Below are 57,671 nucleotides of genomic sequence, written 5' to 3'. Positions count from 1 at the left end.
CGTGCCTTCGGGAAACATGATGACCCACGCGCCTTCTTCCATCCGGTGTTTGCCTTGCCTCGTTACCGACACGAAAGCGTTCTTGCCTTCCTTGCGGTTGATATGAATCATCTTCAGCATGCCGAGCGCCCAGCCGAAGAACGGCACGTAAAGTAGTTCACGCTTGAAGACGTAGCACAGCGGCCGCGGCATCAGCGCGGGAAACGCAACGGTTTCCCACGCGGACTGATGTTTCGACAGCAGCACCGCCGGGCCGTCCGGCAGATTCTCGACCCCTTGCACCGAATGGCGGATGCCGCTCAAGCCGCGCAGCACCGCGAGCACCGTGCGGCACCAGCCGACCGCCATCCAGTAGCGCCGGTCGGCATGCATGAATGGAAACGCGAGAAAGCAGGCCGTCGCGTACGGCATCGTGAAGACGATGAAGAAGACGAACAGCAGCAGGGAGCGTAAAAAGCGCATCGGTCAATTCAATGAGTGTGGCTGATGCGCCGCGTGCGCATCATTCCTGTTCTTCGGCAAGGTAGTCCAGCGCGAACGCGCGGAGGTCGTCGTGGATGCGTGTGCCATCGGGCAGGCCGCCCGCGGCGAGGGTCTCACGCCCTTTGCCGGTCAGCACCAGATGCGGCGTAAAACCGAGTGCGGCGCCCGCTTGCAGATCGCGCAGCGAATCGCCGACTGCGGGCGTGCCCTTGGGATCGACGTCGTAGCGCTCAACGATCATCTTCAGCATGCCGGGTTTCGGTTTGCGGCATTCGCACTGGTCTTCGGCCGTATGCGGACAGAAGAAGACCGCGTCGATGCGCGCACCGACCGTCGCGGCCATCCGATGCATCTTTTCGTGCATCGCGTTGAGCACCGCCATGTCGAACAGGCCGCGCCCGATGCCCGACTGGTTGGTCGCGATCGCGACGCGGTAGCCGGCCTGGTTGAGTCTTGCAATCGCCTCGAGACTGCCGGGCAGTGCGACCCATTCGTCCGGCGACTTGATGAACGCTTCCGAATCGGCGTTGATCACGCCGTCCCGGTCCAGCACCACCAGTTTCTTTGCGCTAGCCATGGTGTGGGCGCTCAGGCGGCGAGCCGCGAAATGTCGGCGACGCAGTTCATCTGCTGATGCAGCGCGCCGAGCAGGGCCAGACGGTTCGCGCGCAGTGCAGGGTCTTCAGCGTTGACCATCACGTCGTTGAAGAACGCGTCGACCGGTTCGCGCAGCGCCGCGAGTGCCGATAGCGCGCCGGTGTACTGGCGCTGCGCGAGTTGCGACTGCACGCGTGGCGCAACCTGTTCGAGCTGCGCGTGCAGCGCCTTTTCCGCGCCTTCGACCAGCAGTGCCGCCTGCACGATCGCGTGGTCGCCATACGCCGTGACGCTTTCTGACTTCTTCAGGATGTTCGAAATCCGCTTGTTGGCTGCCGCCAGCGATGCCGCTTCAGCCAGCGCCGCGAATTCGCGCACCGCATCGAGGCGCGCGACGATGTCGTCAAGGCGCGTCGGGTTCAATGCGAGCACCGCGTCGACTTCGCCGGCGCCGTAGCCGCGCTCGCGCAGCAGGCCGCGCAGGCGATCCATAAAGAACTCGTAGAGCGCGGCCGTCGAATCGGCGACGTTCGGCAGCGCGGCGAACTGCTTGTACGCGGCGCGCAGCAATTCAACCAGATCAACCGGCAACTGCTTTTCGACCAGAATGCGCAGCACGCCAAGCGCGTGGCGACGCAGCGCGAACGGGTCTTTTTCGCCGGTAGGCTGAAGGCCGATGCCCCAGATGCCGACCAGCGTTTCGAGCTTGTCCGCGAGGGCCACCGTGGTGCCGGTCGCGGTCGCGGGTAGCGCGTCGCCGGAGAAGCGCGGCTGGTAGTGCTCCGAGCACGCGAGCGCGACTTCTTCGGGCTCGCCGTCGTGGCGCGCGTAGTACGTGCCCATCGTGCCCTGCAGCTCGGGGAACTCGCCGACCATATCGGTCAGCAGGTCGGCCTTCGCGAGGCGCGCAGCACGCCTCGCGAGCGCGACGTCGGCGCCCGTCAGCGCGGCGATCTCGCCCGCCAGCGCTTCGATGCGCTCGACACGCTGCAGCGCGCTGCCCAGCTTGTTGTGATAAACGACGTTCGCAAGCAGCGGCACGCGGTCCGCGAGCGGCTTCTTCTTGTCCTGTTCGAAGAAGAACTTCGCATCGGCGAGGCGCGGGCGCACGACGCGCTCGTTGCCTTCGATAATGTCGCCGGGCGTGTCGGTCGCGATGTTCGAGACGATCAGGAAGCGCGAGCGCAGCTTGCCGTGCGCGTCAGTCAGCGCGAAATACTTCTGGTTCGTCTGCATCGTGAGGATCAGGCATTCCTGCGGCACTTGCAGGAATTCGTCCTCGAAGCGGCACGCGTAGACGACCGGCCATTCGACCAGCGACGTCACTTCGTCGAGCAGTGCGTCGGGCATTACCACCGGGTCGCCGTTCGCCTGCGCGAGCAGCTGCGAGCGGATCACGTCCTTGCGCTCGGCGAAGTTCGCGATCACATGGCCTTTATCGCGCAGCGTTTCCGCATACGCATTCGCATGCTGGATCTGCACAAAGCCTTCGGACAGAAAACGATGACCGAGCGTCGTATCATCCGCGTCGATACCGAATGCGGTGACCGGCACGATCTGGTGATCGTGCAGCACCGTGAGCCGATGCACGGGGCGCACGAACTGCACGTTGGTGCCGTCGGGGCGCTGATAGGTCATCACCTTCGGAATCGGCAGTTTTGCCAGCGTTTCGTCGAGCGCGGCCTGCAGACCTTCGGCGAGCGTCGCGCCGGGCGCGGCATAGCGCAGGAAGAATGCTTCGGCTTTGCCGTCCGACGCGCGTTCGAGATCGCTCACCGGGAAGTCCGCGAAGCCGAGCGCGGCGAGCTTCTTCGCCAGCGGCGCGGTGGGCTGGCCGTTCGCATCGAGCGCGACCGACACGGGCAGCACTTTTTCGCGCACCTGTTTTTCCGGCGCGACCGTGCGTACGTGATTGACGGTCACCGCGAGGCGCCGCGGCGTCGCATGGCGTTCGAACGACAGCTCGCCTTCGATCAGATCGCGCGCCGCGAGGCGCTGCGCAATGCCTTCGGCGAACGCGTCGCCAAGACGTGCGAGCGCTTTCGGCGGGAGCTCTTCAGTGAGCAGTTCGACGAGCAGGGTGGCGTGATGGGCGTGCGTCATGTGTTCTTGTCTCGTCATTCTTTGTCGAAACTGCGCTCGATCTTCAGCGGCGGCGCCCACGCGGGCTTTGCGGCTTCCTGTTCGTCGGATTCGAGGCCGGGCACCGCGTGCACCGGATTGCCGAGCATCGGGAAACCGAGCTTCTCGCGCGAATCGTAGTAAGCCTGCGCGACGGCGCGCGACAGATTGCGGATGCGGCCGATATACGCCGCCCGCTCGGTGACCGAGATCGCACCGCGCGCATCGAGCAGGTTGAACGTATGCGCGGCCTTTAGCACCAGTTCATACGCGGGCAGCGGCACCTGTGCTTCCATCATCCGCTTCGCTTCGCTTTCGTAGCTATTGAAGAACGTGAACAGCAATTCGACGTTCGCGTGCTCGAAGTTATACGTCGACTGTTCGACTTCGTTCTGGTGATACACATCGCCATAGGTGAGGCGGCGCATTTCCGGACCATTCGGACCTTGTTCTTCCCACTCGGTCCAGATCAGGTCGTAGACGTTCTCGACCTTTTGCAGGTACATCGCAAGACGCTCGAGTCCGTAGGTGATTTCGCCGAGCACAGGTTTGCAGTCAAGGCCGCCGACCTGCTGGAAGTAGGTGAACTGCGTGACTTCCATGCCGTTTAGCCACACTTCCCAGCCCAGACCCCATGCGCCGAGCGTCGGATTTTCCCAGTCATCCTCGACGAAGCGCACGTCGTTCTGCTTCAGGTCGAAGCCGAGCGCTTCGAGCGAGCCGAGGTACAGGTCGAGGATGTCTTCGGGCGCCGGCTTCAGCACCACCTGGTACTGGTAGTAGTGCTGCAGGCGGTTCGGGTTCTCACCGTAGCGGCCGTCCTTCGGGCGGCGCGACGGCTGCACATAGGCCGCGCGCCACGGCTCGGGGCCGACTGCGCGAAGGAACGTATGGACGTGCGAGGTGCCCGCGCCGACTTCCATGTCGATCGGCTGGAGCAGCGCGCAACCCTGCTTGTCCCAGTAGGACTGCAGCGTCAGGATGATTTGCTGAAACGTGAGCATGAAGTGTCTTTCCGGGGGAAGTGCGGCGCGCGTGCGAATCGCCGCGGGACGACCGCGCTGCATCCGGCCGGCCCAGCGACGGGCCATCGCGCGGCCCGGTGCTAAAACCGTGAATTTTACCGGATTGCGGTTGCGTTGAGACTTTCCGCGGGCCTCACCGGCCCGCTGCGCGATTGGCGCTCGATTCGCGCTTCACTCGTGCTCAATGGGTTGGGTCGCGCGGAGCGTCGCGCGTTGCATCCGCTCCTGCTTGATTGCCGCGCCGGTCCGCGCGCGACGGACCGAAGGCAAAGCCGAACGCGAGCAGTAACAGCGACACCGCGAGCACCGTGTTATTGCCGCTCGTCACGTACGGCGTATTGCCGGACGTGCCCTGGATCGTCACGTCGAGCGAGCCTTCGGTGAACGGCGGCAGCCGCGCGATCACATTGCCGTGCGCGTCGATGGCGGCGGTTGTGCCGGTGTTGGTCGCGCGCAGCATCGGCCGACCCGTTTCGAGCGAACGCATCCGCGCGATCTGCAGATGCTGGTCGAGCGCAATCGTATTGCCGAACCACGCGAGGTTGGTCGAGTTGATCAGCACCCCGGCGGGTGTTGCGTTCTCGCGCACCGTGCGCGCGATTTCTTCGCCGAAGATATCTTCATAGCAGATATCGGCCGACACCGGCTGGTTATGCACCATAAATGGCTTTTGCACCGGCGCGCCGCGGGCGAAATCCCCAAGCGGAATATTCATCAGGTTGACGAACCAGCGAAAGCCCCACGGCACGAATTCGCCGAACGGCACGAGATGATGCTTGTCGTAACGGTATACGTCGTTCGTGTTCGGCGTGATGCCGAACAGGCTGTTCGTATAGTCGACGACCCGGCCTTCCGGCGTGATCTTGCCGCCGATCGCACCGAACAGGATCGACGTGCCGGTGGCATCGGCGAACTCGCGTATCGCGACCGCGAACGCGTTCGGCACGTCCTGCGCGAGCACCGGGATCGCGGTTTCGGGCGTGACGATCAGATCGGCGGGCTGCTCGGTAATCATCCGCTGATACTCATCGATCGCCGCGCTGACGCCCGCCTGTTCGAATTTCATTTCCTGCTTCACGTTGCCTTGCAGCAGCCGCACGTTGAGCGTCGCGTTGGCCGGCTGCGTCCACGACACGAGCGGCAGCAGCAGGCCGGCGGCGATCAGCGCCACGGCGATCGCCGCGGGTGCCACGATGCGTGCGGTACGCGAGTTGCCGATAGCGCGCGTGCCGCCCGGTGCGCTCGCGGCCGTCGCGCGGCCGTTGCCGAACGCGCGCAGCAACGCCTGTGCGATCAGCGCGGCCGTCAACGCGAGCACCCAGCCGACACCGTACACACCCGCGAGCGGCGCAAAGCCGGCAAACGGTCCGTCCACTTGCGCATAACCGCTCGAGAGCCACGGAAAGCCGGTGAACACCGTGCCGCGCAGCCATTCGCCGAGCGCCCATGCGCTCGCGAACGCGAAGGCGCCGTGCCAGGTGGGCGAGAACGGTGTGTCGTCGGCTTTGCCGTTGCGCGCATGCCCCGCGCAGAACGACCACACGCCCGCCGCAAAGGCCGGATAGAGCGCGAGATACATCGAGAACAGCACGAGCGCCGCGCCCGCCAGCGGCGCCGCCATGCCACCGAAGTCGTGCATGCTCACATACAGCCACCAGACGCCCGTGACGAAATTGCCGAAGCCGAATGTGAAACCGGTTAGCGCGGCGCTCTTCCAGCCGGTCGAGCGCGTGAGCCACGCATAGAAAAACACGAAGATCGCGAGTCCGAGCCAGCCGCCATGCGGCGTCGGCGCAAACGACAGTGTATTGACGGCGCCCGCGGCGAGCGCCGCGAGGTAGTGCCAGCGCGGTAGCGTGCGGCCGCCCGCTGCAGCTTCGTCGGGCGTCACGCCGCGGCGCAGACGGGAAGGAATCGGGTCGGCCATTGTTACGTTCGTTCCGTTCTTTACATTCGGCAGTGGTTGAGTTGCGTGCGCGATAGCGTAGGGTTGCGTTCGAGAGGCGCAGCGAAACAGGACAATCAGGTCTGCACGTGCTGCGCATCGCGTTCGCGCTGGCCCGCGAGCGGGTCCTTGCGCACGAGCAGCATGTGAATCTGCCGCGCGTCGGCGCGCAGCACTTCGAAAATCAGGTCACCGAGGCGCACTTTTTCGCCACGATGCGGCACACGGCCGAAGTGATGCGTGACGAGGCCGCCGATCGTATCGACTTCCTCGTCGGAGAAATGCGTGTCGAATTCTTCGTTGAACTGCTCGATTTCAGTGAGCGCGCGCACGCGATAACGCCCGTCCGGCGACGCGATGATATTGCCGCTTTCCTCGTCGAAGTCGTATTCGTCCTCGATGTCGCCGACGATCTGTTCGAGCACGTCTTCGATCGTGATCAACCCCGCGACGCCGCCGTATTCGTCGACGACGATCGCAATGTGATTGCGGTTCACACGAAAGTCATGCAGCAGCACGTTCAGGCGTTTCGACTCCGGAATGAACACGGCGGGCCGCAGCATGCCGCGCACGTCGAATTCTTCTTCCGCGTAGTAGCGCAGCAGGTCTTTCGCGAGCAGCACGCCGATTACGTTGTCGCGGTTGCCTTCGTAGACCGGATAGCGCGAGTGCGCCTTTTCGAGCATGAACGGGATGAAATCGGCGGGCGCGTCGGCGATATTGATCGCGTCCATCTGTGCGCGGGGCACCATGATGTCGCGCGCGCTGAGCTCGGACACCTGGAACACGCCTTCGATCATCGACAGCGAATCGGCGTCGATCAGGTTGCGCTCGTGCGCGTCCTGCAGGATTTCGAGGAGTTCGCCGCGGGAGTCGGGCTCGGGCGAGATGAAGTCGGTCAGTCGCTCGAGCAGCGAGCGCTTTTCGGTGGGTTTGTCGCTGGTGGATCGTCGACTGGGATACGTGTCGTTCATGGTGATGCGCCCGGTTGGGCCCGGCGCGCTGTTGCAGAGTGTTAAGGATACACCACACGCATGGCAGGTCTGTGTCCCGCCCCGTCTGGACGCGCGGTGGCCGGCTTCGGGCTGGTGCACGGGCGTTCGCAGTTGCCTGCGGTCGCCCACCGACGGCCAGGCCGGCGGCCGGACGGTGAGCGCGTCGCACTGCAGGCCACGTTTTTATCGTAACGGATAAATTCGCCGCCTGAGGGCGAGAAACGGCGCAGAAGCGGTGACAGAAGCGGTGACAGAAGCGGGGGCGGAAACGGGGGGCAGAGCGTGAAGAAATTTAATGTGAGGCCATAGCGCGTGGAACGCGTCGGCTGTCAGGCGTCACCGGCCGGTACCCGTTTTCCGCGCGGGTACGATGGGTTCGCCCGCTTTGCCGCGCGCGTCGCTCCGGCCTGCGCCTTGCTGCGCTTGCCGCTTGCAGCGCGCCAGCAGCGCTTCGAGCGCGCGGTCGGGCATGCCGCTGTTGCGCAGTGCCTCGACGGTGCGGCTCACATAGTCGAGGGTGGTGCCGTACCGGCCGCACGCGCAGTCGAACACGGCGCTCACCACGTCGTCGGATAGCTTGCCGGTGTAGCTCGGCACGTCGCGGCGCATCACGAATGCAAGCGCATCGACGCGCCGGCCGTCGGCGAGCACGCACGGCAACCAGGCCGGCCGGTACGAGCCCATCGCCATTTCACGGTGCCAGAGCGCCTCGAGGTGTGGTTGCGCGCCTTCTGCCGCGAGGCGAAAGGCGATGCCGCTGCACGAGCCACCGCGGTCGAGCGCAAGCACGAGGCCCGGCTGCTCAGGCGTGCCGCGGTTGACGCGCGACCACAGGTAAAGCCCGCGGTGATAGCCGTGCACGCGCGAGCGAACCGCTTCGGCGGTCGGCAGACCCGGATTCCAGATCAGCGAGCCATAGCCGAACAGCCACAGATCGCTCGCGTGATCCCAGCGGCTGAGCGTGTCATTCATCGATGCGCGCAGTTCATCATCCGACAGCAGCCGCGACTCGCCGAGCGCCGGCGGATAGTCGGGGCAGTCAGGCTTGCCGGGCGGCGCGGAGTCGGGATGACGGGCAGTCACGGTATGTTCCGGATAGGCGGCGCGCTGGGGACGCGATCAGCGGTGGCTCGCTGCGGGTGAATTCACGAGTCGTATCGAAGGCGATGGCGGCGCTATCCGTTTTGCCGGTAAGGGTCCGGAAAGCCGAGGCCGGCCAGCACCTCTGTTTCGATGGCTTCCATTTCCTGCGCATCCGCGTCGTTCTCGTGATCGTAGCCCTGCGCATGCAGGGTACCGTGAACCAGCAGGTGCGCATAGTGCGCCGCGAGCGGCTTGTGCTGTTCGGCCGCTTCCTTTTCGACGACGGGGCAGCACAGGATCAGGTCGCCGCTGACCGGATCGTCTTCCGATTCGGCATACGCGAAGGTCAGCACGTTGGTCGCGTAGTCCTTGCCGCGATACGTGCGGTTCAGCGTGCGGCCTTCGTCCGCGTCGACAAAACGCACGGTCAGTTCGGCGTCGGCAAACAGCGCCGCCCTGATCCAGCTTGCGACGCTCGCGCGCGGCAGCAGCGCCTTGTGCTCGGGCCACGCCTTCGCGGCCGGGAATTGCAGGCTCAACGAAAGTTTTGGCGCGCGGTTCATTCGGGCGAGCGGCGCGCGGCGGCGGCGGCTTGCGCCGCGCTGTCCTCTTTTTGTGCATGCGCATCGTACGCTTCGACGATTCGCGCAACCAGCGGATGCCGCACGACATCCGCGCTCGTGAAGCGTGTGAGCGCAATCCCGCGCACGTCGGACAGCACCTGCTGCGCTTCGATCAGTCCGCTTTTCTGGCCGCGCGGCAAGTCGATCTGCGTCGTATCGCCGGTCACGACAGCCTTCGAGCCGAAGCCGATTCGCGTGAGGAACATCTTCATCTGCTCGGGTGTCGTGTTCTGCGCTTCGTCGAGGATGATGAACGCATGGTTCAGCGTGCGGCCGCGCATATACGCGAGCGGTGCGATTTCGATCATCTGGCGTTCGAACATCTTCGCGGTCTTGTCGAAGCCGAGCAGGTCGTACAGCGCATCGTAAAGCGGCCGCAGGTACGGGTCGACCTTCTGCGCGAGGTCGCCCGGCAGGAAGCCGAGCCGCTCGCCGGCTTCGACCGCGGGCCGCGTCAGCACGATGCGCTTGACCTGGTCGCGCTCGAGCGAATCGACCGCGCACGCAACCGCGAGATAGGTCTTGCCGGTGCCGGCAGGCCCGACGCCTAAGGTCACGTCGTGCGAGATGATCTGCTTCAGGTACTCGCGCTGCGCGGGCGTGCGGCCGCGCAGGTCGGCGCGGCGCGTATAGAGCTTCGGACCGTACTCTTCGATGTCCTCGACGCCCTCATGCGCCGGTTCGTCGAACGGATGGTCCGGATCGCCGCGAAAGCGCGGGTCCAGTTCGTCGTCGCCGTTCGGGCGGATCTGATGGATGGGATGGCGCGATTCGACGAGCGCAAGCTGGATATCGTCGACTGACAGCGGGTCGCGCGCACTGTTGTAGAAGTTTTCGAGCGCGTTCAGCGCGACTTTCGCGCCGCGCCCACGGATGCTGATGCGGTGGCCGCGGCGTTGCAGCGTGACATCGAGCGCCTGTTCGATCTGCCGCAGATTTTCGTCGAGCGGGCCGCAGAGGTTGGCGAGCCGCGCGTTGTCATCGCGCGGTGCAGTGAATTCCAATTGTTGCTGAGTGGTCTTCAAGGCGATGGTTCGATCCTGTCGATGCGCGACGTGCCTTCCGTGTGCCGTCGCTCAGTGAGTGGTCTCGGGTGAGTCCTCGTGCGCGAGCACGAGTTCGCCGCGCAACGAATGTGGGTACGCGCGGACGATTTTCACGTCGATCATCTGGCCGATCAGCCGCGCATGCGATTCGAGCGGCGCCGGGAAGTTCACGACGCGGTTGTTCGCGGTGCGGCCCGCAAGCTCGGTCGTCGGGTCTTTACGGGCCGGCCTTTCGACCAGAATGCGCTCGACATGGCCGACCATCGCGTCGCTGATGCGCGCCACGTTCGCTTCAATGGTTGCCTGCAAATGTTGCAGCCGTTGCAGTTTCACTTCACGCGGCGTGTCGTCGTGCAGATTCGCGGCGGGCGTGCCGGGACGCGGGCTGTAGATGAACGAGAAGCTGGTGTCATAGCTCATCTCGTGCACGAGCGCCATTGTTCTGGCGAAATCGTCCTCGGTCTCGCCCGGGAAACCGACGATGATGTCGGTCGACAGCGACAGGTCCGGACGGACCGCGCGCAGCCGGCGAATCACGGACTTGTACTCGAGCACCGTGTAGCCGCGTTTCATCGCCATCAGAATGCGATCGGAGCCGTGCTGCACCGGCAGATGCAAGTGGCTGACGAGCTTGGGCACCTTCGCATAGGTATCGATCAGCCGCTGCGTGAATTCCTTCGGATGCGAAGTGGTGTAGCGGATGCGCTCGATGCCGGGGATGTCGGCGACGTATTCGATCAGCGTCGCGAAGTCCGCGATGTCGGCCGGGCCGACTGTCAGCGGAGCGCCGAATTTTCCACGATAGGCGTTCACGTTCTGGCCGAGCAGCGTCACTTCGCGCACGCCCTGGTCGGCAAGGCCGGCGATTTCGGTCAGCACGTCATCGAGCGGCCGCGACACTTCTTCGCCGCGCGTGTATGGCACGACACAGTAGCTGCAGTACTTGCTGCAGCCTTCCATGATCGACACGAACGCACTCGGGCCGTCGACGCGCGCCGGCGGCAGATGGTCGAACTTCTCGATCTCGGGGAACGAGATATCGACTTGCGGACGGCCGCTCGCGCGGCGCGCGTCGATCATCTGCGGCAGGCGATGCAGCGTCTGCGGCCCGAACACCAGATCGACATACGGCGCGCGCGCGACGATCGACGCGCCTTCCTGGCTCGCGACGCAGCCGCCGACGCCGATCAGCAGATTCGGGTTCGCTTCCTTCAGTTCGCGCACGCGGCCAAGGTCGGAGAACACCTTTTCCTGCGCCTTTTCGCGGACCGAGCAGGTATTGAACAGAATGACGTCCGCGTCTTCCGGGGAGTCGGTCTTCACGAGGCCTTCAGCAGCGCCGAGTACGTCGACCATCTTGTCGGAGTCGTACTCGTTCATCTGGCAGCCGAAGGTCTTTACATAAACTTTCTTGGTCATCTAGGGTTCGCCGTTCGCAGTGGTTGACCTGGGGGCGTCATTCAGTTCGATGTGGGGCGCAAACATCAGGCGCGGCCAAATTCGGCCAGACCCGGCGGCCAAACCCGGCCAAACGCATGCGGCCGCGCACAGGCGGCCATTCGGATACGCATTCGGGTGCGGATAGGGGCGTGTTTCCAGTGTAGTCCGATATTATAGCCTTTCACCGCGCGCCTTTTCTGGCGTTGCTGACAGTGGTGCGGCGTCCGGGTATCCACAACGGGCTTCGAGTTCCGCCAGCGTGCGCGCAAATCGCTCCGCGAGAAAATCGAGCAGTACGCGCACCCGCGGCGCCATGAACCGGTTGCGGTGGTAGAGCGCATGCAGCGGCGCGTCCGGGTAGCGCCAGCCGGGCAGCAGCACCCGCAGGCCGTCCGAGCGCAGATCCGCTTCGACGTCCCACAACGATTTCACCACGATCCCGTAGCCGCGCAGCGCCCATTCGCGGGCTACCGCGCCATCATTGGTCTCGCGTGCGGTATCGAGCGGCACCGTGTATAGCTCGACCTCATTGCCGCGCGTGAAGCGCCATTCAGTGACCGCACCCGACGCGGTCGAAAGCACGATGCAGTGAAAGCGCGCGAGGTCGCGCGGATGCTCGGGCAGGCCGTGCCGTTCGAGGTATTCGGGCGACGCGCAGACCACACGCGGATTCGGCGCGAGCGGCCGGGCGACCAGTGAACTGTCGGGCGGCACGCCGAAGCGGACGGCCAGGTCGATGTCTTCCTGCACGAGGTTCGACAACGCGTCGGACAGCGTCAGGCCGAATGTCACGTCCGGATACAGCGCATTGAATTCGTCGAGCCAGTGCATCAGCAGGTTGCGGCCGAAATCCGACGTCGCCGAAATACGTACCTTGCCGCGCACCATGTTCTGGCCCGCTTGCAGCGCGGTTTGCGCGTCATCGAGCGCGCTTAACGCCTGACGGCTGCCTTGCAGGAACACGCGGCCTTCGTCGGTGAGCCGCAACTGGCGCGTGGTGCGCTCGAACAGACGCGCTTTCAGGCCACTTTCGAGCTTCGCGAGACGCGCGCTGGCGGCGGCGGGCGTCAGGCCCAGCTTGCGTCCTGCCGCAGACAGACTGCCGAGTTGCGCAGCCTCGACGAATAGCCGGATATCACCAAGGTTGTCCATCGTCTTCAAAAAATATTTGACAATCTTTCAAATGCTACGGCAATTCTCAAAAGTCTGCGGTCCGGTGAGAATGCGCGCATGGGTAAAAACCCGGAGGGTCAGCGATGCATCTCGATCATGCAACGATCGTTACGCCGGACGTCGACGCGGCGCGCCGCTTTTTCGTCGACATCGTCGGCCTGACCGACGGCAGGCGTCCGCCGTTTCGCGTCGGCGGCGCGTGGCTGTATGCGGCCGGGCGGCCGGTGATCCATCTGGTCGACGCAACCTTGCCACGCGCTGTGGCAAGTGACGCAGCGCCCAGCGGCGCGGCGCCGCGCATCGACCATATTGCGTTTCGGATCGACCGCGCCGATGCATGGCATGCGTTGATCGCGCGCATCGAGGCCGCGGGGGTCGGCTATCAACGCGCCGATGTGCCGCTGACCCGCGAAGTTCAACTGTTCGTCGCGCTTGCGCCGGGCGTTGTCATTGAATTCGTCACGGCCGCAGAGCACACGTCTTCGTGACGCGTCACGTGGTTCAGCCTGGATCAAATACTGGAGCAATCTGACATGCCTATTCCGCTGTTGGCGCTGGCGATCAGCGCGTTCGCGATCGGCACGACCGAGTTCGTCATCATGGGACTGTTGCCCGACGTGGCAAACAACCTTGCAGTGTCATTGCCGTCCGCCGGTTTGCTGGTAAGCGGCTATGCGCTCGGCGTCGCGGTCGGCGCGCCGCTGCTCGCGGTCGTCACCAGCCGCATGCCGCGCAAATTCGCGCTGCAACTGCTGATGGGCGTGTTCATTGTCGGCAACGTGCTGTGCGCGGTCGCGCCCAGCTACGGCTTGCTGATGGTGGCGCGCGTCGTCACATCGTTCGCGCACGGGTCGTTCTTCGGCATCGGTGCGGTGGTGGCCGCGTCGCTGGTGCCACAGGAAAAGCGGGCTAGTGCGATTGCGCTGATGTTCACCGGCCTCACGCTTGCCAACGTGCTCGGCGTGCCGTTTGGTACGTTTATCGGCCAGCAGTTTGGCTGGCGGGTCGCGTTCTGGATTGTCAGTGGTCTCGGCGTGCTGTCGCTGGCGGGCGTGACCGCGCTGGTGCCGAATCGTCACGATACAGGGCCAGTGGGTCTCGGCCATGAAGTACGTGTGCTGAAGGAGCCGCAAGTCTGGCTCGCGCTTGCGATGACAGTGCTCGGCTTCGGCGGCGTGTTCGTCGTGTTCACCTATATCGCGCCCATCCTGGAACAGGTGAGCGGCTTCACGCCGCGCGGCGTGACGCTGATGCTCGTGCTGTTCGGCGTCGGCCTGACGGTCGGCAACACGATTGGCGGCAAGCTCGCGGACCGCTCGCTGATGCCGTCGCTGATGGGCATTCTCGCGGCGCTGGCGATTGTGATGGCGGTGTTTGCGCATACGAGCCACACGCAGATCGTGGCGGCGGTGACCGTGTTCATATGGGGCATCGCGGCATTTGCGACGGTGCCGCCGCTGCAGATGCGCGTGGTCGAAAAGGCAGCGGCTGCGCCGAATCTGGCGTCGACGCTGAACATTGGCGCGTTCAATGTCGGCAACGCGGCCGGCGCGTGGCTCGGCGGACTCACGATCGGCCACGGATATGGGCTCGACACGTTGCCGTGGGTGGCGGCCGCGGTGGCGGTGGCGGCACTGATGCTGACGTGGATTGCCGCGCGCATCGATGCGCCCGCAACGATCGTGCCGCGGCGGGTGAAGGCGGGCTGACGGTGATGCGGTGGGTAATGAGCAGATACCAGGCGCGGCCGCAATCGTGATATCGGTGTGACGATATCTTGGTTGGGCGGCCTGTCCGCCGATGCTAGGCTTGCCTCCAGTCAGGCTTGCGCCGTGTTGTGCCGTTTCGGCAGCGGCGCGCACGGAGGCACATCATGCAGTCCCCGCTCGCGCTGGTGCGCGATCCCGTCATCGACGGCGCCGATGTCGATGCGCACGCCGCCACCGAAACTGTCGATGCGCTTGAGCAACTGGTCGGCGTGAATCTCGCGCGGCTGCGCGCTGAGCGGCAGTTGTCGCTCGACGCGCTGTCGCGGTTGTCGGGCGTGTCGCGCGCGATGCTCGCGCAGATCGAATCGGCACGCAGCGTGCCGTCGATCAAGGTGCTGTGCAAGATCGCGGCCGCACTGAAGGTATCGGTGTCGGCGTTCTTGCGGCGCTACGCGGTGCATGGTTTCGAGCATTTACCGGCGGAGCGCGCGGCGCGCTTGCTGACGTCGAATGGTCGGTTTGCGACGCGCGCGCTGTACCCCGACGCGGAACCGGCGGCCGCTGAGTTTCACGAGCTGCGCATCGCACCGCTTCATACCGAGCCGGGTACGCGTCGTTTGCCGGGCACCACGGCGAACCTCGTCGTCAGCGAAGGGACGCTCGAAATCAGCGTGCATGGGCGGCGTCAACTGCTCGCGACCGGCGATGCGATCGTGTTCGACGCCGATCAGCCCCATACGCTGCGCAACCCCGGCGATACGGAGGCGCGTGCGTTTCGCGTGATCGTGAATCCTGAGACGCCGCCGCGCTGGGAACCGGCTGTCACGGCGGCGTCCGCCGCGGCTCAGTTGTCCACGCCGTTGTCCACGCAGTTGAGTGCTCAGCCGGATGCCCAGTTGGCGGATTAGGCCGTTAAGCGAAATATCGATGGTTGTTGTATGCTTTGCGCGCCGGAAATATCGTTCCGGCAATCAGTACGTCTTCAGGGCGGGGTGAAATTCCCCACCGGCGGTATGCGGCGGCATCGCGCGATCGAGCGCGCGCCAGCCTGCGAGCCCGCGAGCGCTCGCGCAGGTGCGTTCGACTATCGGTCGAAGCACGCGCGAGGTCAGCAGATCTGGTGCGATGCCAGGGCCGACGGTCATAGTCCGGATGGAAGAAGATGTGCAGATGGTCATCTGTTCGTCCTTGCCGTACCGCTCGTTCATGATGCGGTGCGTGTCCGTTGCGGCACGTCGGCAGGATGCGTTTGTCTGTTTGCAATGCCCTGAAACGTTTTTCGCCCGAACCTTTGCGAGGAGCGTTTCATATGTCCTTCACTGCTGCTGCAACACCTGCTGTCTCCCCTTTCCTTGCCAGCTTCCCCGAGCCCGCGGTTCGCGCCGACGACGCGCTCGCCGATCTTCCGCTGCGCGACACCGACGCGATACCGCCGCGCATCGCGGCCGCGCTGCAGGCGCTGCGCGAGGGCCGCGCGGTCGTGCTGCAGGACGATCACGATCGCGAAAACGAAGCCGACCTGATCGTTGCCGCGGAGCGTCTGACCGTTGAGATGATGGCGCTGCTGATCCGCGAATGTAGCGGCATCGTGTGCGTGTGCTTGCCGGACGAGCGGATTCGCGCGCTCGAGCTGCCGCCGATGACGTCGAACAACGAAAGTCGCAACGGCACAGCGTTCACCGTGTCGATCGAGGCACGCGATGGCGTGTCGACCGGCGTGTCAGCTGCGGACCGGGTGACGACGATTCGCGCGGCGATTGCGGATCATGCGAAACCTGCCGATATCGTGCGGCCGGGCCACGTGTTCCCACTGCGTGCAATGCCGGGTGGCGTGCTCGCGCGGCGCGGCCATACCGAAGGCACGGTCGACCTGGTGACGCTCGCGGGCCTCAAGCCTGCCGGCGTTCTGTGCGAATTGATGAATCCCGACGGCACGATGATGCGCGGCGCCGACGTCGAGCGGTTTGCCGAGCGTCACGCGATGCCGATCTTGACGATTGCCGAACTGGTCGAGTTTCGCGAGGCGCTTGCGGCCGCACGGGAATGGTCGGCCGAGGCGGCGTAACAGGCGAACGACAGCGCACACAGGGGAGACACCGGCGGCGCGCCGCGTGGGTGCGCTGATCCGCGCGCTACGACTGCACGTCGCCGAATGTGCCTTTCATGCCGGCTTCGACCAGTGCGGGCAACTCGCTCATATGCTGCATGATCCGGGTGATGCCCATATGGCGCAGCACGTCCGCGTAGCCGTCGGGGATATGGCTTGCGCCGACGAATGCGATGGTCTTCATGCCGGCCGCGCGCGCCGCGTTGAGGCCCGATACGCTGTCTTCGATTACGACGCATCGCGTGGGCGGCACACCAAGTTGCTGCGCCGCGAACAGGTACACATCCGGAAACGGCTTCGGCCGCGCGACCTGTTCGGCGCTGAATACCCGGTTCGCGAACATTTCGGTGAGACCAGCGCGTTGCAGCGATGCGCTTACCCGCGCGAGCCGGCTGTTGGACACCACGGCGGCCGGCAGCGGCACGCGTTGCAGCGCATCGCGTACGCCGCTGATTGCGGCGAGCGATCTCGCCAGTTCCGCTTCGACCTTGCGATCGATGGTCTGCACGAAGTTCGCGGGCAACGTGATGCCGAATGTCGCTTCGACGCTTTCGAGAAAACGCGACGTTTTCTGACCGAAGGCGGTTTTGATGATCGTGTCGAACGAAAGCGCCGGGTACATCTCGGAGAGCGTCTTGTGCATCACCCGATCGGCAATGACTTCGCTGTCGACGAGCACGCCGTCGCAGTCACAGATGAGGTGGTCGATCATAGGGAAAACTGAAGAGCGGGGACCGGCGCGTGGGTAAGGCTTCGAACGCTTGCGGAAAACAACATGATACGCGGTGCTGTGGCGCAACGACATGATGGTGCTGCATCGCTTGCCGCGCGAAGGCTTCGCGCGAGCGCCGCGCGGCTCGAACGCCGCCTTGCCCCCAGAATGCGGCTGTGCCCGGTATGCGCACCGCTTAGTGCGTATCGTCCGCCCATGCCTTCGCGGCACGCACCGCACGCTGCCAGCCCGCGAGGCACTGATCGACGTCACGGCGTGTCATTGCCGGTGAAAAACGGCGCTCGAGCTGCCATTGACTTTGCAATGCATCGATGTCCTCCCAGTAGCCGACCGCCAACCCCGCCAGATACGCGGCGCCGAGCGCCGTCGTCTCGCTGACGCGCGGACGCACCGCATCGACGCCGAGCAGATCGGCCTGAAACTGCATCAGCAGATTGTTTGCGCAGGCGCCGCCGTCGACGCGCAGCTCGCCGATGCGCATGCCGGAGTCGGCCTCCATCGCCTTCAGCACATCGAGCGATTGATAGGCGATTGAATCCAGCGCGGCGCGCGCGATATGCGCGGACGTGGTGCCGCGCGTGACGCCGAACAGCGTGCCGCGGGCGCGGGCGTTCCAGTGCGGCGCGCCGAGCCCGGCGAACGCGGGCACCAGATAGACGCCGTCGCTATGCGGAACATGGCGCGCCAGCGCTTCGATTTCCGCCGCGCTGCGAATCATGCCGAGTCCGTCGCGCAGCCATTGCACGACCGCGCCGGCGATAAAGATGCTGCCTTCGAGCGCATAGTCGACGCGATCGCCGATTTGCCACGCGATGGTCGTGACGAGGTTGTTGCTCGATTCGATCGGCTGGCTGCCGGTGTTCATCACGAGGAAGCAGCCGGTGCCGTAAGTGTTCTTCGCCATCCCCGATTGCGTGCAGAGCTGGCCGAACAGCGCGGCGTGCTGATCACCGGCGATGCCCGCTAGCGGAATGTTCGATGCGAACACGGTCGTATGCGCGGGCCCATACACCTCGGATGACGGCCGCACGTCAGGCAGCATGCTGCGCGGAATGTCGAGTGCCGCGAGCAGCTGGTCGTCCCATTGCAGCGTATGAATGTTGAACAGCATCGTGCGCGACGCGTTGGTCACGTCGGTGATATGCAAGCTGCCCTTCGTGAAGTTCCAGACGAGCCAGCTATCGACGGTGCCGAACGCGAGCCTGCCTTGCCGGGCCTTTTCGCGTGCGCCTTCGACGTTATCGAGAATCCAGCGGATCTTCGTGGCCGAGAAATATGAATCGATCGGCAAACCGGTTTTCGCGCGCACGGTTTCTTCAAGCCGTTGCGCTTTCAACTGATCGCAGAAGTCGGCGGTGCGGCGGTCCTGCCAGACAATCGCGTTGTAGACCGGCTGGCCGGTGTCGCGATCCCAAACGATGGTCGTCTCGCGCTGGTTCGTGATGCCGATCGCCGCGATCGACGCCCCGCCCACGCCCGCGCGCGTCACGGCTTCGGCGGCGACGCCCGCCTGGGTTGACCAGATCTCCTGCGGATCGTGCTCGACCCAGCCCGGTTGTGGATAGATCTGCTCGAATTCTTTCTGCGCGGTCGACACGACATTGCCGTTGCGGTCGAACAGCATCGCGCGTGAACTGGTCGTCCCCTGGTCGAGCGCAAGGATGTATTGATCCGGCATGTGTCTCTGCTCCATGTCTTGTCGGTGTTAGCGGCGCGGGGTGCGGGTTCGCGCCTGATTGTTGCACGCGGACAGCCGACCGTGGCGCACGCGGGTCATAAATGCCGCGCCGGGGTCTCGCGCGCAAGCCATGCATCGATGTCACGCGAGACGGCGTCGAGCGTCCCCGGTTCGACGTGGAGGCCGAGCTTCGTGCGGCGCCACAGCACGTCGTAGGCGCTGCGCGCCCATTCGACCTCGCGCAGATAACGAAGCTCTGCTTCGTATAGATCAGGCGTGAACGCGTGCCCGAGGTCCGCAAGCGAGCGCGCTTCGCCGATCACGCGTGCGGCCCGCGTGCCGTAGGCGCGTGCGTAACGATGTGCGAGCGGTGCGGGCAGCCACGGATGGTGTTGTTCGAACTGTGCGGCATAGCGCGCGAAATCGGCGTGAGCGATATCGCCGCCCGGCAGCGGTGCCCCGGCCGTCCATGCCGGTGCGGGCGTTCCCAACGCGCGCGTGATTTCATCGAGCGCTTCTTCCGCGAGCTTGCGGAACGTCGTGATCTTGCCGCCGAACACCGATAGCAGTGGCGCGGCGCCGTCGGGATGATCCAGTTCGAGCCGGTAGTCGCGTGTGACCGCGGACGGGTTGCCCGCGTTTTCGTCTTCGAGCAATGGCCGTACACCCGAGTAAGTCCAGACCACATCGCGTGGCGAGATCGGCCGCTTGAAATAGCGGTTGATCGACTCGCACAGGTACTGCGTTTCTTCCGCGGTGATCGCGACGTGCGATGGATCGCCTCGGTATTCGATGTCGGTCGTGCCGATCAGCGTGAAGTCGCGCTCGTAGGGAATCGCGAAGATGATTCGCTTGTCGGGGTTCTGAAAGATGTATGCGTGGTCGTGCTCGAACAGGCGCCGCGTGACGATATGACTGCCTTTGACGAGCCGCACCGCATAGTGGGTCCTGTTGTGGTTCGCGCTGTCGTGCGGAGGCTTGCTCGCGGCTTCGTGCAGATCGTCGTGTGGGTTGTCGTGCGAGTTGTTGTGGGGATCTCCGACCGTTCGGCGCCCGATCGCATCGCGCAATAGTTCGCCGACCCACGGCCCCGCCGCGTTCGCGATTGCGCGCGCCTGCACGTTCAGTGCCGTGCCGTCCGCGTTCATCAGCCGCGCGTGCCAAAGCCCGTTCACTCGCGTGGCACTGGCGAGCTTCGTGCGCGTCATCACCCGTGCGCCGCGTTCACTCGCGTCGAGCGCGTTGAGCACGACGAGCCTGGCATCGTCGACCCAGCCATCGGAATAAACGAAGCCGCGGCGGATTGACGTGACAAGCGGCGCGCCAGCCGGATGCGTGCGCAGATCGATGCCGCGCGAGCCAGGCAGCACCTCGCGGCGCGCGAGGTGATCGTACAGAAACAGACCGGCCCGGATCAGCCACGCAGGCCGCAGGTTCGGTATATGCGGCATCACGAAGCGCAGCGGCCACATGATGTGCGGCGCGGCGCGCAACAACGTTTCGCGTTCCTGCAAAGCCTTGCGCACGAGTGAAAATTCACGGTACTCGAGATAGCGCAAGCCGCCGTGAATCAGTTTCGTGCTGGCCGACGACGTATGCGCGGCAAGATCGTCCTGTTCGCACAGCAGTACCGACAGCCCGCGGCCGGCCGCGTCGCGAGCAATGCCCGCGCCGTTGATGCCGCCGCCCACGACGAGCAGATCGAAAGGGGTGTCTTGCGCCACTGTGAGCCCCCGTTCGTGCGGGGAAGGACTTGCCGGAGGAAAGCTATTCGAAAACATAATGTTCGTTTTCGAACTTTAACGAGCATATTCGAAAAAGTAAAGTTCGTGCCGCGTCAGCGGCGATGGAGGTGGGTGTCGTGGGGCGTCCCGCTTGCCGCGCATGTGCGCAGCGGTTGCCGGACTGGTGGCGCGCTGCGTCGCGTCGGACGATACTCATGCCACCAGCTATTTCGAGGTGAAGAGAACATGCGTGGAATCTGGATGATCGGGGCCGCGGCGCTTGTCGCGGGTTGTGTGAGCACGCCCAGCCTGACCGGCACACCGGGTGCGCCGTCGTTCGACGCGTTGCAGCAGATGTGCAGCCCGCAATTGGTCGACTTCGGCCAGGATGCGCAGTCCGTCTATGTGACGTTGTTCGACGCGTATGTCGCGCAAAGGCGCGGCCGCCTGTCGCAGGAGAATTTCTGCGCGTTCCAGCAGTCGATCGCGCAGCAGTACACCGAGCACGGCACGAGCAGCGATCCGCAAGTGCGCAATCTCTGGGTCGCGTTCTTCAATGAGCAGCGTGCGAAGGCGATCGGCTGGCGCTCGACGGTCGATCCGACATTGCGCAACGGCTAGCCGCGCGCCGACAGTAAGCCATCAGCAAGCCAACGGCGCGATGAGAACGCGCTTACCGCGCGATCGACAAACGGACACGCATAAGAAAACGGTCAGGCGAGCAGGCCCGAAGCCGGGGTGCCGCGTGACCGTCCGTGAACCTGTGCATGTGCGTGTCCGTTGCGGACACGCTCACCGATTCAATCTGCCGGCCGGCAATCGATTGCCGGGGTAATCTATGAAAATCGCTTGATGGCTCTGAGTGCGGAATCGCCGCTTTCGGTGACGCGCCATTGCTGCCGGCCCGACGCGAGTCGTTCGAGTTGGACGAGCTGCCGTTCGAGCAGCGCATCGAGCTCCTGGCGCTCCATGTCGACCTGGTTCGGTGCGTCCTTCACGAGCAACAATGTGGCGAATTCATGCGGACTCAGCATCGCTTCTCTCCATTTCAAGCGTACTCGGGCTGCCTTTGCGACATGCTGTCAGTCAGCGCTGACAGCGCGTGATCCTTTTGGGACCAGGCATGAGGTTTAGCTTTCGTGGCCGGCGTACTCGATAAGCACGTCGGGGAACTGGAGTTTAGTCAAGCACCGCACGAACGCCAAATCGGCCCCAGTAAATTTTCCATTTGACAGCAGCGCAGACCGCAGGCGGTCTGCGCCAGCGCTCAATTTCACGATTTCACTGCAGGTTTCGCGTGCATCGCAGCATCGTCGATGTGCGACGCAACAGGCCGTCGCCTTAAGTTCTCCTTGCAGGTCCTTTCATGTCCCACGCGCACCGGTTACCCAGCGACGAATACCTGGGTGCCGGCGGCGGCAATCGTCTCGGTCATCCCGGCGGGTGGTGGCGCGTCGGTGAAGAGCGAATCGATCTGGTTCAGATGGCCCTGGCGGACCAGAGCCGGCCGGCCGAACTTCGAGTGGTCGGCGGCGAGAAACACCGTGCGCGAATGCTCGATGATCGCTTCGGCCACCCGCACTTCGCGCGTGTCGAAGTCGCGCAGCGTGCCGTCGGTCTCGATGCTCGACGTGCCGATGATCGCGAAGTCGACCTTGAACTGCCGGATAAAGTCGATCGCCAGTTCGCCAACGACGCCCTTGTCCCATGGCCTCACGATGCCGCCTGTCACCAGCACCTCGCAATCCGGATAGCCGCTCATCATGCTCGCGACATTCAGATTGTTGGTGATCACGTGCAAGCCGCGATGCCGGTTCAATGCACGCGCAACTTCCTCGGTGGTGGTGCCCAGGTTGATGAAGAGCGACGCCTGATCGGGGATATGCGTGGCGACGAGTGCTGCGATGCGACGTTTCTCATCATGGAACATCCGCTGCCGTGCGGTATACGACACGTTCTCGGAACTGGTCGGCAGGCTCGCGCCTCCATGGTAGCGGCGCAGCAGATTGATGTCGGCGAGCCAGTTGACGTCGCGCCGGATGGTCTGCGGCGTGACGTCGAAGTGGGCGGCGAGATCATCCACCGTCACGAAGCCGTCGCGCTGGACCCACTCGAGCAGTTCCTGTTGGCGTGCGTTCAGCGTGAGGCGTGGGTCGCGGGTCATGGCGGAGCGGTCGGTCCGCGCGGCGGCGCGGCGGGCAAGGGTTAGCTTGCGCGTATTGTAAGGCGTCCGCTCGCTCAGCCATCCGCGATGGCCGGTCGATGCACGCGGCGCGATCGACAGGTCCTCATGCACAATGTCTCTTACCGCCCGTTACATCGCTGATGCGCTTCCAGCAAGCACGCGCATGGTGCGTTGCGAGGCATCGCATGATGCTTTGGGCCATCGCGTGATTCCTCACAGGAACCTGAGGTAGCCCGGCATGGTCTGTGCTGTGGTGTCCCTGCACTTTTGCGAATCTGCGGCTAAGATGAAAGGTAAAGACAAATTCGTTCACATCATGCGGTCGTGCATTTTGGGAGAAACGCGCAAGCTAACGGGTCCGAGCGCTCGGGTTTTGGGCATGCTTCGTTCAACGAGACGATCCAGTTTTGGGAGCACCACACATGCACACTAAAGCGATCCACGTAATGCCCTGGCGAATCGAAGATATCGACCTGAGCCGAATTGATCGTCAGCGCGCCGTCGCCAATGAGGACCTGCTGCTGTTGCTGTGCGCGGCTTCTTTTATCGAAAGCGGTACAGACCTCTATACAACCAACCTGAGCACGTTCTTTAACGACGATCCTGAGGTGTCCGCATGGCTCAATACCGAATGGGAGCCGGAGGAACTTCAGCATGGACGCGCACTGAAGTCTTATATTGCGCACGTGTGGCCCGAGTTCGACTGGGACACCGCGTTTCACCAGTTCTTCGATGAGTATTCGAAGACATGCAGCGTCGAGGAATTCGAGAAGACACGCGCGCTCGAGATGGTCGCGCGCTGCGTGGTCGAGACCGGCACGGCAACGCTCTATCGGGCAATCGGCGCATGCTCGGATGAGCCGGTGCTCAAGCAGATCACCGACAACATCCGCACCGACGAGGTCCGGCATTACAAGCACTTTTTCAAATACTTTAAAAAGTACAACCGGATCGAAGGCAACGGACGGCTTGCGGTGCTCGGCGCATTGCTGCGTCGGGTCATGGAGATCAAGAACGAAGACTCCGAAATTGCGCTGCGGCATGTGTTTGCGATCCGCTATCCGGAGCGGATCGGCGACCCGGCCTATAACAAGGAGCTTGCCGCGCGCGTGAACAAGCTCGTGCGTCGCAACCTGTCGGCGGAAATGTGTGTGAAGATGCTGCTGAAGCCACTCGATCTGCCGGCGAAAATCCAGCCGGGTGTGCACTATCCGCTCGAGAAGATCGCACAGCATGTGTTCTTTCGATAAGTGCCGCAGACAGACTGATTGACGCTTTACCGCGTCGCACAGTCGTGCATTGCGCGGTGCGATAAGCGGTGTGTGTGCCGCCAGACGGTTCCGAATGGCCCGCATGAGCGGGCCATTTGCTTGTATGGCGCCCTCAATCGCATGCCTTTAACGTTGCCCATCGGCACGTATCGACGGAGATCCTCAATGACCGATTCCGCGGCCAGCAAACATACGCTTGAGCAGCAGGTGTTCGATCGCTGGCCCGACAGCCTGCGCGCGCTGTTCGACGGCACGTCGCTCGCGGCCAGGGTCGGCTTCACTGCATCGCTGATGACGACTGACGCGAACGGACGAGTGCGTACGTCGCTGCTCGGTATCGGCGAACTTTACGCCGCGGACTCGCGCAGCCTGTGCATCGCGTTGTGGCCTCAGGCGCGCTCGGCACGCGCGCTCGCGCAGAACCGGCGCGCCGCGCTCACGTTCGTGTTTGACGAAGCGTTTTATCAGGTGCAGCTGGAATTCGAACGGCTGCCCGGTGTCGATGACGCCGGTCAGACGTCGGGCGGCCTCGTATGCTTCAGGGGGTTGATCGGTGCCGGCGAGGCGCAACGCGTGCGCTACGCGCGGCTCACGAGCGGCATTACGTTCGAGCTGGACGAAGGAAAGGACGCGACACTCGAACGCTGGACACAGCAGATCAACTATCTGAAAGAGGTGGCCGGGCGCTCGTAACAGAGAGGCCCGGCATTGTCGTCCGCCGTCGCGCGCTGCGTCAGGTTCAGTCGCCGCGGCGCGTGTCGCGCGGCGTGCTCCGCCGCTTCGGCGCATCGCTGTGCGGCTTGTTGCCGCCGAGCAGTGCGCCCGGATTGCTGCCTGGCTTGCGCTGCGCATGCGCGGCGCTGTGTTCGTGGGTGCTCGAGCGCGGCTTTTCATGGGTGCGCGCTGCCTCATGGCGCGGGCTGTCCTTGCGAACTTGACCCTGCGCGTTAACGGGTCTTGCGCCCAGCGGTTTGCCTGGCTGCTGTGCATGCGGCTTGCCACTGCCCGCATGTTGCTGATTCCGCGGCGGCTTTTGCTGCGGATTCGCCGCCGGTTTACCCGATCGCTGTTGCGGTTGTGGTTGCTGTTGCGATGAAGCGGCCACGCGGTCGCGCTTCGGCGCCTTCTGCCGTTGATCCGCATCGCGTGCTTCACGCGGCTCGCGCGGCTGACGCGCGCCGCCCCCCTGACTGCGTCGCTGGATCGGCTCGGGTCGCGCATTGGGATCGGGCTCGAAGCCGGCGATCACTTCTTGCGGCACCGCACGCCTGATCAGCTTCTCAATGTCCTTGAGCAGTTGCAGTTCATCGACGCAGACGAGCGACACCGCTTCACCCGTCGCACCCGCGCGGCCGGTACGGCCGATCCGGTGCACGTAATCTTCCGGCACGTTCGGCAGGTCGAAGTTGACCACATGCGGCAACTGGTCGATATCGATGCCGCGCGCGGCGATATCGGTTGCGACCAGCACCTGCAGCGTGCCTTCCTTGAACTCGCTCAGCGCGCGCGTACGCGCTGACTGGCTCTTGTTGCCGTGAATCGCCAATGCGGCGATGCCGTCCTTCGTCAACTGCTCGGCCAGGCGGTTTGCGCCATGCTTGGTGCGCGTGAACACCAGCACCTGAAACCAGTTGTGCTGCTTGATCAGATGCGTGAGCAGTTCGCGCTTGCGGTCGCGATCGACCGGGTGCACCTTCTGCGCGACCGTCTCGGCCGTCGTGTTGCGGCGTGCGACTTCGATCAGTGCCGGCGAGTTCAGCAGACTGTCAGCAAGCGCCTTGATTTCGTCGGAAAAGGTGGCGGAGAACAGCAGGTTCTGCCGCTTCGGCGGCAGCTTCGCGAGCACGCGCTTGATATCGTGAATGAAGCCCATGTCGAGCATGCGGTCCGCTTCATCGAGCACGAGGATCTCGATACGCGACAGATCGATGGTCTTCTGCTGCATATGATCGAGCAGGCGGCCGGGCGTCGCGACGACGATATCGACGCCGCGCTTCAACGCATCGATCTGCGGATGGATGCCGACTCCGCCGAACATGACCGTCGACTTCACCTTCAGATACTTGCTGTATGCACGCACGCTTTCCTCGACCTGCGCGGCGAGCTCGCGGGTCGGCGTGAGGATCAGCGCGCGAATCACGCGCTTGCCCGCTGTGCCGGCGGGCGACGCGCTCGTCGATAGCCGTTGCAGGATAGGCAGCGTGAAGCCGGCAGTCTTGCCGGTGCCGGTCTGCGCGCCGGCGAGCAGATCGCCGCCGTTCAGCACGGCGGGAATCGCTTGCAGCTGGATCGGGGTTGGGGACGTATAGCCGAGTTCTTGAACAGCACGGACCAACGGTTCGGACAAGCCGAGAGAATCAAAAGACATAAGCTCTTCGTAATGCAGATGTGGCGAACGGTGGTGACACGTTGGCCGGCTCATCCAGCGGGGCTCATCCTGCAGCCCGGCCGACGCCGTTCGCGTAGAAATCGGCGGCACGCACGTTGCGTGCCGAATGCTTCAACGCGCTAAGCAGACACGTTGACTGGCGTTAAGTTGCATTTTTTGCAAGGCGGTGTCATGCGACATAGCGCGCGACACTGACGAATTGGCACAAACTGCCAGCGAGCACGAACAGGTGCCAGATACCATGTCCGTGCCGGATACGCTCGTCGTTGATAAAGAAGTAGATACCGGCGCTGTAAATGATGCCGCCGGCGACGAGCCACACGGTGCCCGCTGCCGGTAATGCTTCGACCAGCGGGCGGATGGCGACGAGCCCAAGCCATCCCATCAACACATACAACACCATCGATACGCTGCGGGTGCGCCGCCCGAGCGTGAGTTCCTGCATGATGCCCAGCGCGGCAAGACCCCAGCTGACACCGAATAGCGACCAGCCCCACGGGCCGCGCAACGTGACCAGCGTAAAGGGGGTGTAGCTGCCGGCGATCATCAGGTAGATCGCCGCATGGTCGCACTTCTGCAACACGCTTTTTACGCGCGGCGTCCGCACGCTGTGATAAAGCGTCGAGATTGCGTACAGCACGAACAGCATTGCGCCGTAGACGCTAAAGCTGACCACCTTGTACGCGTCGCCATCGAGAGCACCGAGTGTCACGAGCGTCCCCAGCCCTGCCGCCGCCAACAACGCACCGACGAGGTGGGTGATGCAGTTCAGACGCTCGCCGACTGGCACGGCGCTTCTCCCCGAACACTCAAAAGGCGGACTGCCTGTTACGGGCTAGCTAGCACGCCATGGGCCAGCCCCTGTAGGGCCACCCGCAACGGGCCACCCGCGAAAAACAAAGGGCGCGGCCCGCGATCTTCGATGGCCGCGCCCTGCTACATCCAACGCCGCTTAGTCGAGCGGCGCCGAACGCAGTTCGCTGACCTGTTGCGGCGACACCGGTGTGCCGTGGTTACCCCACGACATCCGGATGTACGTCACGACCGCAGCCACTTCCTGATTCGACAGCGCTTGTGCGAACGGCGGCATACCGTACGGCTTCGGATTGTCGCCCGTGCTCGGCGGATAACCGCCGTTCAGCACCATCCGGATCGGGTTGACCGCCGACGGCATCTGAATCGACTGGTTGTTCGCGAGCGGCGGGAACGACGGCGGCATGCCGAGGCCGTTTTCCGCGTGGCACTTCGCGCAGTTGTCAGCGTAGATCTTCTGCCCTTGCTTCAACAGTTCGGTGCCGAACTGTTCGCTGGTTTCCAGCTGCAGGTGTTCCGGCGCTTCGTCCTTCTGCGGGATCGTCTTCAGGTACGTCGCCATCGCATGGATGTCTTCGTCGCTCATGTACTGCAGGCTGTTGTGCACGACTTCGGCCATCGGGCCGAACACCGCACCGCGCTGCGACACGCCGGACTTCAGCAGATTGGAGATGTCCTTGATGTCCCAGTCGCCGAGGCCGGCTTCCTTGTTCGACGTCAGCGACGGCGCGTACCAGTTCTGCAGCGGAATCAGACCGCCAGCGAACGCCGCCGAATTCACCGGGCCGCCCATCGCGTTGATCGATGTGTGGCACATGCCGCAGTGCCCGAGGCCTTCGATCAGGTACGCGCCCCGGTTCCATTCGACCGACTTGGTCGGATCCGGCTTGAACTCGCCTTCACGGAAGAACAGCGTGCGCCAGCCGATCAGCAGGTTGCGGTTGTTGAACGGGAACTTCAGTTCGTGCGGACGGCTCGGCACATGCACCGGCGGCACCGAGCGCAGATACGCGTAGATCGCGTCGGCGTCGGCGCGCGTGACCTTCGTGTAGCTCGTGAACGGGAAAGCCGGGTACAACAGGCTGCCGTCCTTCGAACGGCCGGTGTGCATCGCGCGATAGAAGTCGTCCGACGACCACTTGCCGATACCGTAGGTGTCGTCCGGTGTGATGTTCGGCGTGAACAGCGTGCCGAACGGCGTGGCCATCGGCAGGCCGCCGGCGAATTCCTTGCCGCCGCGCACCGTGTGGCACGCGATACAGTCGCCCGCGCGCGCGAGGTACTCACCCCGCTTGATCAGCGCGGCCTGGTCGGCCGGCGTGGCTGCGACCGCGGTGCCGTTGTGCAGATGGTCGCCGCCCGACCAGAGGACCGGAACGAGCGCGGCGGCTGCAACGACGACGACAGCCGAGAGTGCGAACAGGGACTTGCGTTTCATTTGATGGTCTCTCCCAATGCCTTATTGCGGTTCGCTGCCGCAGGCAAGCGGAGTCTTCAACGAATTGGCCGGTGCCGGCACAGGGTTTTGCGGAGCCTGCTGCGTGGAGAGCCACGCGGCAACGGCATTCACATCGTCGTCGGACAGACGCGTGGCGATGGTGTGCATGCAGTCAGGCTCGATCGCGTGGCGCGTACCCGAACGCCAGGCGCCAAGCTGCGCGCTGATGTAGTCCGAATGCAGGCCGACCAGACCCGGGATTGCCGCTTCCATGCCGGTGAGCGCCTTGCCGTGGCACGCCACGCAGGCGGGAATCTGCTTGGCGGCGTCGCCGTTCAGCACGATCTGGCGGCCACGCGCGAGGGTCGCTTCGGAGACGGTCGGCTTGGTGGGTGGCGGGTACGGCGGGCGCTGCTGCGAGAAGTATGTCGCGATCTGGTGCAGGTAGTCGTCCGACAGGTACGTGACGAGGTAATTCATCGGCGGGTACTTGCGGCGCCCTTCGCGGAAGTTCTTCAGCTGGTTGTACAGGTATTCCGCGGGTTTGCCCGCCAGCCGCGGGAAGTAGTCGTTGTCGGTGCCCTGGCCATGGGTTCCGTGGCATGCGGTACAGCCCTGAACGCGTGCTGCCATCGTATCCGGTGCGGCGGGCTGCGTTTGCGCTTTCGCAGCGCTATAGACGCCTGCACTGCCAATCAACAGAAGGGCAAGCAGCGGGCGGAAAATGCGTCTTGAAGACACGCGTAACTCCATGAAATCGGGGACCTGACCGAGCTTCGAGCTGGCTCGGTATAGCGTACATAGCGACGAACAATGGCAGCGGGCGCTGCGGCGACGCAGCATTCTATCATCGATGACTGATGGTGACTATTTGCCACATAGGGCAAAGTTCAGCCGCGCCGCGGCTATGCGACAGTTTGACGCATTACTGGCCGGGGTGCTTTACCCACTGCGCGCGGCCACGCCGCCCAGTACACGCGCGAACCCTTTGCAGTCAAGCCTGCGCAGCGCTCTGCGCTTCCTTTAAGATGGCGCCTTTGCGCAGGGTTCTGCACTCATGGCCGCAGTGAGTCACGCAGTGTATCGCGTAGTGCGTCCGACCCGCGGCCGCGTCCTTCCACGACCTTTCAATCAGCCTTTGATGAACCCATCCGCTGTTGCGTGTCCGCTTTTCCCGCGCGCCGTCGCCGCGCTCGACGTCAACTTTCCGAATCTCCTATGACCCTCGGCGGACTCTGGATCGGGCAGGTCGCGATGGCCGCGCTCATGAACATCGCCTTCGCCTTCGCGGTTGGCACGGCGTTGCTCGCCGCATGGCTTGCCAAGGATGCTCAGGTGAAGGTTGCGCCCGCGCGGCCCGCATGGTTGCGGGCGCAACGGTCGATGCAGACCGCGGCGATCGTGCTGGTGCTCGCCGATCTCGGCTGGCTGCTGTACGCGTCCGCGTCGATGGGCGGCGTCAGCTTGCCGGCCGCGCTCGGCGTCGTGCCGACCGTGCTCGCGCAAACGCACGTCGGCTACGCGTGGACGGTCGCGTTCGGCGGCGCGGTGTTGCTGCTGCTGACGTCGCTCGCCAGCCATACCGGGATGTTGCGCAATGCGCTGCTGTGGCTCGCGGTGATCGCGGTGGCAGCCGGCAAGGCATCGCTTGGCCACGCGGCCGACGCGGGTGCGGCGTCGCCGGCAGTGGGCTTGCAGACGCTGCATGTATTGGCCGCGTCGGTGTGGGGCGGCCTCGTGCTCGCAGCGGGGTTCGCGGTGCTGCCGGCACTCGGCGCGTCGGTCGCGCGCGGCGTACTGATCCGTACTGCTACGCAGGTGTCGAATATGTCGCTGGTCGCGGTGGCGTTCGTGTTGCTGACGGGCGTGTTCAACGCAGTGCGCGGCTCGGGCGGCTCGTTCTCCGCGATCGACCAGACCACGTGGGGACATGTGCTGTTTCTGAAGCTCGCGCTGGTGGCACTCGCGCTTGTGATCGGCGGGCTGAATCGCTTCTCCGCATTGCCCAGACTGCGCCGCACCGCGTCGACGATGGACGCGCACACGTTTGCGAATCTGATTTATCTCGAAGCGATGGTGATGATCGGCGTGTTCGCCGCGGCGGCGGCGCTAGCCGATAGCGTGCCCGGTTTCGTCGCGGCAGGCTAAGCGGGGCGGGTGGGCATCAGCGCCGCCATGTCGTATGGCCGCCGCGTTCCGCACGCTGCTCAAACGTGAGCAACGAGTTCGAGCGTGGCCGCATCGAACATGCCTTGTTGAACCTCGCCGGCGTCGTCGAACCATTCGCAGATCAGCCAGATGCCTGGCGCAAAAGCGACCGGGCCGACCCATGTGGCGGTCATCGGGCGGCCGCCGGACTTCAGCGTGAGGACGTCCCCGGTTCGGTATGGGATGGTGTGCGGCACACTACCTCCGTTTTGTTCTTCGTATCGCGTCGTTTTTATTTCGCAGTCTTCATTGGCGCGCGGCACGGCCTTCATTCGAAGCCCAGCCGATGACCGAGAATCGGCGCGCAAACAAGCGCGATCGCGCAGCCCGCGGCTTTGCCTTCCAGTTCGGCTGACGCGGCATGAGCGTTATACACGTATGTGAACAGATCGAATAGCTGCGGCACGCAATACAGAACCGCAGCGGCCACGAAGCAACGTTCCACCATTGCAATGCGCCAGCCCCGGTCGTACGCGACCGCCGCGAAAATCACGCGCAGTACGCCGAACAGAACAAGCGCGCCGACGGCGGCTTGCTGGCGAATCAGGTAGTCGGGAATGAATTCGGTCATGGCGCTCGATCTGCGAAGAGTCGTATCGCAGACCATTTAGCAAGGAGCGAGCCAAATGCACCGGGTGTGTGGGGCAGCGTGCTGCCAGACGTTGTGCGGCAAGGATCTCGCGCGAGGCCGCGGGCGTCGGAGCGGACGCGGTACCCTGCACGCCGCGGGTTTTGCGCAAAAAACGTAGCGTCGGTGAAACGTTGCGCGAGAATTCACGCATTGCGCGTTGCGCAAATGAAAACGCCGCCCGCAGGCGGCGCTCAAGTCAGCGCTTGAATCGGTGCGATACGCTTACCATTCGGCGACGCTGCCGTCTGTGTGGCGCCACACCGGGTTACGCCAACGGTGGCCGACCTTCGCCATCTCGCGCACCTTCTCTTCGTTCACTTCGATACCGAGGCCCGGGCCCTGCGGAATCGACACGTACCCGCCTTCGTACTTGAACACTTCCGGGTTCCTGATGTAGTCGAGCAGGTCATTGCCCTGGTTGTAGTGAATGCCGAGGCTCTGTTCCTGAATAAATGCGTTATAGCTGACCGCGTCGATCTGCAGGCACGTCGCCAGCGCGATCGGTCCAAGCGGGCAGTGCAGCGCGACCGCGACGTCGTACGCTTCGGCCATCGACGCGATCTTCCGGCATTCGGTGATGCCGCCCGCATGCGATGCGTCCGGCTGGATGATGTCGACGTAGCCGCTGGCGAGGATGTGCTTGAAGTCCCAGCGCGAGTAGAGACGCTCGCCGAGCGCGATCGGCGTGCTGGTCTGATTGACGATGTCGCGCAGCGCCTCGGCGTTTTCGGATAGCACCGGCTCTTCGATAAACATCAGCTTGTACGGATCGAGCTCTTTGGCCAGCACCTTCGCCATCGGCTTGTGGACGCGGCCATGGAAGTCGACGCCGATGCCGACATTCGGACCTACCGCCTCGCGCACCGCGGCGACGTTATCGATCACGCCTTGAACTTTGTCAAATGTGTCGATGATCTGCAGCTCTTCGGAGCCGTTCATCTTCACTGCCTTGAAGCCGCGCTCGACCACCGCGCGCGCGTTATTCGCGACGTCGCTCGGCCGGTCACCGCCGATCCACGAGTACACCTTGATCCGGTCGCGCACCTGGCCACCGAGCAGCGTGTGCACCGGCACGCCGTGGAACTTGCCCTTGATGTCCCACAGCGCCTGGTCGACGCCGGCGATTGCACTCATCGTGATCGGGCCGCCGCGATAGAAGCCGGCGCGGTACATCACCTGCCAGTGGTCTTCGATCAGCCGCGGGTCCTTGCCGATCAGATAGTCGGACAGTTCGTCGACGGCGGTCGCGACCGTGTGGGCACGCCCTTCGACGACCGGCTCACCCCATCCGACGATGCCTTCATCGGTTTCGATCTTCACGAAGCACCAGCGCGGCGGGACGATAAAGGTTTCGATGCGGGTGATTTTCATGGCGCGTCTCCTTTGATATGCGGCCGAATGTCGGGGTTGGCTGGGTTTCCTGGGGGTTTCCGGTGGACTGCTGGGGTCCGGGGAGCCACATGCTACAACAAAATCGCCTTTAAATACTATTAATAGTATTATTTGGGACGCTGGCCTTCAAAAAAGACCCACCCGGCTCGCCGGACACGAGGAGAACCGTCATTCAGCGAGATCTGCACGGCCGCGTCGCCTATCAGCTGGCGACTGCCATTCTGCGCGGCGACTATGCGCCGGAATCGATCCTGCCGCGCGAGGCGGAATTGATGGAGACGTTTGGCGTCAGCCGCACCGTATTGCGTGAGGCGTTGCGCACGTTGACATCGAAAGGGCTGGTCGAATCGCGGCCGCGCGTCGGCACGCGGGTGCGGCCGAAGGGCGCATGGAATCTGCTCGATGTCGACGTGCTCGACTGGTACTCGCGCGTCGCGCCGCCGGTAGACTTTGCGCTGAAGCTGCAGGCCATGCGCGAGATGATCGAGCCATATGCGGCGGGGCTTGCGGCTGCGTCGCGCAGCGAGGCATCGTTTGCCGCGCTTGATGCCGCGCATGCGGCGATGGTCGCCGCGCGCAATGTCGACGAATGGGTGCGCGCGGATCTCGCATTCCATCTGAGTGTGCTCGCGGCGTGCAGCAACGAGTTGCTGATTCCGCTCGGGACGCTGATCGAACGCACGCTCGAAGCGCAACTCAGGCTCAATGCGAAACGCGCCGACGTATTCAATGCATCGCTCGCTGAACATACGGCGGTGTTCGAAGCGATCCGCGCTCGCGATGCGTCGCGCGCACGTGCTGCGATGGCGTCATTGCTCGGCGTGACGCGCGCACGTATCGAAGCATGACGTCACGACGTGACGCGCTGTGCTGCCTGAACGCGACCACGCGTTGAACACGCGGCGCGTTATGCGCGAAGCTGCGCTGTCAGAAACTCGACAAACACGCGCACCCGTGCCGACATCTGATGCTGCGACGAGTAGACCGCGAAGATATCGGCGTCCGGTGTTCGATACTCAGGCAGTACATGAACGAGCGCGCCGCTGCGCAAATACTCGACGATGTCCCACTCCGCGCGCATCAGAATGCCGTGGCCGTCCAGTGCCCATTTCACCGCGATCTCGCCGTCGTTGGTCGTCAGATTGCCGCGCACACGTACCGCGGTGGTCTTTTGCACGGCGCCGCGGCCGCTCGTTAAACGCCAGATGCCATAGCCGTCGTCGCCCTGGCGAATGCCGATGCAGTTGTGATGCGCAAGATCGGCCGGCGTTTTCGGCATCTTGTGCCGCTTGAAATAGGCGGGCGCCGCGCACAGCAGGCGCCGGTTCGGTGCGATGCGCTTCGCGATGACACGCGCATCGGGCGGCTCGCCAAAGCGGACGCAGACGTCGAACACGTCGCTGCTGATGGGCGGAGGGTCCACCGACAACTGCAATTGCACGTCCACTTCCGGATAGCGCTGCACGAAGCGCGAGATGACCGGTGCGATATGACTACGGCCGAAGCCGAGCGTCGCGTTCACGCGGAGTAGTCCCTTTGGCGCCGCACGCGCGCCGCCCAGCAGTTGTGCGAGCTCATCCATCTCGCCAAGAATCCGGCGCGCGTGCGCCAGGTAGATTTCGCCTTCCGCGGTGAGACTCATGCGGCGCGTCGTGCGATTGACGAGCGCCACGCCGGCGCGCGCCTCCATTTGCGCGAGGTGTTTGCTCACCGCCGCCGTGGTGATGCCCAGCTCGCGCGCGGTCGCGGTCAGGCTGCCGCGCCCCGCGAGCACGGAGAAAAACGCAAGGTCTTCCGGTTGCACTGAGCCGCTCATTTTCACACCGGATTGTTAACCTGCGGTTAAAGGTGGTTTAAGTCTAGCAGCGCGCGCAGCGGGCGTCGATTCCCTACGATGCACTTACCCCCTCACCCGACCTGCGCACGAACGCGCAGCGCGTTATTCCACAGGAGACACCTCAGCATGAAGACCTATCGCATCGCGACGATTCCCGGCGACGGCATCGGCAAGGAGGTCGTGCCCGCTGGCCAGCAGGTTCTCGAAGCGCTGGCCGCGCCCAGCGACACGTTCCGCTTCGAGTTCGAGAACTTCGATTGGGGCGGCGACTACTACCGCCAGTACGGCGTGATGATGCCCGCCGACGGTCTCGACGCGTTGCGCAACAAGGACGCGATTCTGTTCGGCTCGGCCGGCGATCCGCATATTCCCGACCACATCACGCTGTGGGGTCTGCGGCTGAAGATCTGCCAGGGCTTCGATCAGTACGCGAACGTGCGGCCGACCCGGATCCTGCCCGGCATCGATGCGCCGCTCAAGCGTTGCAAGCCCGCCGATCTCGACTGGGTGATCGTGCGCGAAAACTCCGAAGGCGAATACGCGGGCATCGGCGGACGTGCGCATCAGGGCCATCCGATCGAAGTGGCGACGGATGTGTCGATGATGACGCGCGCGGGCGTCGAACGCGTGCTGCGCTTCGCGTTCCGTCTTGCGCAATCGCGCCCGCGCAAATTGCTGACGGTGATTACGAAGAGCAATGCGCAGCGTCACGCGATGGTGATGTGGGATGAAATCGCCGTGCAGGTCTCGCGCGAGTTTCCGGATGTGAAGTGGGACAAGGAACTCGTCGACGCGGCGACCGCGCGCATGGTGAACCGTCCCGCATCGCTCGACACGATCGTCGCGACGAATCTGCACGCGGACATTCTGAGCGATCTCGCTGCCGCGCTGGCGGGCAGCCTCGGGATTGCACCGACCGCGAATCTCGATCCGGAGCGCCGCTATCCGTCGATGTTCGAGCCGATTCACGGTTCCGCGTTCGACATCATGGGCAAGGGGCTGGCGAATCCGGTCGGCACGTTCTGGTCGGTCGTGATGATGCTCGAGCATCTCGGCGAAGCGGATGTGGCAAAGCGCCTGATGGACGCGATCGAGCATGTGACGGCGAACCCATCGCTGCACACCGGCGATCTTGGCGGCACCGCGACGACCGCGCAGGTGACCGACGCGGTATGCAAACACATAGCCGCGCATACGCGCCCGGCGCTTGCCGCCTGAGCGCGTGCGCCAGCACGTAGACGTTTCGACGCGACGCGGCGGCGGCCCACCGCACAGACGGTGCCCGCTCGCGCGCCTCTTGCGATGTCGCAAGCGGCGCACGCGCATCTGAAGGAGCACGCCCTCCTCAACACAAAAACAAGCGTGCTGCGCCCGCAGAGGCGACGGCGCGGCCAACCGGAGACATCGCATGGCCGATTTGCAATCACGCGAGTCGCACGCTCGCGAATCACAAGCCCGCGAATTACAGGCACGCGTCGTGCGCAAACTCACCTGGCGCATCCTGCCGTTCGTGATGCTGCTTTACTTCGTCAGCTTCCTCGATCGCGTCAACGTCGGCTTCGCTGCGCTTTCGATGAACAAGGCAATCGGTCTCACGCCGACCCTGTTCGGCCTTGGCGGCGGGATCTTCTTCCTCGGCTATTTTCTGTGCGAGGTTCCGTCGAACCTCATTCTCAACAAGGTCGGCGCGCGTATCTGGATCGCACGCGTGATGATCACCTGGGGGCTGGTGTCGGCGGCCTCCGCGTTCGTCACCGGACCCACGTCGTTTTACGTGATGCGCTTTCTGCTCGGTGTCGCGGAAGCGGGCTTCTTTCCCGGCATCATTCTTTACCTGACCCAATGGTTTCCCGCGAGGCAGCGCGCCGTCGCCGCCGCTGCGTTCATGGCGGCGGCGCCGTTGTCGAGCGCGCTTGGCTCGCCGATCTCCGGCGCGCTGATGGAACTGCCGATGATGGGTGGCCTCGCGAACTGGCAATGGCTTTTCGTGATCGAGGCAGTGCCCGCGGTGCTACTCGGTTTTGCGGTGCTCAAGGTGTTGATCGACAAGCCCGAGCAGGCGCCGTGGCTCGCGCCCGACGAACGCGACTGGCTGCTCGGCACGCTGCGCGAAGAAAGCCGCGAGCGCGGCCGTCATGCCGGTCATACGGCAGGCGCGTGGCGTGCGCTTGCTGATCCGCGCGTGCTGGTGATGGCGATGATCTACTTCGGTACGTCGGCTGGTCTCTATACGCTCGGCTTGTGGGCGCCGCAGATCATCCGGCAGTTCGGCTTCAGTGCGTTCGGCACCGGCATGCTGAACGCAATTCCGAATGGGCTCGCGGTGCTCGGCATGGTGCTGTGGGCGCGCCATTCCGATCGCAAGGAGGAGCGCGCGTGGCACGTGATCATTCCATGCGTCGCGGCCGGACTCGGACTCGCGTTCGCGGGCATGGCGCAGACAGTGGTGGAAGTGGTGCTTGCGCTGATCATCGTGAACGTCGGTATTAGCGCCGCGAAGGCGCCGCTGTGGGCGATGCCGGCGTCGTTCCTGTCCGGCGCGGGTGCCGCTGCAGGCATCGCGATGATCAACTCGGTCGGCAATCTCGGCGGTTTTGTCGGCCCGTTTGTGATCGGCTGGTTGAAGCAGTTGACCGGCGGCTACGCGGCCGGGCTGTATGTGGTCGCCGCATTCGTCACGCTATTCGCCGTGCTGACGTTAGCGATGAATCGCCGCAGCGGACGTGCGGCGGCGACGATCACCGGTTCCCGACTATAGGGAAGGCAAACGGCACGCCACGCGTGCCGCTTCTGTTTTGCAGGTTGTGCCGCTACTTGCGCAGGCGCGCAGCCTGCATCTGTCCGAACGCGTCGACAATCCGCTCGACATACGCATTCTTGTGCGCAAGCACGCCGTCGGTCGCTTCACGATGCACGAGCATCGTCGCGTTCGCTTCGAACACCAGCACGCGTCCATCATCGAGCAGCGTGAAGTCGATGCCCGCGTAGTCCAGATCGAGCCGCTCGCCGATTGCCGCAAGCGCGCGCGTCGCGCGTTCGCCCAGGGCGGCACGTGGGTCCTCGAGAAAGCGTCGCTCTTCGTCGAGCTTCCATGGGTGCGACGTCATGTCCGCTGAGAAGTAGTGAACCATCCACTGTGGGCCGATCGCGAGATGGTAAGGAAACGGCTGGCGGTCGACGAAGACGCTGCGGTACTTGCGGAAATGGCCGTCCGCACTGCGGGTGTTGCGAAACATCGTCAGATAGCACGGCGCGTTGAGCGCCCGAACCGCGGGCCATAGCGTATCGAGCGACTGATGCAGCGACACGTCTTCGCCGCCGTGCTTCGCGAGCGGTCGCAGCAGCAACGGAAAGCCGACGCGGCCTGCGTCGAGCTGCGCGGCGAGATCGTCGTGCGAGACGGGCAGGCGATCGATTCGCATGCACGGTGGAATCAGCACGTCGTCGAGACCGGCCAGCCACTCAGGCAACTGATGACGCTGTGTCTGCATGACCGCCGCCGGGCGGTTCAGCAGCGGACAGCCGCAGCGGCGCGCGAACGTTTCGAGGCGTTTGACCAGTGGCTGTGCGACGTCGGGCTCACCGATCGCGTTGAACACCAGGTCATAGCGTGGCAGTTGAAGGTCCTCCACCTCGCTCGCGCAATCGATCGCGTATTTGATCCGATAGCTCGTGTTAGCCGGCAGCAACGTGTCGAACGGCACATTGCCCGACGAGCGGCCCGCGCACAAAATCAGCACGCGATGCGGCGCGTGCTCCGCAGCTTCGACGAATACGCGCTGCAGCGTGTATGCGCGGCTGCGGTGCTTTTGCGCATCGTCGGGGCGGTTCAGCAGATCGAGCACGGCTGCGAAATTCTGATGCGCGATCGCAAGGTCCGGTTCGATCGCGAGCGTGTGTTCGAACCAGTGCAGCGCCGCCGTATAGTTTCCGCGGATGTAGTAAGAAGTCGCGAGATTGAAAAGCGGTAGTGCCGAGCGGATTGCCGTGATTGCTTCGACGCTTGCACCCGCGTCGGACGCTGTCGCGGTGATCAGGTTGGAGGTCTCCACCGCGATGCGATGCGCGAGATACCCGGTCTGGTCGCCGGCATCGCGCAACACGTCGGCGAGTGCTGCGTGCAGACCGTTGTTCAGCGGGTCCGCGTCGAGCGCGGCCATCAGTATCGCGATAGTCTTCTGCGTGTTCTGGTTCTTGACGGCTGACGATTGAGATGTGTGGCCGTCGGCGGCTTGCGCATCGGGCGCCATATCGATCCTTCTGGAATACAGTTGAAACACCGGTTACGGCTTTGTCTGCGGTGATTGCGGTTGCCGCGCTGGTTGCATCGCATCCGCATCGGCAGTCGCATTCTGAACCTTACGCATCTTGCGTCGCGAAAGGCAGGTGCAAGGTAAGCCCCGCAGCAATACGCGCCACCTTATGGCGTGCTCACGCCCATAGCTCCCGGGAACAGGCGGGAATTCGGCCCTTTGTTCCCGCGTTTGCCTTGCGGTCAAGATTGGTATCGTTGCGACTGTCCAGTACTCGAAATGGGCTCCGCATGGTGCCTGAATCGGGCTTGCGTTGCGTCGCCATCCGATCGCACACGCTGCGTGTCCGCGGGATCGAACATGAAATCCAACGCTCTGAATTTTTCCGGCGGCCCCGGCGCGCTGCCCGAAACCGTGCTTGCACAAACACGCGATGCGATCGTCGCGCTTCCGGACACCGGCATGTCGGTGCTCGGCATGAGCCATCGTTCCGAATGGTTTAGTGCGGTGCTCGAAGACGCGGAGATGAACCTGCGGCATCTGCTCGGCATCTCGAACGACTACGCGATCACGTTTTTGCAAGGCGGCAGCAGCCTGCTGTTCGCGACGATCCCGATGAACTTCGCCGCGCGCGGCGCCGCGCCGCCCGAGTATGTGACCTCCGGCTACTGGAGCGCAAAGGCGACCATCGAAGCGGCGAAGGTGACGAAGCGCAACATCGCGTGGGATGGCAAGGCCACCGGTTACACGCAACTGCCGGACCTGCGCACGCTGGATATCGCGCCGTCGGCCGCGTATCTGCATTACGTGTCGAACGAAACGGTGGAGGGCTTGCAGTTTCCCGCATGCGGCACGGGTGAAATCGCGGCGCCGCTGGTTGCCGACATGTCGTCCGACTTCCTGTCGAAGCCGATCCGTACCGACGCCTACTCGATGATCTACGCGCACGCGCAGAAGAATCTCGGACCCGCGGGCGTCACAGTCGCGATCATCGAGCGCGCATGGCTCGATCGGATTCCCGATGGTCTGCCTGCGATTCTCGATTTCCGCACGCACGTCCTGCACAGCTCGAACTACAACACGCCTCCGGTGTTTGCCATTTACGTGCTGATGCTGGTTACACGCTGGCTGCGCTTCGATGTCGGTGGCCTGCAGGCGATGCAGCGGATTAACGAAAGCAAGTCGAAGCGGCTATACGCGACGCTCGACGCACTCGGTGACGCGGTCACGATTCATGCTGACCCGCGCTGGCGTTCGCAAATGAATGTGTCGTTCACATTCGGCGACAAGCGGCTTGATCAGGCCTTCATTTCCGCGGCGCGCGACGAGGGTATCGTCGGGCTCGAAGGTCACCGTTCGGTCGGTGGGTTGCGTGCATCGCTTTATAACGCGGTCACGGAAGACGCTGTCGATCTGCTGTGCAGCGTGTTGAACGAGTTCACCGTACAGCACGTTTGACCGATTCCGTGCATGCGGTGCAATCTTTTCGTCGCGCTGCGTTGGCTAGTACCCCTTGATTGTCGCGACACGCGACGACCGACCCGACCCTGAATTGTGCCGTTGCGGTGCATGTTCGCCCCTGTCGATTCGTCTTCGGGTCCGACGCGGCGACTGAACTTTCCCAATGTTAATTGTCCATCAGCCCCGTTTATCGGCGCGGGCTGGACGCCTGTCGCGCGTGCCCTTACGATCACATATCATGGTCGGCAACGCACACTGCGCACACAGAATAGAGGATGCGACCCGTATGGAACTGGATGACTTCACCACGTTTGAGCTCAACGGCTGGGAGCAGATTGCCGCCGCTTACAAGCCGCGTTTCGGTGAAGTGACGAAGCAATCCAACGGCGCGTTGCTCGATGCGCTCGACGTCCGCGCGGGCACACGTTTTCTCGATGTGGCAACCGGGCCGGGCTATGTCGCGGGCGTTGCCGCGAGCCGTGGCGCGCAGGCAGTCGGCGTCGACTTCGCGCAAGCGATGATCGACGAGGCGACGCGCGCGTATCCGAATGTGGCATTCCGTCGCGGCAGCGCAGACGCGTTGCCGTTCGCCGACGGCGGTTTCGACGCGGTCGGCATCAGCTTTGGCCTTTTGCATTTTTCCGATCCGGACGAGGCGCTCGCTGAAGCGTTTCGCGTGCTGCGCAGCGGTGCAAAGGTCGGCTTCACCGTGTGGTCGACGCCGGACCGCGCGGTCGACTTCGGCATCGTATTAAAGGCGGTGGAGACATATGGACGTCTCGACGTGCCGCTGCCGTCGGGGCCGCCATTCGCGCGCTTTAGCGACTGGCGCGAGTGCGAACGGACGCTGCGCGCAGTCGGTTTTGTCGAACCGCGGATGACCGAAGTGAGTCAGATATTGCATACGCGCGCGCCCGAGACCGCGTTTCACATGATGCTGCACGGCGGTGTGCGAATGGGCGCGATGCTGAAAGCGCAGACGCCGGAAGCACTCGCATCGATCGAAGCGTCCGTGCTGGAAGAATGTGCGCCGTACCGAAACGGCGATGACATTCGCGTCCCCATGCCATGCGTGCTGGCGTGCGCGACGAAGCCCTGAATTGTTGTGGAGCGACAAGTATGAAGCGTATGCACATTCACGTTTCAGTCGAAAATCTGCCGGAGAGCATCCGCTTTTATAGCGCGATGTTCGGCGGCATCGAGCCGACCGTGCGCAAGCACGACTACTGCAAGTGGGAACTGACCGATCCCGCGGTGAACTTCGCGATCTCGCAGCGCCTTGCGCGCTCGGGCATCGATCATTTCGGCATTCAGGTCGAAACCGAGGAAGAACTGGCCGAAATGCGTAACCGTTTTGCGCTGGCGGAGATCGCCGCGGAAGATCAGGCGGCGGCGCAATGCGGCTATGCGGTCTCCGACAAATCGTGGACGGTCGACCCGCAAGGTGTCGCGTGGGAAACGTTCCGCACGCGCGAACAGTCGCGGCACGATGCTGTCGTCGCTGACCCCGATGGCGAGCCGCCGTCACCGAAAAGACCGCGCCTCGGGCCGCAACCGCAGCCGCAGCCGGCGGTGACGATCGCGTTCAGACGCCGCCGCTGAGCGCGGCGGCCGGCACCAGCACGGCGCCTTCCATTAGCCGCCGCGCGCTGCGGCTCATCACCACTTTCGTCACGGTCCATCTGCCGTCTTTCTGCACGGCCTGCGCGCCGACCGCGAGACTGCCCGAAGGATGGCCGAAGCGCACACTGCCGCCCGCGCGAGGCGCGAGCCGGTTGACGAGCGTGCCGGGTATCGCCGCGGCAACCGCGATCGCGATGGCTCCGGTGCCGGTCATTGCATGGTGCAGTTTGCCCATCGAAAAGATGCGTGCGTTGAGGTCGAGTGTGGCGGCGTCGACTGGCTTGCCGCTCGACGCGACGTAGCTCGAGGGTGGCGCGACGAACGCGAGCTTCGGTGTGTGCGGGCGCCGCGTCGTCGCCTCTTCGGCAGTGTGCGCGAGGCCCATGCGTACCGCCGCATGCGCGCGGATCGCTTCGGCTTTTTCCAGCAGCGCCGCGTTGCCGTTCACATTGCGTTGCAATTCGGTGCCGGTGAGACCAATTGCCGCAGCATCGATAAAGATTGCCGGATTGCCCGCATTGATCATCGTCATTTCGAGCACGCCAACACCAGGCACGTCGAGCGTGTCGAGCGCGTTGCCGGTCGGGAACATGCCGGTGTCCGGCATGTCCGGGTCGGCGTCTCCAGCCGGGTCGAGGAATTCGAGCTTGATCCCGGCAGCTGGAAACGTAACGCCGTCGAGTTCGAAATCGCCTTCTTCGACCACCTCGCCATTGCGCATCGGCACATGCGCGATGATTTTCGCGTGGATGTTCGCCTGCCAGATGCGCACGATTGCGATCCCGTCACGCGGTGCATCGACGAGCCCTTGCGCGATCGCAAACGGGCCGACCGCCGACGTCAGATTGCCGCAGTTGCCGGACCAGTCGACGACCGGCTGGTCGATCGCGACCTGCCCGAAGCGATAGTCAACGTCGCAGTCGTCACGCGACGATGGGCCGACGATCACGACCTTGCTGGTACTGGACGTCGCGCCACCCATGCCATCGATATGCTGGCCGTAAGGGTCGGGGCTGCCGATCACCCGCAGCAGGATACGGTCGCGCAGGACAGGGTCGGCCGGTAGCCAGTCGGGGCGGAAGAACACGCCTTTGCTGGTGCCGCCGCGCATATAGACGGCCACGAATTTCGATTGCGCCAAGAGTCGCTCCTCGTGAGGGCTGGAACCCGGCGAACATCGTGCCGCCGGTTCAAAGAAGACAGGTATCGCGATATCGCTGAACTATACTGACTCAACCAGCTTTAAATCTCCTTTCGAGTCGATCAGTCCATGCAGGTCGGGGCGCTCTCCACCCTCCCGACGGCCAGCAGGTGTTCGGACGCAGCGTTCTCTTCACGGCAGCGAGTGTCGCGCGCCACCTTGCGCGACCTCCTTATTTTGTTTGTTGTCCTATGCGTAGGCGCCGTGCCATTTAGTGGAGACGACAATGAGCAACACGATCATTTACTTTGATGATTATCTCGACCAGTCCGGTGATTTGACGTTAGCGTCGGTCGATAACTACAGCGTACTGGATTACCAGGGAAACCCGCGTTATCCGTCAGGCCAGTCTGTTACGCAGATATCGGCAGGTGCATCGCTGCATTACCGGAGCCCGATTCCGTCAGGCGCATTCACTGCGTGCATGGTGTTCGCCACGACCGGGATTTCCGGACAAAAAATCGAAATTCGCGTGAACGACCCGGCCAGCAGTCCCCTATGGACGTTCACTGTGCAGACAGTCGCGGTGCAGAATGCGTTTATCGACACAGTCTCTGGGAAAAAATCGCTGTCTTTCGACGGTGAACAGGATGTGTACTTCCGCTTTCCAACTGGCTTCAGCGGCGACCTGAACTGGTTCGTGTTCTGTCAGGATCCACCGGGTGAAACGCAGGAAGCGAAGCTACGCCGGATGCAATGGTTCACCGACAGCCGCTTCGGCCATATGATGCATTGGGGGGCCTATTCGGTCCTTGGCCGCGGTGAATGGGTGATGCATAACGAAAACATCCCGAAATCCGACTATATCGAAGAGGCATGCAAGCCTTTTGATCCCACGCAGTACGACCCGCAATATTGGGCATCGGTTATCGAGAGCACCGGCCAGAAGTATCTGACGATCACGACCAAGCACCACGACGGCTTTGCGATGTTCGAAACCAACGTGGTGGATTTCGCCCCCTACGACGTTGTCAACACCGCGTCGATTCACGCGTCGGTGCTGCGACCGCTCGTCGACGCGTGCCGCGGCCGGGGCATTGAATTTTGCACGTATTACTCGTTGCTCGATTGGGGGAACGTCAACGAAGTGGCGATCGAAAACGAAGCCGCCGTCGACCCGGAGAAGATTAACCCCGACGATGTGTGCCGCTACCTGTCGGAACTGAAGGAGCATCTGAAAGAGCTGGTCCAGATATTCGATCCGCCATTGATCTGGTTCGATGGCGCATGGGCGGCGTTTCTCACCGGTGACGTACCCAATCAACTGCGTGCCTACCTGCGCCGGCTGTCTCCCGGGATCGTGATCAACAATCGCCTCGGCGGCGCGCCGAACGTGGGCGACTACGTGACACCCGAACAGAGCATTCCCGCCGGCACGCAAAACGAGCTGTGGGAAACCTGTATGACGGTCAACGACAGCTGGAGCTATACGACGGACGACAACCACTGGAAGCCCGCCGCGGAATTGCTCGGCGATCTGCTGGAATGCGCAAGCAACGGCGGCAATTTCCTGCTGGACACAGGGCCGACCGCCGACGGCGTGATTCCGCAGCCCTGTCTCGACCAGTTGGCGCCGTTGGGCACATGGATGCAGACGTGGGGGCAAGCCATATACGGTACGCGCGCAGGCACACTGGATGTGTCGGCGCAGGCCGGCGCGTATTGCACGTTAGGCAAAGACAATACGTTATATGTGATCGTGACGGCATGGCCGGCCGATCTGCAACTGCGCGTCGATGCGCCCGATAGCGAGATCGGCGACGTGTATTGGCTTGATCAGCCGCAGACAGCGTTGCCGTACCGGATCGTCGATGGCCTGATCACGATCGATCTTCCGCAAGACCCGCCAGATCCGCTCGGCGCGGTTGTCGCGTTCTCGTTCGACCGCATTCCGCAGCCTCGCGTGTACGAGGATAAGGCTTTGCTGCGCGATGCCAGTGCGAGCAACGTCTGGTTCGGAGAGGTCGACACGCACGGACCGCAGTTCGCGGTCGACGGCAACAGCTCGACGCGTTGGGCGGCCGACGATGGGACGAATCCGGTCAGCTTCGAAGTCGATCTGGGCGGGCAGGTGCCGTTCACGAGAGTGACATTCGTGCAGTACGAGCAACGTATCGGCGATTTCGTGATCGACGCACGTGCGAACGGTGTATGGGCAACCATCGCGCAGGGGAGTCGTCCGGGAGTGTGCTACGTGGGATATCTGAGCGGCACGGTGAGCGCGGACGCCGTGCGTCTCACCGTTAACACATGCATCGATCCGGACAACCCGATCAGCCTGTACTCCTTTTCTGTGTTCGATGCGAACGATGCGAGATTGCCGGAGAGGCTGACCGTCGACCTTGCTCGCGGCAGCGCGGCGAGCGCGAGCGACGTCTGGTACGGCAAGGAGACTTACGACGCCGGGTGCGCGATCGACGGGTACGCAAACTCACGTTGGGCCTGCAATGACAATTGCACGATGCCTGTCTTTCTGACCATCAATTTCATCCGACGCGAGGCGTTCAACATCGTCAAGGTGAGCGAATACGTCAACCCGGACGGAAGCAGCCGCATCAGCGATTTCTCAGTGCAGGTGCTGGACAGCGATGGGCAGTCCTGGGTCGACGTGTATCACGGTACGGACATTTCGAAGACGATCGCTTTCGCAGAACAGTGGAGTATGGCACTGCGCATCCAGATCAACGAAAGGACAGGTTCCGGCGGTCCGAGTCTATGGTCCGTCGAGGTGTACCGAACCGCGCACGGCGGTTTTCCGCCGCTGTCCGACGATCAGTTGCTCGAACTCGAAAGCCGCGCTTCGTTCGAGTATTTCTGGCGCGAAGCGAACACCACGGATGGCGCGCCCGGCTTCGGTCTCGTCGCCGACTCGACCGGTTCGCGCCGCGCCAGTATTGCCGATTCGGGCTTTGCGCTGAGCGCCATCGTGATTGCGGTCGAACGGAACTGGATCACCCGTGACGCGGCGGTGGAGCGCTGTCAGAAGTCGTTGCAAGCGTTGCTGTCTTCGGCTCCGCAATACAGGGGCTTTTTTTACCATTTCATCGATATGGACACGCTCGACGCGGCGGACAGTGAAGTGTCCACCGTCGACACGATGCTTGCGCTGAACGGCATACTGACCGCCGGCCAGTATTTCGGCGGTCAGTGCGCGGACCTCGCGCAGCAAATCTTCGATCGCGTCGAATGGTGCAACGCGATCGCACCGGACGGACAGTTCACAATGTCATGGAGGTGCGACGAAGATAGCGGCGACATGGTGATGAGTTCGTCGACGTGGAGCGGATACGCGGAGCAATTCTGCATGTATCCGATGGCGGCTGGCTCGACCACCTACGCGCCGCCGGATAGCGCGACGATGTTCTATTCGTTGAACCGGCCGGTCGACTCCTACGGAGATAGCGGCGACCAGGTTTACGCGGGTGACGGCGCGTTGTTCATTTATCAGTTCTCCCATGCGTGGATCGATTTCCGTCGCGTCATCGACCGCGATGGGTGGGACTGGTGGCAAAACTCAGTCGACGCAAGCCTCGCCAACCGGCAGTTTTGTATCGACAATCATGACGTATTTGCGTCGATGGGCGAAGACGATTGGGGGTTGACCGCGTGCGATGGGCCATCCGGCTACACCGTCTCCGGAGCCCCGCCATCGCGCGACGCGAACACAGGGCATTTCACGGATGGCACCATCACGCCGAGCGGCCCGCTTGGCAGCCTGCCCTTTACGCCGGACGAAAGCCTGTCCGCGCTTCGTCACTGGTACGGCAACCCGCGCTTGTGGGGAGCGTATGGGTTGCTCGAATCCTACAATTTGTCATGCGCCGCGCTTTGGTATGGCACGACGGCATCCGGCTTGATCAAGGGCATTGGGCTGCTGATGATCGAGAACTACCGCAGCGGGTTGATATGGAATACGTACATGGGCCATCCGGTCTTGCGGCGCGGCATCCCGGCGATATTCGACGAAGCGGCTGCGCGCGGCTAAAGGCTCGCATGTTCGGGCCGACGTGCGCACCACGGCGCGTGCGGGCGGATGCGCTGGCCGCCTGCTCAAGCGGCGAGCCGCTCCTTGTGACGCGCGACGAGTTCCACTTCGTCCCGCAGCGCCTTCTTCACCGATGGCCGCGCTTTGATGCGCTCGAAATTTCATGAAGCTCGTCATCGAGCGCGAGTACCGGTATGTAGCCTGGTTCGTTGAACACCGCTTGCACGGCGAGCGAGCAGGTCGCTTCGGCGATGTTGAGTTTCATTTGCGTATCCTTTTTGGGTTGATTGCGCGGTTCGCGTTGCGTGAGTCGCATTGCGATAACGATTGCGAGGGACGAAACTCTACCGGCCGCGCCGTACGGATAAACGCCGTAAGGTGGGTAGAGCGTCGCCGGCACGGCGACAGGGGGGAGCGCGGCTGCCCATGCTGTCTTTATCTTTCCGCACGCACCCGCTACAGTGTCGTTCGGCGCGGCCCGCCGGTGCCGCCTGACAGCTTGCTGGAGAGCACACATGGTCGAACGCGCGGACGCGTCGATATCCGAGATTTCCGCATTCGAAGCGGTGGGCGTGGCGGGCAGCTTCACGAAAGCGGCCGAGTCGCTCGGCACGAGCAAGTCGCATATCGGCAAGCTCGTGCAGCGGCTTGAGGCACGCCTCGGTACGCGGCTCTTTCAACGCACGACACGCGCGGTGCGCCTTACCGAAGACGGCGAAACCTATCTGCGCGCGGTGCAATCGGCGCTTGGCGGCCTGCGAGAAGCGGAACAGGAACTCGCCGCCCGTCGCGACGAAGTCGTCGGGCGCGTGCGGCTCGATTTGCCGGCCTCGTTCGGCAGACTGCTTTTCCCGGCCATTCTCGACTTGCGGCAGCACTATCCAGCGCTCACGTTCGAACTTGGCTTTAGCGACAAGATGTCGGACCCGGTCGCCGACGGATGGGACCTCGTCATCCGCATCGGCGAATTGCCGAAAGACAGCGATATGACTGTGCGCAAGCTGTGCGATACGCGTTTTGGGCTCTACGCCTCGCCTGCTTATCTGGCAGGCCGTGGCGAGGTTCGCTCGATCGCGGACCTCGCCCATCACGATGCAGTCATTTTTCGCGGACCCTCCGGGCGGCTGCGGCCATGGGCGCTCAACGACGGCGACGTGATCCGTTCCATTGCACCGTCACCCGCACTCGTCGTCGAAGACGGCCAGGCGCTCATCGATGTGCTCGCGAACGGGCTCGGTATTTCGCAACTGCTCGACCGCATTGCGCAGCCCCAGGTCGAGTCGGGCCGGCTGCAACATGTTCTGCCCGACGCGGACGTCGACGGCCTGCCCATACACGCGATGATTCCCACGGGCCAGAAGATGCCGTTGAGAACGCGTGTCGTGTTGAATCGGCTGGCTGAATTTTTACAGGGCGCGGCCGCCGCACCTCGCACGGCGGGTACTTCGCGTGCGCGCACGAATGCGGGCTGATTGCAGGTGGGCGTCAATATGACGCCGATGTGGCCCGTCAGATCAGCGTCTTAAGCACGCCGGCGTCCCAGTTGCGCAGCGCGTCGATGCGGCCTTCGCGCACCTTGTTCGCCCAGTCGGGATTCACCAGCATCGCGCGGCCCACAGCGACGAGGTCGAAGTCGCCACGATCCAGCAGCGCGAGCAGTCGGTGGCCGCACGGTGGCTGTGGCCTTCACGTTCCTATCCGATGACGCCTGTCTTCCCGGCTTGTCGGTCGCACTGTCGCTTCACGGGAGACAGACTGACCACGATACGGCGGTTTATCGCCCGCTTGTTCCGCCCGCAAAATGCGTTGCATTGCCGACCGGCGTTTTCCGCGCTTCAACAGTTGCGCATTCGCTTTCCCGTAAAGAGCCTCCGATGAAACCTCGAACGTCCCGCCCTTCGGGCAGCGGCAAGCGGTTGATCCTGCTTGCCGTATGCCTGTCCGCTCTCGTGTTGCCGCTCGCCTTTTCAGGCGGCGCGGTCGCTACTCCTGCGATCGGCCGCGACCTTGCCGGCAACGCGACCGCGCTCACCTGGATCACCAATGCTTTCATGCTCAGCTTCGGCAGCCTGCTGATGGCGGCCGGCGCGCTGGCCGACCAGTTCGGCCGCAAGCGCCTGTTCGGGCTTGGGCTCGGCGGCTTTATCGCGACCTCATTTGTGATGAGCTTCGCGCCGTCCGTGCTGGCGCTCGATATCCTGCGCGCGTTGCAAGGGATCGCGGCGGCCGCTTCGCTGGCGAGCGGTTCAGCGTCGCTCGCGCAGGAATTCGACGGGCACGCGCGCACCCGCGCGTTCAGCATGCTTGGCACGAGTTTCGGCATCGGTCTCGCGTTTGGGCCGTTGATGGCCGGCGCGTTGATCACGCACTTTGGCTGGCGCTCGATTTTCATCGTGATCGCCGCGATCGGCGCGGTCGCATTCGTGTTCGGTGTGCCGAGGATGCGCGAAACGCGCGATCCCGGCGCAACTGGGCTCGACTATCCGGGCACGATCACGTTCACGGGCACGCTGGCGCTTTTCACATTCGGCGTGATCCAGGCGCCGGCGAGCGGATGGGGCAGCCCTTTGGTGATCGGACTGCTAGGCGCATCAGCGCTGCTGCTGGCCGCCTTCGTCGCGATCGAAAGCCGCGTGAAACGGCCGATGCTCGAATTGAGCCTGTTTCGCTATGCGCGCTTTGTGGGCGTGCAGATTCTGCCGGTCGGCACCTGCTATTGCTATATCGTGCTGATCGTCATGCTGCCGCTGCGCTTTATCGGCGCCGAAGGGCTCAGCGAAATGGACGCCGGTATCCTGATGATCGCGCTCTCCGCGCCGATGCTCGTCGTGCCGATGCTGGTCGCGATGTTCACGCGCTGGATTGCGGCGGGCGTGCTGTCGGGCATCGGCTTTCTGATCGCGGCCGCGGGTCTCTACTGGATGAGCGTCGTCGACATGAGCGCGTCGAAAGAGGCGATCGTGTTGCCGATGATCGTGATCGGCATGGGCGCGGGCATGCCGTGGGGCTTGATGGACGGCTTGTCGGTGAGCGTCGTGCCGAAGGAGCGAGCGGGGATGGCGTCGGGTATCTTCAGTACGACGCGCGTCGCGGGCGAGGGCATTGCGCTCGCGATTGTCACGGCGATTCTCGCTGCGCTATCGTATTCGAGCCTCGTGCAAAGCGTGCCGGACAGCGGCGATGCCGCGCTGACGGCGCGCATCGCCGAAGCGGCGCAGCGGATGACGACCGGCGATATGACGCAGGCCGCCGCCGCACTCCCGGAGGTTTCGCGCCACACGTTGTCGCTCAGTTACGCGCACGCGTTCACGAGCTTGCTGCATGTGCTGATCGTGATTACGTTGCTGTCGGCGTTTGCCGCATTCGCGTTTCTAAGCCGTACCGGACCGCAGGACAAGGATCGCGGCGAACCGCGGTCCAGCAACAATAAGCGCGAGAAAGCGACGGTCGTGGACTCGGCAGTCGCGTGATAGCGGGTATATCGCGTGAACCAGCCGGGCAAGCAGAAGAAGCCTGGGACACCGCGTCCCGGGCTTTGTCGCGCAGAGAGCATCATTCAAAATCGGCATGCCGGTTTCCGCACGGAAAGGTGAGCAAATGGGCGAGCGTGGCGAAACCTCCATACCCGATATCTCGTGCTTTATCGCCGTCGCGCAGACCGGCAGTTTTACCCGCGCCGGCGCAGATCTCGGCACGAGCAAATCGAATGTCGGCAAGGCCGTGCAGCGACTCGAAGCGCGCCTGGGCGCACGGCTTTTTCAACGCACAACGCGCGCGGTGCGTCTGACCGAAGATGGCGAGACTTATCTACTCGCCGCGCAGGCCGCACTCGATGGGTTGCACGAAGCGGAACAGCAGCTCGCCGCGCGACGGTCGGAACCGATCGGCCGCGTACGGCTCGATCTGCCGGCCGGTTTTGGCCGTTTGCTCTTGCCCACGTTCGAAGGACTCCGCCGCAAACATCCGAAGATCACGCTCGAACTCGCGTTGACCGACCGCATGTCGGATCCGGTCGGTGAGGGCTGGGACATCGTCGTGCGGATCGGCGAATTGCCGGTCGATAGCGAGATGACGGTGCGCAAGCTGTGCGATCTCAAGCTTGGCCTCTATGCGGCGCCTGCGTATCTCGCGTGCAAAGGACGGCTCGAGACGTCCGCCGATCTCGCGGCGCACGATGCAATCGTGTTTCGCGGCCCGAGTGGGCGGCTGCGCCCGTGGTCATTGCGGGACGGCGCAACGAAGCGCGAAATTTCGATGAACGCGGTGTTGATCATGGCCGACGGGCAGGCGCTGGTTGAAGCGGCCGTCGCAGGCTTTGGCGTCGCGCAGATTCTCGACCGCGTCGCGCGGCCGCATGTCGACGCAGGCCGGCTCGTGCATCTGCTGCCGCATGCGGATGTCGAGGGTCCGCCGGTGCACGCGATTATTCCGCTCGGGCAGAAGATGGCCGCGAAAACGCGGGCGGTGCTCAATCACCTCGCGGAGAGTTTGCGTGAGCGGCAGGAGGCTCGCGCCTGAAAAGCAAAAACGCCCATCCGGTTCACAAACCGGATGGGCGTATTGCGCTGGGAAGGGCGCGCGATGTGGCGTCGCGTGGCTACTTCTGGGCGAGTGGCGGCAGCGCGACTTCGGGTACGACATCGCCCCAGCCGCCACCTAGCGCGCGGATCAGGTTCACCGTGGCCGCCGCCTGTACCCCCTGCAATTGCACGGCGGCCCGCTTTGCCTGCAGCACGGTGCGTTGCGCGTCGATCACGTCCAGATAGTTGGCCGCGCCCTGCGCATACTGCTTGCGCGATAGATCGGCGGCGCGCTGCGAAGCATCGACGGCTTCACCTTGCGTCTTTGTTTGATCTTCGAGAATGCGCATGTCCGACAGATTGTCTTCGACTTCACGGAACGCGGTCAGCACCTGTTGCCGATAGTTCGCGACATCCTCCTCGTAGACCGCGCGCGCATTCGCGAGATTGCCCTTGCGACGGCCGCCATCGAAGATCGGCACGTTGAGCGCCGTGCCCGCCAGCGGGCCGAGCAGGAACGCGCGGCTGCTCCATTTGAACAGGTCGCCGAGTGTCGCCGATTCGAAACCGCCGGTGCCGGTGAGCGTCAGCGACGGGAAGAACGCGGCCTTCGCAACACCGATTCGCGCGTTCGCCGCCGCCATTGCGCGCTCCGCTGCGGCGATATCCGGGCGGCGCTCGAGCAGCGACGACGGCAGCCCGGGCGGCACGCGCAGGTTGACCGGCTGCAACGGATCGGCCGCCATCGAGAATCCGGCGGGCGCTTTCCCGAGCAATACCGCAAGGCTGTGCTCGGACGCGGCGCGCAAACGCTGCACGGTCATCGCGTCGGCACGCGTGGTGGCCAGTTCGGCCTGCGCGCGCGACACATCGAGTTCAGTCACGTCGCCTTCCGCGTAACGGCGTTGCACGAGCTTGAGCGCCTGCTCGCGCAGTTCGACCGCGTGGTTGAACACGTCGATTTCCGCATCGAGCTCGCGCAGCGCGAAGTAGTTCTGTGCGACGTCAGCCTGCAATGCGAGCAGGACCGAACGGAATAACGCCTCGCTTTGTTGCGTATCCGCTTTCGCGGCATCGACGCTCGAGCCGACCCGGCCGAACAGATCCACTTCATACGACGCGCTCGCCTGCGCGCGCCAGAACGTCTGCTGCGGAATATTCGTGCCGTCCGGCTGGAACTGCGATGCCGCCGACACCTTCTGCCGCGTCGGTCCGAAACCGGCATCGAGCGTCGGGAACAAGCCCGCGCGTGCCGCCTGGTTAAGCGCACGCGCTTCCTTCACGCGCGCTGCCGCGGCCTTCAGATTCTGGTTCGCGTCCTGCGCTTCCTGCTCGAGTGCATCGAGCTTCGGATCGTCGAAGACCGTCCACCATGCGCCGCGCGATACCGCTTCGGACGGCTGCGCTGTTTTCCAGTTGCCGGCGTCCGCCGCGGGCAGCCCGGTTTGCACGGCTTCCTTGAACGCAGCGGGCGCCGGTGTCGACGGCACGTCGTAGGTCGGCGCAAGCGAGCAGCCTGCGAGCACCAGTAGCGCACCGAGCAGCATCGAGCCAGTGAATGCGCGTGTCATCATCCATCGTTTCATCGTGTTCTCCTTAGCCTTCGTAAGCCGATTCCGGCAATGGGACAGCGGTAGCGGACTTGCCGCCGGGTTTGCCATCGCCGGCGGCACCATGGGCGCGACTTTCTCCACTGCTGTCGCCGTCGTCATCAGGGCCGTGAATGTGCGGAGGGTGACCGTGCCTGTCTTCGAGGTGCTTGCCGCCTGCGAGCGTGCGCAGCAGCACGTAGAACACGGGCGTTAGCATCAGGCCGAACAGCGTCACGCCCAGCATCCCGAAGAACACCGCGATGCCCATTGCGCGGCGCATCTCGGCGCCGGCGCCGGTCGAGATCACGAGGGGGACCACACCCATGATGAAAGCGATCGACGTCATCAGGATCGGGCGCAGCCGTAGCCGGCTTGCCTCGATCGCGGCCTGTACGATCGAGCGTCCTTGCATCTCCAGCTCGCGCGCAAATTCAACGATCAGAATCGCGTTCTTTGCGGAGAGTCCGACCAGCACCATCAGGCCGATCTGGGTGAAGATGTTGTTGTCGCCGCGCGTTAGCCACACGCCGGTCAATGCGGACAGCAGCGTCATCGGCACGATCAGCAGAATCGCGAGCGGCAACGTGAGGCTTTCGTACATCGCGGCCAGCACGAGGAACACCAGCAGCACGCTGATCGGGAACACCCACAGCGCGGAGTGGCCGGCCAGCACCTGCTGGTAGGTGAGATCGGTCCACTCGAACTTCATCCCGCGCGGCAGCGTTTCCTTCGCGATGCGTTCGATTGCCGCCTGCGCCTGACCGGACGAATAGCCGGGCGCCGGTCCTCCGTTGATATCGGCGGCGGTGTAGCCGTTGTAGCGCACCACCATCTCCGGGCCGTAGGTTGGCGTGACTTTCACGAGCGACGACAGCGGCACCATCTCGCCGGCGGCGTTGCGCGTCTTCAGCTGGCCGATGTCGTTCGCGGTCGCGCGGAACGGCGCGTCCGCCTGCGCGCGCACCTGGAACACGCGGCCGAACTGGTTGAAGTCGTTCACGTAGAGCGAGCCGAGATAGATCTGCATCGTGTCGAACACATCGGTGATATCGACGCCGAGCTGCTTTGCTTTCACCCGATCGAGATCGACGTTCAGTTGCGGCACGTTGATCTGATAGCTTGAGAACGACGGTCCCAGTTCGGGCGCTTGCGCGGCTTTCTTCAGGAATGCCTGTGTCGCGCCATTCAGCGCTTCGTAGCCGAGCGCGCCGCGGTCTTCGATCTGCAGCTTGAAGCCGCCGAGCGCGCCAAGACCGAGCACCGGAGGCGGCGGGAATACGGCGATCTGCGCATCCTTGATCGCACCGAACTTCGTGTTGAGCGCCGCAACGATCTCATTGGCCGTTTCACCTCGATGACGTGTCTTCGACGGCTTCAGCACCACGAACAGCACGCCGGCGCTCGACGAGTTCATAAAACCGTTCACCGACATCCCCGGATACTCGACCGCGCTTTCAACGCCCGGCTGCTTCAACGTGATCTCGGCCATTGCGCGGATCACCTTCTCGGTGCGTTCGAGCGACGCGCCGTTCGGCAACTGCACGATGCTCACGAGGTAATCCTTGTCCTGTGCCGGCACGAAGCCGCCGGGCACGATCTTCGCCATCAGGCCGGCGGCGACGAGCAGGACGCCGTAGATCACGAGCATCGCGACCTTGTGGCCGATCACTTTGCCGACGCCCTTGCCATACGACTCGGAGCCGCGTGCGAACACCTTGTTGAAGACGCGGAAGAACGGACCGAACAGGCGATCGATGACCCGCGTCAATGCATCCTTCGGCGCATGATGGTCACGCAGCAGAAGCGCGGCGAGCGCTGGCGACAGGGTTAGCGAGTTGAACGCCGAGATCACCGTCGAGATCGCGATGGTCATCGCGAACTGCTTGTAGAACTGACCGGTAAGGCCCGACATGAACGCAAGCGGCACGAACACGGCGACCAGCGTCAACGCGATTGCGATGATCGGTCCGCTGACTTCGCGCATCGCTTCGTAGGTTGCTTCGAGCGGGCTCAACCCGGCGGCGATATTCCGTTCGACGTTTTCGACCACCACGATCGCATCGTCGACGACGATCCCGATCGCGAGCACCATGCCAAATAGCGATAGCGCATTGATCGTAAAGCCGAACGCGAGCATCAGCGAAAACGTACCGACGATCGACACCGGCACCGCCAGCAGCGGAATGATCGAAGCACGCCAGCTTTGCAGAAACACGATCACGACGATCACCACCAGCACGATGGCTTCGATCAGCGTGTGCACGACCGCATCGATGCTTTCACGCACAAACTGCGTTGGGTCGTAGACGATCCGATAGTCGACACCATCGGGCATATCCGCCTTCAGGTCCCGCATCGTCTTGCGGACCTCGTCGGAGATTTGCAGTGAATTGGCGCCTGGCTGCTGGTAGATGATCAACTGCGCCGAAGCCTTGTTGTCGAGCAGCGCACGCAGCCCATATTCCTGTGCATCGAGCTCGACGCGGGCGACGTCGCCCAGGCGCGTCACCGCGCCGTCCGCGGAAGTTTTCAGCACGATATGGCGAAATTCCTCCGCGGACTTGAGCCGGCCTTGAGCGTTGATGCTCAGTTGCATCGGCACCTTTTCCGTCATCGGCGGACCGCCGACGAGGCCGGCAGCAACCTGTACGTTCTGCTCGCGGATCGCCTTGACGACATCCGACGCGGTCATGCTCTGGCGTGCGACCTTGGTCGGGTCGAGCCAGATGCGCATCGCGTAGTCGCCGGAACCCCACAACACGACTTCGCCGATACCGGGAATGCGTTCGAGCCGCGTCTTCACATTGATTAACGCGTAGTTGCGCAGATACGTCATGTCGTAGCGATCGTTGGGCGACACCAGATTCACGCCCATGACAAGCGTCGGTGCGGCTTTCACGACGGTCACGCCAAGTCGCTGCACGTCTTCGGGCAAGCGTGGCAGTGCTTGCTGCACGCGGTTTTGCACGAGTTGCGTCGCGAGGTCCGGGTTCGTGCCGAGCTTGAAGGTGACGGTCGTCGTCATATTGCCGTCGCTGTTTGCCTGCGACTGCATGTACAGCATGTTCTCGACGCCGTTGATTTTCTCTTCGAGCGGTGACGCGACGGTTTCGGCAATCACCTTCGGGTTCGCGCCCGGATACTGCGCACGGACCACCACAGATGGCGGCACGACTTCCGGATACTCGGAGGTCGGTAGCATCGACAGCGCGATGATCCCGCCTAGCAGAATGATGACCGACAACACGCCCGCGAAAATGGGCCGGTCGATAAAGAATCTGGAGATGTTCATGATGTTCTTCCCGAATCCTGTCGAAGTACGCGCGTTATGAAGCGAACTTCGCCGCATCGGTCATCGAGACGGCGTGTGGCGTGATGCGGTCGCCCGGACGGGCGCGCTGGAGCCCGTTCACGACGATCCGATCACCGGCATCAAGGCCGGACGTGACGACGCGCAGGCTGTCGTGCAGCGCGCCGAGCTGGATTTCGCGGTACTGAACCTTGTTCGATGCATCGACGACGAGGACATATTTCTTCGCCTGATCGGTGCCGATGGCCGCGTCGTCGACGAGGATCGCCTGATGCGGCGCGCCGCCGCCAACCTTCACGCGTGCATAGAGGCCGGGCACGAGCGTGCCATCCGCGTTGTCGAAGCTCGCGCGCACGCGGATCGTGCCGGACGACGCGTCAAGACGGTTGTCAACCGAACTGATTGCGCCTTTGCGCGTGTAGCCGCTTTCGTCGGCAAGGCCGAGCGAGACCGGCACCTTTGCGTTGCGGTCGTGGCCGAGGTATTGCAGGTAGGTTTGCTCGTCGACGTCGAACGATGCGTAGATCGGGGAAACCGACACAAGGGTGGTGAGCACCGGCGCGTTCGCACCGACCGATACGACGTTGCCGAGCGTCAGTTCCGCGCGCGACACACGCCCTGAGATCGGCGCGGTGATCGTCGTGTAGCCGAGATTCACCTGGGCGGATTCGAGTGCCGCCTGAGCGGCTTTCACACCGGCTGTGGCTTCGAGGGATGCGTTCTGCTTTTCGTCATGGTCGCGCTTCGCGATGGCGTTGTCGGCGAGCAGGCGGTCCGCGCGGGCAGCGTCGGTGGATGTGTAGATCGCGCGCGCTTTCGCGGCGGCGAGCTGCGCGGCGGCGCGATCGACTTCGGCCTGATACGGACGCGGGTCGATCGTGAATAGTGGCTCACCTTTCTTCACGAGCGCGCCGTCCTTGAAGTGCACGGCGACGATCGTGCCGGGCACGAGCGGGCGAACGTCGATATGGTCGATCGCTTCGAGGCGGCCCGAATAGCCTTGCCAGTCGGTGATCGACTGGTTAAGGACGGTGGCGACATCCACTTCCGCGGCTGGCGGTGGGGCGTCCGCCGCGTGGG

48 protein-coding genes and 1 riboswitch (2 of these 49 only partly in view) are annotated in these 57,671 nt (G+C 63.6%); of the genes, 18 read left to right on the top strand and 30 right to left on the bottom strand.

Features of this window, described 5'->3' with window-relative positions; all coding sequences use genetic code 11:
- From HV796_RS15715 to HV796_RS15665, 11 genes are all read right to left on the bottom strand, one after another.
- Positions 1 to 462, bottom strand: the 5' portion of a protein-coding gene (locus HV796_RS15715; RefSeq protein ID WP_175227426.1) for a lysophospholipid acyltransferase family protein. It extends 297 nt beyond the left edge of the window; the window shows 462 of its 759 coding nt (coding positions 1-462); the start codon lies at positions 460 to 462; its stop codon lies beyond the left edge, outside the window.
- A 40-nt stretch (positions 463 to 502) separates the two neighbouring features.
- A complete protein-coding gene (gene gmhB, locus HV796_RS15710; RefSeq protein WP_175227425.1) occupies positions 503 to 1,060 on the bottom strand; it encodes a D-glycero-beta-D-manno-heptose 1,7-bisphosphate 7-phosphatase in 558 nt (185 codons plus the stop codon).
- A gap of 11 nt (positions 1,061 to 1,071) precedes the next feature.
- Positions 1,072 to 3,183, bottom strand: coding sequence for a glycine--tRNA ligase subunit beta (gene glyS / locus HV796_RS15705; RefSeq protein WP_175227424.1), 2,112 nt, complete (start codon positions 3,181 to 3,183; stop codon positions 1,072 to 1,074).
- Positions 3,184 to 3,197: 14 nt separating this feature from the next.
- A complete protein-coding gene (gene glyQ, locus HV796_RS15700) occupies positions 3,198 to 4,205 on the bottom strand; it encodes a glycine--tRNA ligase subunit alpha (protein WP_175227423.1) in 1,008 nt (335 codons plus the stop codon).
- A 202-nt stretch (positions 4,206 to 4,407) separates the two neighbouring features.
- Positions 4,408 to 6,153 carry an apolipoprotein N-acyltransferase gene (gene lnt / locus HV796_RS15695; protein WP_175227422.1) on the bottom strand — a complete coding sequence of 582 codons (1,746 nt, stop codon included), beginning with the start codon at positions 6,151 to 6,153 and terminating at the stop codon, positions 4,408 to 4,410.
- A 95-nt stretch (positions 6,154 to 6,248) separates the two neighbouring features.
- Entirely contained in the window at positions 6,249 to 7,145 is an 897-nt protein-coding gene (locus tag HV796_RS15690; RefSeq protein WP_175227421.1) for a CorC family transporter, read from the bottom strand.
- A 357-nt stretch (positions 7,146 to 7,502) separates the two neighbouring features.
- Positions 7,503 to 8,249, bottom strand: coding sequence for a gamma-glutamylcyclotransferase (locus HV796_RS15685; RefSeq protein ID WP_175227420.1), 747 nt, complete (start codon positions 8,247 to 8,249; stop codon positions 7,503 to 7,505).
- A gap of 92 nt (positions 8,250 to 8,341) precedes the next feature.
- Entirely contained in the window at positions 8,342 to 8,812 is a 471-nt protein-coding gene (gene ybeY / locus HV796_RS15680) for an rRNA maturation RNase YbeY (protein ID WP_175227419.1), read from the bottom strand.
- Positions 8,809 to 9,897, bottom strand: coding sequence for a PhoH family protein (locus tag HV796_RS15675; protein WP_175227418.1), 1,089 nt, complete (start codon positions 9,895 to 9,897; stop codon positions 8,809 to 8,811). Before HV796_RS15675 ends, ybeY begins: the two co-directional genes overlap by 4 nt.
- Positions 9,898 to 9,948: 51 nt before the next feature.
- Entirely contained in the window at positions 9,949 to 11,337 is a 1,389-nt protein-coding gene (gene miaB / locus HV796_RS15670; protein WP_175227417.1) for a tRNA (N6-isopentenyl adenosine(37)-C2)-methylthiotransferase MiaB, read from the bottom strand.
- A gap of 192 nt (positions 11,338 to 11,529) precedes the next feature.
- Entirely contained in the window at positions 11,530 to 12,510 is a 981-nt protein-coding gene (locus HV796_RS15665; protein WP_175227416.1) for a LysR family transcriptional regulator, read from the bottom strand.
- A gap of 104 nt (positions 12,511 to 12,614) precedes the next feature.
- Here HV796_RS15665 and HV796_RS15660 point away from each other — a divergent pair, with 104 nt between their 5' ends.
- The 4 genes from HV796_RS15660 (at position 12,615) to ribB (ending at position 16,305) form a co-directional block, all read left to right on the top strand.
- Complete coding sequence (locus tag HV796_RS15660) at positions 12,615 to 13,019, top strand: VOC family protein (protein ID WP_175227415.1); 405 nt, start codon at positions 12,615 to 12,617, stop codon at positions 13,017 to 13,019.
- Positions 13,020 to 13,064: 45 nt separating this feature from the next.
- Positions 13,065 to 14,240: an MFS transporter gene (locus HV796_RS15655; protein ID WP_175227414.1), complete on the top strand. Its 1,176-nt coding sequence runs from the start codon at positions 13,065 to 13,067 to the stop codon at positions 14,238 to 14,240.
- Positions 14,241 to 14,404: 164 nt separating this feature from the next.
- Entirely contained in the window at positions 14,405 to 15,148 is a 744-nt protein-coding gene (locus HV796_RS15650; protein WP_175227413.1) for a helix-turn-helix domain-containing protein, read from the top strand.
- Positions 15,149 to 15,214: 66 nt separating this feature from the next.
- Positions 15,215 to 15,408, top strand: a riboswitch (FMN riboswitch).
- Between the two features lie 141 nt (positions 15,409 to 15,549).
- Positions 15,550 to 16,305, top strand: a complete 756-nt coding sequence (gene ribB / locus HV796_RS15645; RefSeq protein ID WP_175227412.1) for a 3,4-dihydroxy-2-butanone-4-phosphate synthase — start codon at positions 15,550 to 15,552, stop codon at positions 16,303 to 16,305.
- Between the two features lie 67 nt (positions 16,306 to 16,372).
- Here ribB and HV796_RS15640 read toward each other — a convergent pair whose 3' ends face one another.
- From HV796_RS15640 to glpD, 3 genes are all read right to left on the bottom strand, one after another.
- Positions 16,373 to 17,059, bottom strand: coding sequence for an HAD family hydrolase (locus tag HV796_RS15640; protein WP_175227411.1), 687 nt, complete (start codon positions 17,057 to 17,059; stop codon positions 16,373 to 16,375).
- A 196-nt stretch (positions 17,060 to 17,255) separates the two neighbouring features.
- Positions 17,256 to 18,758, bottom strand: a complete 1,503-nt coding sequence (gene glpK / locus HV796_RS15635) for a glycerol kinase GlpK (protein WP_175227410.1) — start codon at positions 18,756 to 18,758, stop codon at positions 17,256 to 17,258.
- 95 nt (positions 18,759 to 18,853) lie between these two features.
- Entirely contained in the window at positions 18,854 to 20,482 is a 1,629-nt protein-coding gene (gene glpD / locus HV796_RS15630) for a glycerol-3-phosphate dehydrogenase (protein ID WP_246355884.1), read from the bottom strand.
- A gap of 246 nt (positions 20,483 to 20,728) precedes the next feature.
- Between glpD and HV796_RS15625 the strand changes: the two genes are divergently transcribed.
- On the top strand, positions 20,729 to 21,103 hold the full coding sequence (locus HV796_RS15625; protein ID WP_175227408.1) for a hypothetical protein: 375 nt from the start codon (positions 20,729 to 20,731) through the stop codon (positions 21,101 to 21,103).
- 215 nt (positions 21,104 to 21,318) lie between these two features.
- Here HV796_RS15625 and HV796_RS15620 read toward each other — a convergent pair whose 3' ends face one another.
- Positions 21,319 to 21,516 carry a hypothetical protein gene (locus HV796_RS15620; protein WP_175227407.1) on the bottom strand — a complete coding sequence of 66 codons (198 nt, stop codon included), beginning with the start codon at positions 21,514 to 21,516 and terminating at the stop codon, positions 21,319 to 21,321.
- A 350-nt stretch (positions 21,517 to 21,866) separates the two neighbouring features.
- Positions 21,867 to 22,646 carry a DeoR/GlpR family DNA-binding transcription regulator gene (locus HV796_RS15615; protein ID WP_175227406.1) on the bottom strand — a complete coding sequence of 260 codons (780 nt, stop codon included), beginning with the start codon at positions 22,644 to 22,646 and terminating at the stop codon, positions 21,867 to 21,869.
- Positions 22,647 to 23,089: 443 nt separating this feature from the next.
- On the opposite strand from HV796_RS15615, the gene HV796_RS15610 reads away from it, so the two are divergent.
- Together HV796_RS15610 and HV796_RS15605 are read left to right on the top strand one after the other, a co-directional pair.
- Complete coding sequence (locus HV796_RS15610) at positions 23,090 to 23,917, top strand: ferritin-like domain-containing protein (protein ID WP_175227405.1); 828 nt, start codon at positions 23,090 to 23,092, stop codon at positions 23,915 to 23,917.
- A 186-nt stretch (positions 23,918 to 24,103) separates the two neighbouring features.
- Positions 24,104 to 24,631 carry a hypothetical protein gene (locus HV796_RS15605; RefSeq protein WP_175227404.1) on the top strand — a complete coding sequence of 176 codons (528 nt, stop codon included), beginning with the start codon at positions 24,104 to 24,106 and terminating at the stop codon, positions 24,629 to 24,631.
- Between the two features lie 46 nt (positions 24,632 to 24,677).
- Here HV796_RS15605 and HV796_RS15600 read toward each other — a convergent pair whose 3' ends face one another.
- The 4 genes from HV796_RS15600 to HV796_RS15585 all read right to left on the bottom strand — a co-directional run bounded on the left by HV796_RS15600 (position 24,678) and on the right by HV796_RS15585 (position 29,331).
- On the bottom strand, positions 24,678 to 26,306 hold the full coding sequence (locus HV796_RS15600; RefSeq protein ID WP_175227403.1) for a DEAD/DEAH box helicase: 1,629 nt from the start codon (positions 26,304 to 26,306) through the stop codon (positions 24,678 to 24,680).
- A gap of 190 nt (positions 26,307 to 26,496) precedes the next feature.
- The gene (trhA, locus tag HV796_RS15595; RefSeq protein WP_175227402.1) at positions 26,497 to 27,117 is read right to left on the bottom strand and encodes a PAQR family membrane homeostasis protein TrhA; all 621 of its coding nucleotides are present in this window, start codon (positions 27,115 to 27,117) and stop codon (positions 26,497 to 26,499) included.
- 162 nt (positions 27,118 to 27,279) lie between these two features.
- On the bottom strand, positions 27,280 to 28,578 hold the full coding sequence (locus HV796_RS15590) for a cytochrome c (RefSeq protein WP_175227401.1): 1,299 nt from the start codon (positions 28,576 to 28,578) through the stop codon (positions 27,280 to 27,282).
- Positions 28,579 to 28,599: 21 nt separating this feature from the next.
- The gene (locus HV796_RS15585; RefSeq protein WP_175227400.1) at positions 28,600 to 29,331 is read right to left on the bottom strand and encodes a c-type cytochrome; all 732 of its coding nucleotides are present in this window, start codon (positions 29,329 to 29,331) and stop codon (positions 28,600 to 28,602) included.
- A gap of 465 nt (positions 29,332 to 29,796) precedes the next feature.
- On the opposite strand from HV796_RS15585, the gene HV796_RS15580 reads away from it, so the two are divergent.
- Complete coding sequence (locus HV796_RS15580; protein ID WP_175227399.1) at positions 29,797 to 30,726, top strand: CopD family protein; 930 nt, start codon at positions 29,797 to 29,799, stop codon at positions 30,724 to 30,726.
- A gap of 59 nt (positions 30,727 to 30,785) precedes the next feature.
- Here HV796_RS15580 and HV796_RS15575 read toward each other — a convergent pair whose 3' ends face one another.
- The 3 genes from HV796_RS15575 to dgoD all read right to left on the bottom strand — a co-directional run bounded on the left by HV796_RS15575 (position 30,786) and on the right by dgoD (position 32,788).
- A complete protein-coding gene (locus HV796_RS15575) occupies positions 30,786 to 30,983 on the bottom strand; it encodes a YodC family protein (RefSeq protein WP_246355883.1) in 198 nt (65 codons plus the stop codon).
- Between the two features lie 71 nt (positions 30,984 to 31,054).
- Positions 31,055 to 31,357 (bottom strand): hypothetical protein, encoded by a 303-nt coding sequence (locus HV796_RS15570; protein ID WP_175227397.1) that lies wholly within the window; start codon positions 31,355 to 31,357, stop codon positions 31,055 to 31,057.
- A gap of 282 nt (positions 31,358 to 31,639) precedes the next feature.
- Positions 31,640 to 32,788, bottom strand: coding sequence for a galactonate dehydratase (gene dgoD, locus HV796_RS15565; RefSeq protein WP_175227396.1), 1,149 nt, complete (start codon positions 32,786 to 32,788; stop codon positions 31,640 to 31,642).
- A 191-nt stretch (positions 32,789 to 32,979) separates the two neighbouring features.
- On the opposite strand from dgoD, the gene HV796_RS15560 reads away from it, so the two are divergent.
- Positions 32,980 to 33,657, top strand: coding sequence for a FadR/GntR family transcriptional regulator (locus tag HV796_RS15560; protein ID WP_175227494.1), 678 nt, complete (start codon positions 32,980 to 32,982; stop codon positions 33,655 to 33,657).
- Between the two features lie 59 nt (positions 33,658 to 33,716).
- On the opposite strand, the gene HV796_RS15555 is transcribed toward HV796_RS15560, so the two are convergent.
- Positions 33,717 to 34,625, bottom strand: coding sequence for a LysR family transcriptional regulator (locus HV796_RS15555; protein WP_175227395.1), 909 nt, complete (start codon positions 34,623 to 34,625; stop codon positions 33,717 to 33,719).
- 147 nt (positions 34,626 to 34,772) lie between these two features.
- On the opposite strand from HV796_RS15555, the gene HV796_RS15550 reads away from it, so the two are divergent.
- A complete protein-coding gene (locus tag HV796_RS15550) occupies positions 34,773 to 35,864 on the top strand; it encodes a tartrate dehydrogenase (RefSeq protein ID WP_175227394.1) in 1,092 nt (363 codons plus the stop codon).
- A gap of 190 nt (positions 35,865 to 36,054) precedes the next feature.
- Positions 36,055 to 37,404: an MFS transporter gene (locus HV796_RS15545; RefSeq protein WP_175227393.1), complete on the top strand. Its 1,350-nt coding sequence runs from the start codon at positions 36,055 to 36,057 to the stop codon at positions 37,402 to 37,404.
- Positions 37,405 to 37,456: 52 nt separating this feature from the next.
- On the opposite strand, the gene HV796_RS15540 is transcribed toward HV796_RS15545, so the two are convergent.
- On the bottom strand, positions 37,457 to 38,896 hold the full coding sequence (locus HV796_RS15540) for an ATP-grasp domain-containing protein (protein ID WP_175227392.1): 1,440 nt from the start codon (positions 38,894 to 38,896) through the stop codon (positions 37,457 to 37,459).
- A gap of 363 nt (positions 38,897 to 39,259) precedes the next feature.
- Here HV796_RS15540 and serC point away from each other — a divergent pair, with 363 nt between their 5' ends.
- From serC to HV796_RS15525, 3 genes are all read left to right on the top strand, one after another.
- Positions 39,260 to 40,357, top strand: coding sequence for a 3-phosphoserine/phosphohydroxythreonine transaminase (gene serC, locus HV796_RS15535; RefSeq protein WP_175227391.1), 1,098 nt, complete (start codon positions 39,260 to 39,262; stop codon positions 40,355 to 40,357).
- A gap of 289 nt (positions 40,358 to 40,646) precedes the next feature.
- Complete coding sequence (locus HV796_RS15530) at positions 40,647 to 41,459, top strand: class I SAM-dependent methyltransferase (RefSeq protein ID WP_175227390.1); 813 nt, start codon at positions 40,647 to 40,649, stop codon at positions 41,457 to 41,459.
- 20 nt (positions 41,460 to 41,479) lie between these two features.
- Complete coding sequence (locus tag HV796_RS15525; protein WP_246355882.1) at positions 41,480 to 41,962, top strand: VOC family protein; 483 nt, start codon at positions 41,480 to 41,482, stop codon at positions 41,960 to 41,962.
- Here the strand turns inward: HV796_RS15525 and prpF are convergent.
- Positions 41,946 to 43,124, bottom strand: coding sequence for a 2-methylaconitate cis-trans isomerase PrpF (gene prpF, locus HV796_RS15520; protein WP_175227389.1), 1,179 nt, complete (start codon positions 43,122 to 43,124; stop codon positions 41,946 to 41,948). The genes HV796_RS15525 and prpF overlap by 17 nt on opposite strands.
- Positions 43,125 to 43,410: 286 nt before the next feature.
- On the opposite strand from prpF, the gene HV796_RS15515 reads away from it, so the two are divergent.
- Complete coding sequence (locus tag HV796_RS15515; RefSeq protein WP_175227388.1) at positions 43,411 to 47,169, top strand: alpha-L-fucosidase; 3,759 nt, start codon at positions 43,411 to 43,413, stop codon at positions 47,167 to 47,169.
- Positions 47,170 to 47,296: 127 nt separating this feature from the next.
- On the opposite strand, the gene HV796_RS15510 is transcribed toward HV796_RS15515, so the two are convergent.
- Positions 47,297 to 47,434 (bottom strand): hypothetical protein, encoded by a 138-nt coding sequence (locus HV796_RS15510; RefSeq protein WP_175227387.1) that lies wholly within the window; start codon positions 47,432 to 47,434, stop codon positions 47,297 to 47,299.
- Between the two features lie 250 nt (positions 47,435 to 47,684).
- On the opposite strand from HV796_RS15510, the gene HV796_RS15505 reads away from it, so the two are divergent.
- The 3 genes from HV796_RS15505 (at position 47,685) to HV796_RS15490 (ending at position 51,687) form a co-directional block, all read left to right on the top strand.
- Positions 47,685 to 48,641, top strand: coding sequence for a LysR family transcriptional regulator (locus tag HV796_RS15505; RefSeq protein ID WP_175227386.1), 957 nt, complete (start codon positions 47,685 to 47,687; stop codon positions 48,639 to 48,641).
- Between the two features lie 402 nt (positions 48,642 to 49,043).
- Entirely contained in the window at positions 49,044 to 50,639 is a 1,596-nt protein-coding gene (locus HV796_RS15495) for an MFS transporter (RefSeq protein WP_175227385.1), read from the top strand.
- Between the two features lie 127 nt (positions 50,640 to 50,766).
- Entirely contained in the window at positions 50,767 to 51,687 is a 921-nt protein-coding gene (locus HV796_RS15490; RefSeq protein WP_175227384.1) for a LysR family transcriptional regulator, read from the top strand.
- A 79-nt stretch (positions 51,688 to 51,766) separates the two neighbouring features.
- Here HV796_RS15490 and HV796_RS15485 read toward each other — a convergent pair whose 3' ends face one another.
- The 3 genes in view from HV796_RS15485 to HV796_RS15475 are tightly spaced (at most 34 nt apart) and all read right to left on the bottom strand, a layout consistent with a single transcriptional unit that may run on beyond the window.
- Entirely contained in the window at positions 51,767 to 53,275 is a 1,509-nt protein-coding gene (locus HV796_RS15485; protein ID WP_175227383.1) for an efflux transporter outer membrane subunit, read from the bottom strand.
- A gap of 10 nt (positions 53,276 to 53,285) precedes the next feature.
- Positions 53,286 to 56,573: an efflux RND transporter permease subunit gene (locus HV796_RS15480; RefSeq protein WP_175227382.1), complete on the bottom strand. Its 3,288-nt coding sequence runs from the start codon at positions 56,571 to 56,573 to the stop codon at positions 53,286 to 53,288.
- Positions 56,574 to 56,607: 34 nt separating this feature from the next.
- A protein-coding gene (locus HV796_RS15475) for an efflux RND transporter periplasmic adaptor subunit (RefSeq protein ID WP_377691817.1) crosses the window boundary here: on the bottom strand, positions 56,608 to 57,671 show its 3' portion. It continues 34 nt past the right edge of the window; the window shows 1,064 of its 1,098 coding nt (coding positions 35-1,098); its start codon lies beyond the right edge, outside the window; it ends in the stop codon at positions 56,608 to 56,610.

This window comes from Paraburkholderia humisilvae, assembly GCF_902859855.1.
Classification (GTDB): Bacteria; Pseudomonadota; Gammaproteobacteria; order Burkholderiales; family Burkholderiaceae; genus Paraburkholderia; species Paraburkholderia humisilvae.
The sequence above is the reverse complement of the archived record's forward strand: the minus strand, read 5'-3'. Positions and strand labels throughout refer to the sequence as shown.

What these genes read in the sequence shown, in the direction of transcription:
- HV796_RS15660 (WP_175227415.1), top strand. Translation starts at nt 12,615, where the DNA reads ATGCATCTCGATCATGCAACGATCGTTACGCCGGACGTCGACGCGGCG.
- glpK (WP_175227410.1), bottom strand. Translation starts at nt 18,758, where the DNA reads ATGCCGGATCAATACATCCTTGCGCTCGACCAGGGGACGACCAGTTCA.
- HV796_RS15590 (WP_175227401.1), bottom strand. Translation starts at nt 28,578, where the DNA reads ATGAAACGCAAGTCCCTGTTCGCACTCTCGGCTGTCGTCGTCGTTGCA.
- HV796_RS15485 (WP_175227383.1), bottom strand. Translation starts at nt 53,275, where the DNA reads ATGAAACGATGGATGATGACACGCGCATTCACTGGCTCGATGCTGCTC.
- HV796_RS15555 (WP_175227395.1), bottom strand. Translation starts at nt 34,625, where the DNA reads ATGAGCGGCTCAGTGCAACCGGAAGACCTTGCGTTTTTCTCCGTGCTC.
- HV796_RS15655 (WP_175227414.1), top strand. Translation starts at nt 13,065, where the DNA reads ATGCCTATTCCGCTGTTGGCGCTGGCGATCAGCGCGTTCGCGATCGGC.
- HV796_RS15515 (WP_175227388.1), top strand. Translation starts at nt 43,411, where the DNA reads ATGAGCAACACGATCATTTACTTTGATGATTATCTCGACCAGTCCGGT.
- HV796_RS15640 (WP_175227411.1), bottom strand. Translation starts at nt 17,059, where the DNA reads ATGATCGACCACCTCATCTGTGACTGCGACGGCGTGCTCGTCGACAGC.
- HV796_RS15605 (WP_175227404.1), top strand. Translation starts at nt 24,104, where the DNA reads ATGACCGATTCCGCGGCCAGCAAACATACGCTTGAGCAGCAGGTGTTC.
- HV796_RS15615 (WP_175227406.1), bottom strand. Translation starts at nt 22,646, where the DNA reads ATGACCCGCGACCCACGCCTCACGCTGAACGCACGCCAACAGGAACTG.
- dgoD (WP_175227396.1), bottom strand. Translation starts at nt 32,788, where the DNA reads ATGAAAATCACCCGCATCGAAACCTTTATCGTCCCGCCGCGCTGGTGC.
- serC (WP_175227391.1), top strand. Translation starts at nt 39,260, where the DNA reads ATGAAATCCAACGCTCTGAATTTTTCCGGCGGCCCCGGCGCGCTGCCC.
- ribB (WP_175227412.1), top strand. Translation starts at nt 15,550, where the DNA reads ATGTCCTTCACTGCTGCTGCAACACCTGCTGTCTCCCCTTTCCTTGCC.
- HV796_RS15600 (WP_175227403.1), bottom strand. Translation starts at nt 26,306, where the DNA reads ATGTCTTTTGATTCTCTCGGCTTGTCCGAACCGTTGGTCCGTGCTGTT.
- HV796_RS15540 (WP_175227392.1), bottom strand. Translation starts at nt 38,896, where the DNA reads ATGGCGCCCGATGCGCAAGCCGCCGACGGCCACACATCTCAATCGTCA.
- HV796_RS15580 (WP_175227399.1), top strand. Translation starts at nt 29,797, where the DNA reads ATGACCCTCGGCGGACTCTGGATCGGGCAGGTCGCGATGGCCGCGCTC.
- ybeY (WP_175227419.1), bottom strand. Translation starts at nt 8,812, where the DNA reads ATGAACCGCGCGCCAAAACTTTCGTTGAGCCTGCAATTCCCGGCCGCG.
- HV796_RS15490 (WP_175227384.1), top strand. Translation starts at nt 50,767, where the DNA reads ATGGGCGAGCGTGGCGAAACCTCCATACCCGATATCTCGTGCTTTATC.
- HV796_RS15610 (WP_175227405.1), top strand. Translation starts at nt 23,090, where the DNA reads ATGCACACTAAAGCGATCCACGTAATGCCCTGGCGAATCGAAGATATC.
- HV796_RS15495 (WP_175227385.1), top strand. Translation starts at nt 49,044, where the DNA reads ATGAAACCTCGAACGTCCCGCCCTTCGGGCAGCGGCAAGCGGTTGATC.
- glyQ (WP_175227423.1), bottom strand. Translation starts at nt 4,205, where the DNA reads ATGCTCACGTTTCAGCAAATCATCCTGACGCTGCAGTCCTACTGGGAC.
- HV796_RS15480 (WP_175227382.1), bottom strand. Translation starts at nt 56,573, where the DNA reads ATGAACATCTCCAGATTCTTTATCGACCGGCCCATTTTCGCGGGCGTG.
- HV796_RS15550 (WP_175227394.1), top strand. Translation starts at nt 34,773, where the DNA reads ATGAAGACCTATCGCATCGCGACGATTCCCGGCGACGGCATCGGCAAG.
- glyS (WP_175227424.1), bottom strand. Translation starts at nt 3,183, where the DNA reads ATGACGCACGCCCATCACGCCACCCTGCTCGTCGAACTGCTCACTGAA.
- HV796_RS15625 (WP_175227408.1), top strand. Translation starts at nt 20,729, where the DNA reads ATGCGTGGAATCTGGATGATCGGGGCCGCGGCGCTTGTCGCGGGTTGT.
- HV796_RS15620 (WP_175227407.1), bottom strand. Translation starts at nt 21,516, where the DNA reads ATGCTGAGTCCGCATGAATTCGCCACATTGTTGCTCGTGAAGGACGCA.
- HV796_RS15570 (WP_175227397.1), bottom strand. Translation starts at nt 31,357, where the DNA reads ATGACCGAATTCATTCCCGACTACCTGATTCGCCAGCAAGCCGCCGTC.
- lnt (WP_175227422.1), bottom strand. Translation starts at nt 6,153, where the DNA reads ATGGCCGACCCGATTCCTTCCCGTCTGCGCCGCGGCGTGACGCCCGAC.
- gmhB (WP_175227425.1), bottom strand. Translation starts at nt 1,060, where the DNA reads ATGGCTAGCGCAAAGAAACTGGTGGTGCTGGACCGGGACGGCGTGATC.
- HV796_RS15650 (WP_175227413.1), top strand. Translation starts at nt 14,405, where the DNA reads ATGCAGTCCCCGCTCGCGCTGGTGCGCGATCCCGTCATCGACGGCGCC.
- miaB (WP_175227417.1), bottom strand. Translation starts at nt 11,337, where the DNA reads ATGACCAAGAAAGTTTATGTAAAGACCTTCGGCTGCCAGATGAACGAG.
- HV796_RS15690 (WP_175227421.1), bottom strand. Translation starts at nt 7,145, where the DNA reads ATGAACGACACGTATCCCAGTCGACGATCCACCAGCGACAAACCCACC.
- HV796_RS15665 (WP_175227416.1), bottom strand. Translation starts at nt 12,510, where the DNA reads ATGGACAACCTTGGTGATATCCGGCTATTCGTCGAGGCTGCGCAACTC.
- HV796_RS15505 (WP_175227386.1), top strand. Translation starts at nt 47,685, where the DNA reads ATGGTCGAACGCGCGGACGCGTCGATATCCGAGATTTCCGCATTCGAA.
- HV796_RS15525 (WP_246355882.1), top strand. Translation starts at nt 41,480, where the DNA reads ATGAAGCGTATGCACATTCACGTTTCAGTCGAAAATCTGCCGGAGAGC.
- HV796_RS15545 (WP_175227393.1), top strand. Translation starts at nt 36,055, where the DNA reads ATGGCCGATTTGCAATCACGCGAGTCGCACGCTCGCGAATCACAAGCC.
- HV796_RS15585 (WP_175227400.1), bottom strand. Translation starts at nt 29,331, where the DNA reads ATGGAGTTACGCGTGTCTTCAAGACGCATTTTCCGCCCGCTGCTTGCC.
- HV796_RS15530 (WP_175227390.1), top strand. Translation starts at nt 40,647, where the DNA reads ATGGAACTGGATGACTTCACCACGTTTGAGCTCAACGGCTGGGAGCAG.
- HV796_RS15510 (WP_175227387.1), bottom strand. Translation starts at nt 47,434, where the DNA reads ATGAAACTCAACATCGCCGAAGCGACCTGCTCGCTCGCCGTGCAAGCG.